The organism is Paenibacillus sp. R14(2021), assembly GCF_019431355.1.
Taxonomy (GTDB): Bacteria; Bacillota; Bacilli; order Paenibacillales; family Paenibacillaceae; genus Paenibacillus_Z.
Genome location: NZ_CP080269.1, coordinates 5772672 through 5830342, shown reverse-complemented (window position 1 = coordinate 5830342; position 57671 = coordinate 5772672). Strand labels below are relative to the sequence as shown.

At 43.9% G+C, this 57671-nt stretch carries 54 protein-coding genes and 2 pseudogenes (2 of these 56 cut by a window edge); 10 read left to right on the top strand and 46 right to left on the bottom strand.

Annotated elements, in window-relative coordinates:
• From KXU80_RS27080 to KXU80_RS27015, 15 genes and pseudogenes are all read right to left on the bottom strand, one after another.
• On the bottom strand, nucleotides 1–494 hold the 5' end (the start) of the coding sequence (locus KXU80_RS27080; RefSeq protein WP_219836172.1) for a recombinase family protein. The gene continues 1012 nt to the left of window position 1, outside the view; the window shows 494 of its 1506 coding nt (coding positions 1–494); its start codon is at nucleotides 492–494; the stop codon falls past the left edge of the window.
• Between the two features lie 436 nt (nucleotides 495–930).
• Nucleotides 931–1503: a 2-phosphoglycerate kinase gene (locus KXU80_RS27075; RefSeq protein WP_219836171.1), complete on the bottom strand. Its 573-nt coding sequence runs from the start codon at nucleotides 1501–1503 to the stop codon at nucleotides 931–933.
• Between the two features lie 249 nt (nucleotides 1504–1752).
• Nucleotides 1753–2397, bottom strand: coding sequence for an IS3 family transposase (locus KXU80_RS27070; protein WP_258171499.1), 645 nt, complete (start codon nucleotides 2395–2397; stop codon nucleotides 1753–1755).
• Nucleotides 2398–2619: 222 nt separating this feature from the next.
• A complete protein-coding gene (locus KXU80_RS27065) occupies nucleotides 2620–3297 on the bottom strand; it encodes a helix-turn-helix domain-containing protein (protein ID WP_219836169.1) in 678 nt (225 codons plus the stop codon).
• Nucleotides 3298–3582: 285 nt separating this feature from the next.
• Entirely contained in the window at nucleotides 3583–5295 is a 1713-nt protein-coding gene (locus KXU80_RS27060) for a gamma-glutamyltransferase (protein WP_219836168.1), read from the bottom strand.
• 209 nt (nucleotides 5296–5504) lie between these two features.
• Nucleotides 5505–5987, bottom strand: coding sequence for a hypothetical protein (locus tag KXU80_RS27055; protein WP_219836167.1), 483 nt, complete (start codon nucleotides 5985–5987; stop codon nucleotides 5505–5507).
• 281 nt (nucleotides 5988–6268) lie between these two features.
• Nucleotides 6269–6751 (bottom strand): NUDIX hydrolase, encoded by a 483-nt coding sequence (locus KXU80_RS27050; RefSeq protein WP_219836166.1) that lies wholly within the window; start codon nucleotides 6749–6751, stop codon nucleotides 6269–6271.
• A gap of 151 nt (nucleotides 6752–6902) precedes the next feature.
• The gene (locus tag KXU80_RS27045; protein ID WP_219836165.1) at nucleotides 6903–7115 is read right to left on the bottom strand and encodes a hypothetical protein; all 213 of its coding nucleotides are present in this window, start codon (nucleotides 7113–7115) and stop codon (nucleotides 6903–6905) included.
• A gap of 166 nt (nucleotides 7116–7281) precedes the next feature.
• A complete protein-coding gene (locus tag KXU80_RS27040; RefSeq protein WP_219836164.1) occupies nucleotides 7282–8430 on the bottom strand; it encodes a YARHG domain-containing protein in 1149 nt (382 codons plus the stop codon).
• 224 nt (nucleotides 8431–8654) lie between these two features.
• A pseudogene (locus KXU80_RS28240) lies at nucleotides 8655–9020 on the bottom strand (glyoxalase).
• 230 nt (nucleotides 9021–9250) lie between these two features.
• Entirely contained in the window at nucleotides 9251–9805 is a 555-nt protein-coding gene (locus KXU80_RS27035; RefSeq protein ID WP_219836163.1) for a hypothetical protein, read from the bottom strand.
• Nucleotides 9806–10088: 283 nt separating this feature from the next.
• A complete protein-coding gene (locus tag KXU80_RS27030; protein ID WP_219836162.1) occupies nucleotides 10089–10883 on the bottom strand; it encodes a class I SAM-dependent DNA methyltransferase in 795 nt (264 codons plus the stop codon).
• A gap of 167 nt (nucleotides 10884–11050) precedes the next feature.
• Complete coding sequence (locus tag KXU80_RS27025) at nucleotides 11051–11527, bottom strand: UPF0158 family protein (RefSeq protein ID WP_219836161.1); 477 nt, start codon at nucleotides 11525–11527, stop codon at nucleotides 11051–11053.
• Nucleotides 11528–11790: 263 nt separating this feature from the next.
• On the bottom strand, nucleotides 11791–12705 hold the full coding sequence (locus KXU80_RS27020) for a phosphotransferase (RefSeq protein WP_219836160.1): 915 nt from the start codon (nucleotides 12703–12705) through the stop codon (nucleotides 11791–11793).
• 162 nt (nucleotides 12706–12867) lie between these two features.
• Nucleotides 12868–13509, bottom strand: coding sequence for an HAD family hydrolase (locus KXU80_RS27015; RefSeq protein WP_219836159.1), 642 nt, complete (start codon nucleotides 13507–13509; stop codon nucleotides 12868–12870).
• 242 nt (nucleotides 13510–13751) lie between these two features.
• Here KXU80_RS27015 and KXU80_RS27010 point away from each other — a divergent pair, with 242 nt between their 5' ends.
• Nucleotides 13752–15011, top strand: a complete 1260-nt coding sequence (locus KXU80_RS27010; RefSeq protein ID WP_219836158.1) for a carboxylate--amine ligase — start codon at nucleotides 13752–13754, stop codon at nucleotides 15009–15011.
• A 158-nt stretch (nucleotides 15012–15169) separates the two neighbouring features.
• Here the strand turns inward: KXU80_RS27010 and KXU80_RS27005 are convergent, their stop codons facing one another.
• Complete coding sequence (locus KXU80_RS27005; protein WP_219836157.1) at nucleotides 15170–15610, bottom strand: DUF4362 domain-containing protein; 441 nt, start codon at nucleotides 15608–15610, stop codon at nucleotides 15170–15172.
• A 311-nt stretch (nucleotides 15611–15921) separates the two neighbouring features.
• On the opposite strand from KXU80_RS27005, the gene KXU80_RS27000 reads away from it, so the two are divergent.
• Nucleotides 15922–16647: a P-loop NTPase family protein gene (locus KXU80_RS27000; protein WP_219836156.1), complete on the top strand. Its 726-nt coding sequence runs from the start codon at nucleotides 15922–15924 to the stop codon at nucleotides 16645–16647.
• A 1079-nt stretch (nucleotides 16648–17726) separates the two neighbouring features.
• Here KXU80_RS27000 and KXU80_RS26995 read toward each other — a convergent pair.
• The 7 genes from KXU80_RS26995 to tcmP form a co-directional block, all read right to left on the bottom strand.
• Nucleotides 17727–18083 carry a DUF6572 domain-containing protein gene (locus KXU80_RS26995; RefSeq protein ID WP_219836155.1) on the bottom strand — a complete coding sequence of 119 codons (357 nt, stop codon included), beginning with the start codon at nucleotides 18081–18083 and terminating at the stop codon, nucleotides 17727–17729.
• A gap of 142 nt (nucleotides 18084–18225) precedes the next feature.
• Entirely contained in the window at nucleotides 18226–18858 is a 633-nt protein-coding gene (locus KXU80_RS26990; RefSeq protein WP_219836154.1) for a hypothetical protein, read from the bottom strand.
• A gap of 192 nt (nucleotides 18859–19050) precedes the next feature.
• Entirely contained in the window at nucleotides 19051–19614 is a 564-nt protein-coding gene (locus KXU80_RS26985) for a histidine phosphatase family protein (RefSeq protein WP_219836153.1), read from the bottom strand.
• 764 nt (nucleotides 19615–20378) lie between these two features.
• Nucleotides 20379–21689, bottom strand: coding sequence for a YaaC family protein (locus KXU80_RS26980; RefSeq protein ID WP_219836152.1), 1311 nt, complete (start codon nucleotides 21687–21689; stop codon nucleotides 20379–20381).
• Nucleotides 21690–21902: 213 nt separating this feature from the next.
• On the bottom strand, nucleotides 21903–22766 hold the full coding sequence (locus KXU80_RS26975; protein WP_219836151.1) for a hypothetical protein: 864 nt from the start codon (nucleotides 22764–22766) through the stop codon (nucleotides 21903–21905).
• A 51-nt stretch (nucleotides 22767–22817) separates the two neighbouring features.
• Nucleotides 22818–23522, bottom strand: coding sequence for a DUF5131 family protein (locus tag KXU80_RS26970; RefSeq protein ID WP_219836150.1), 705 nt, complete (start codon nucleotides 23520–23522; stop codon nucleotides 22818–22820).
• A gap of 26 nt (nucleotides 23523–23548) precedes the next feature.
• A complete protein-coding gene (gene tcmP, locus KXU80_RS26965; RefSeq protein WP_219836149.1) occupies nucleotides 23549–24784 on the bottom strand; it encodes a three-Cys-motif partner protein TcmP in 1236 nt (411 codons plus the stop codon).
• Between the two features lie 319 nt (nucleotides 24785–25103).
• Here tcmP and KXU80_RS26960 point away from each other — a divergent pair, with 319 nt between their 5' ends.
• Nucleotides 25104–26303, top strand: a complete 1200-nt coding sequence (locus KXU80_RS26960) for a site-specific integrase (protein ID WP_219836148.1) — start codon at nucleotides 25104–25106, stop codon at nucleotides 26301–26303.
• A 542-nt stretch (nucleotides 26304–26845) separates the two neighbouring features.
• Here the strand turns inward: KXU80_RS26960 and KXU80_RS26955 are convergent.
• A complete protein-coding gene (locus KXU80_RS26955) occupies nucleotides 26846–27175 on the bottom strand; it encodes a hypothetical protein (protein WP_219836147.1) in 330 nt (109 codons plus the stop codon).
• A 68-nt stretch (nucleotides 27176–27243) separates the two neighbouring features.
• Nucleotides 27244–28044 carry a DUF2971 domain-containing protein gene (locus KXU80_RS26950; RefSeq protein ID WP_219836146.1) on the bottom strand — a complete coding sequence of 267 codons (801 nt, stop codon included), beginning with the start codon at nucleotides 28042–28044 and terminating at the stop codon, nucleotides 27244–27246.
• 743 nt (nucleotides 28045–28787) lie between these two features.
• Here KXU80_RS26950 and KXU80_RS28575 point away from each other — a divergent pair.
• Complete coding sequence (locus KXU80_RS28575) at nucleotides 28788–28970, top strand: YheC/YheD family protein (protein WP_374987731.1); 183 nt, start codon at nucleotides 28788–28790, stop codon at nucleotides 28968–28970.
• Between the two features lie 370 nt (nucleotides 28971–29340).
• On the opposite strand, the gene KXU80_RS26945 is transcribed toward KXU80_RS28575, so the two are convergent.
• The 10 genes from KXU80_RS26945 to KXU80_RS26900 form a co-directional block, all read right to left on the bottom strand.
• Nucleotides 29341–30438: an extracellular solute-binding protein gene (locus tag KXU80_RS26945; protein ID WP_219836145.1), complete on the bottom strand. Its 1098-nt coding sequence runs from the start codon at nucleotides 30436–30438 to the stop codon at nucleotides 29341–29343.
• Nucleotides 30439–30452: 14 nt separating this feature from the next.
• Nucleotides 30453–32264 (bottom strand): RNA polymerase sigma factor, encoded by a 1812-nt coding sequence (locus KXU80_RS26940; protein WP_219836144.1) that lies wholly within the window; start codon nucleotides 32262–32264, stop codon nucleotides 30453–30455.
• A gap of 280 nt (nucleotides 32265–32544) precedes the next feature.
• A complete protein-coding gene (locus KXU80_RS26935) occupies nucleotides 32545–32949 on the bottom strand; it encodes a GNAT family N-acetyltransferase (RefSeq protein WP_219836143.1) in 405 nt (134 codons plus the stop codon).
• 600 nt (nucleotides 32950–33549) lie between these two features.
• Complete coding sequence (locus KXU80_RS26930) at nucleotides 33550–33897, bottom strand: hypothetical protein (RefSeq protein ID WP_219836142.1); 348 nt, start codon at nucleotides 33895–33897, stop codon at nucleotides 33550–33552.
• A 462-nt stretch (nucleotides 33898–34359) separates the two neighbouring features.
• Nucleotides 34360–35568, bottom strand: coding sequence for a hypothetical protein (locus KXU80_RS26925; RefSeq protein ID WP_219836141.1), 1209 nt, complete (start codon nucleotides 35566–35568; stop codon nucleotides 34360–34362).
• Nucleotides 35569–35654: 86 nt separating this feature from the next.
• Nucleotides 35655–36029, bottom strand: coding sequence for a hypothetical protein (locus tag KXU80_RS26920; protein ID WP_219836140.1), 375 nt, complete (start codon nucleotides 36027–36029; stop codon nucleotides 35655–35657).
• Nucleotides 36030–36095: 66 nt separating this feature from the next.
• On the bottom strand, nucleotides 36096–37133 hold the full coding sequence (locus KXU80_RS26915) for a hypothetical protein (RefSeq protein ID WP_219836139.1): 1038 nt from the start codon (nucleotides 37131–37133) through the stop codon (nucleotides 36096–36098).
• A 584-nt stretch (nucleotides 37134–37717) separates the two neighbouring features.
• Nucleotides 37718–38029, bottom strand: a complete 312-nt coding sequence (locus KXU80_RS26910) for a hypothetical protein (protein ID WP_258171172.1) — start codon at nucleotides 38027–38029, stop codon at nucleotides 37718–37720.
• A 182-nt stretch (nucleotides 38030–38211) separates the two neighbouring features.
• Nucleotides 38212–38688: a GyrI-like domain-containing protein gene (locus KXU80_RS26905; RefSeq protein WP_219836138.1), complete on the bottom strand. Its 477-nt coding sequence runs from the start codon at nucleotides 38686–38688 to the stop codon at nucleotides 38212–38214.
• A gap of 24 nt (nucleotides 38689–38712) precedes the next feature.
• Entirely contained in the window at nucleotides 38713–39192 is a 480-nt protein-coding gene (locus KXU80_RS26900; protein ID WP_219836137.1) for a hypothetical protein, read from the bottom strand.
• Nucleotides 39193–39352: 160 nt separating this feature from the next.
• On the opposite strand from KXU80_RS26900, the gene KXU80_RS26895 reads away from it, so the two are divergent.
• Nucleotides 39353–40291: a helix-turn-helix transcriptional regulator gene (locus tag KXU80_RS26895; RefSeq protein ID WP_219836136.1), complete on the top strand. Its 939-nt coding sequence runs from the start codon at nucleotides 39353–39355 to the stop codon at nucleotides 40289–40291.
• Nucleotides 40292–40895: 604 nt separating this feature from the next.
• Here the strand turns inward: KXU80_RS26895 and KXU80_RS26890 are convergent.
• A complete protein-coding gene (locus tag KXU80_RS26890; protein WP_219836135.1) occupies nucleotides 40896–42959 on the bottom strand; it encodes a beta-galactosidase in 2064 nt (687 codons plus the stop codon).
• A 254-nt stretch (nucleotides 42960–43213) separates the two neighbouring features.
• Between KXU80_RS26890 and KXU80_RS28235 the strand changes: the two are divergent.
• A pseudogene (locus KXU80_RS28235) lies at nucleotides 43214–43315 on the top strand (AraC family transcriptional regulator); the annotation flags it as partial.
• Between the two features lie 147 nt (nucleotides 43316–43462).
• Here the strand turns inward: KXU80_RS28235 and KXU80_RS26885 are convergent.
• A complete protein-coding gene (locus tag KXU80_RS26885; protein ID WP_219836134.1) occupies nucleotides 43463–44287 on the bottom strand; it encodes a carbohydrate ABC transporter permease in 825 nt (274 codons plus the stop codon).
• A gap of 12 nt (nucleotides 44288–44299) precedes the next feature.
• Nucleotides 44300–45190 (bottom strand): carbohydrate ABC transporter permease, encoded by an 891-nt coding sequence (locus KXU80_RS26880; protein ID WP_219836133.1) that lies wholly within the window; start codon nucleotides 45188–45190, stop codon nucleotides 44300–44302.
• Nucleotides 45191–45371: 181 nt separating this feature from the next.
• Here KXU80_RS26880 and KXU80_RS26875 point away from each other — a divergent pair, with 181 nt between their 5' ends.
• The 3 genes from KXU80_RS26875 to KXU80_RS26865 all read left to right on the top strand — a co-directional run bounded on the left by KXU80_RS26875 (nucleotide 45372) and on the right by KXU80_RS26865 (nucleotide 50253).
• Entirely contained in the window at nucleotides 45372–47192 is a 1821-nt protein-coding gene (locus KXU80_RS26875) for a sensor histidine kinase (RefSeq protein ID WP_219836132.1), read from the top strand.
• Nucleotides 47167–48768 (top strand): response regulator transcription factor, encoded by a 1602-nt coding sequence (locus KXU80_RS26870; RefSeq protein ID WP_219836131.1) that lies wholly within the window; start codon nucleotides 47167–47169, stop codon nucleotides 48766–48768. Before KXU80_RS26875 ends, KXU80_RS26870 begins: the two co-directional genes overlap by 26 nt.
• Before the next feature lie 117 nt (nucleotides 48769–48885).
• Nucleotides 48886–50253: an ABC transporter substrate-binding protein gene (locus KXU80_RS26865; protein WP_219836130.1), complete on the top strand. Its 1368-nt coding sequence runs from the start codon at nucleotides 48886–48888 to the stop codon at nucleotides 50251–50253.
• 268 nt (nucleotides 50254–50521) lie between these two features.
• Here KXU80_RS26865 and KXU80_RS26860 read toward each other — a convergent pair whose 3' ends face one another.
• The 7 genes from KXU80_RS26860 to KXU80_RS26830 all read right to left on the bottom strand — a co-directional run bounded on the left by KXU80_RS26860 (nucleotide 50522) and on the right by KXU80_RS26830 (nucleotide 56599).
• Nucleotides 50522–50998 carry a hypothetical protein gene (locus KXU80_RS26860; protein WP_219836129.1) on the bottom strand — a complete coding sequence of 159 codons (477 nt, stop codon included), beginning with the start codon at nucleotides 50996–50998 and terminating at the stop codon, nucleotides 50522–50524.
• A gap of 276 nt (nucleotides 50999–51274) precedes the next feature.
• Nucleotides 51275–51634 (bottom strand): DoxX family protein, encoded by a 360-nt coding sequence (locus tag KXU80_RS26855; RefSeq protein WP_219836128.1) that lies wholly within the window; start codon nucleotides 51632–51634, stop codon nucleotides 51275–51277.
• A 427-nt stretch (nucleotides 51635–52061) separates the two neighbouring features.
• A complete protein-coding gene (locus KXU80_RS26850) occupies nucleotides 52062–52394 on the bottom strand; it encodes an NUDIX hydrolase (RefSeq protein ID WP_258171171.1) in 333 nt (110 codons plus the stop codon).
• A gap of 120 nt (nucleotides 52395–52514) precedes the next feature.
• Nucleotides 52515–53498 carry a phosphotransferase enzyme family protein gene (locus tag KXU80_RS26845; RefSeq protein WP_219836127.1) on the bottom strand — a complete coding sequence of 328 codons (984 nt, stop codon included), beginning with the start codon at nucleotides 53496–53498 and terminating at the stop codon, nucleotides 52515–52517.
• 273 nt (nucleotides 53499–53771) lie between these two features.
• Complete coding sequence (locus KXU80_RS26840) at nucleotides 53772–53975, bottom strand: hypothetical protein (protein WP_219836126.1); 204 nt, start codon at nucleotides 53973–53975, stop codon at nucleotides 53772–53774.
• 138 nt (nucleotides 53976–54113) lie between these two features.
• Entirely contained in the window at nucleotides 54114–54437 is a 324-nt protein-coding gene (locus KXU80_RS26835; protein WP_219836125.1) for a hypothetical protein, read from the bottom strand.
• Nucleotides 54438–55312: 875 nt separating this feature from the next.
• On the bottom strand, nucleotides 55313–56599 hold the full coding sequence (locus tag KXU80_RS26830) for an IS110 family RNA-guided transposase (protein ID WP_219836124.1): 1287 nt from the start codon (nucleotides 56597–56599) through the stop codon (nucleotides 55313–55315).
• A 526-nt stretch (nucleotides 56600–57125) separates the two neighbouring features.
• On the opposite strand from KXU80_RS26830, the gene KXU80_RS26825 reads away from it, so the two are divergent.
• Nucleotides 57126–57296 carry a hypothetical protein gene (locus tag KXU80_RS26825; protein WP_219836123.1) on the top strand — a complete coding sequence of 57 codons (171 nt, stop codon included), beginning with the start codon at nucleotides 57126–57128 and terminating at the stop codon, nucleotides 57294–57296.
• Here the strand turns inward: KXU80_RS26825 and KXU80_RS26820 are convergent.
• On the bottom strand, nucleotides 57257–57671 hold the end of the coding sequence (locus KXU80_RS26820; RefSeq protein ID WP_219836122.1) for a glycoside hydrolase family 43 protein. It continues 533 nt past the right edge of the window; 415 of the gene's 948 nt are visible here — the last part of the coding sequence; the start codon falls outside the window, past its right edge; it ends in the stop codon at nucleotides 57257–57259. The two genes, KXU80_RS26825 and KXU80_RS26820, sit on opposite strands and share 40 nt — an antisense overlap.

The window sequence follows — 57671 nt, the reverse complement described above, 5'->3', positions numbered from 1 at the left end:
ATGAAGAGCTCTGACTCCTTGTCATACCTGTAACCATAAACTTGAAAATCGCGTAGCACTTTTCCTTGCCGTGCTTTTTCTCTTCTCCCGCGACTCATACGTTCATTAATTTTCGATTTTTCAAACTCGGCAATTGCGCCACGCATAGAATAAAATAAATTTCCTTCTGGAGTTTTAGAGTATTCACCATTTACAAAAACAAGCTCAATTCCTCGTCTATCGAACTCATCCGTGATAATCAACTGATTCATCAACTTGCGTGACAATCGGTCGGGGTCTAAACAGATGATTTTGGAGATAATACCTTCTCTTACGTCTTCACGTAGTTTAGTTAATGCTGGTCGATCTAAAAATTCGCCGGAAACTCCATCATCTATATATTCTTTAACCTTGTTGCTCCCCGCCTTCAGTTGGCACTGGCGAACCTGATCGTTCAGGCTGAATCCATGTTTTGCTTGTTCTTCGGTGCTGACCCTGGCGTATATCGCGATCATGTTTCTCCCTCCTGAACTTCTCTAGGAGATAATCATAGCAAGCGGCGCGAATCCGGTCATTAGATTCACCTGTGGTAAATTTTACGTGCACCCGGCATCCCCTCCTAATGGAGGATATGCGGATACAGTTTGTACACTTGATAATAAAAACGACTCTAGACAGTATTAGTCTAAGGTCGCAACATTTCTTCATTGGATCCCTTAAAGCTGTAATTGTTACTGTCAAAGTATCGGAAGTAGATTGCGTAAGTTGTCCTGCTGGTGTGGAAATCACGGTTAAATAGGTTATCCGCAAAGTGCTGAGGAGATGACGATGCTTATTTCTTTCGCTTTCTGCGGATCACGGACTGAATCCCTTAAGCTTCATAAGGCGCTGGATGCGTTTATGGTTCATCTGCTGCTGATCTTGTCGGCTTAAATGGAGGGCCCGTGTGATTCAAAGCTGATCTTTTCGAAGAGAAATATATTCATAAACGCCGGTTATTTCTTCTTCATATGAGCGATCGATTTCGAAGAATTTCTCTCCGGCCGCTGCGCAGCTGCGCCTAAACCTATCATTTTCTTTTAGATATTCCTCAATTGTGAAATCAGATGTATCTTCTGGCGTCAACTCGCCTCGGTTCTCAACGATATTCCTGTACTTCAATATTTTCTCTTCATAATTCTCCATGATATAGCTATTGGAGAAGCCGAGAAAAACTGAAATGATATTGTCGGAATAGAATTTCTCAAACTCTTGTAAATAATGCGGTAATATATAGCACCCTTCAATGATAAGGCTCTGATTATTTTCAATCGCCGTCATGATGATTCCTTTAATAATTGGCCATAATTTATCTCCAATATATATTGTGCTATCCATAGGCGTAAACCCACAATTAGCAATGCCCCGATATATACCCATTTTTAGATGGTCTATGGAGAAGTAAGGTATTTTATATGTATCGAGCAGGTTTTGAGCCATATACGTTTTGCCCATTTTACTGTTGCCGCTAATAAGAATAATCATTGAAAGCCCCCAGAGTATGCCTACATATCGCAGGACATTTTTTTATATTATCAAAAGTTGCATTGTTTAAACTTCATGATAAGAGCGCCTCCTTGATGTGTTGTGGACAAGCCCATCATACCGAGGAGCTCCTTTTTTGAAAAAGGTGATTTCTTAGCCCTAACAGGAATGTTTAGCGAAATGAAAAGGGAGCAGTCTGCCTCGTGAACTGCCCCCCGTCAAGTAGAGAGTGGAAATAATATAAGGTTATTAGGCGGCCTTGGCCCGGTGTTCCATCGGACTGAGGCCGTTTAGTTTTGCTTGCAAACGGTCGTTATTGTAAAAGTGAATGTAGGCCTCAATGTCCCGCTCAAGATCTTCAAAAGTAGGATACGAGTGCAAATAATACTTCTCGCATTTAAGCGTTCCCCAAAACGATTCCATTGGGCCGTTATCGATGCACCGGCCCACACAAGACATACTTTGGATCATGTTGTGGCTATCCAAGAGCGCCTTGAAGCCCAAGGAGGTGTATTGGAAGCCTCGATCGCTGTGAAGCAGAGGCGTGCTTCCTGGAGCGGCTTGCACGGCCCGTTTTAGTGTATCAAATACCAATGGATTGTTATTGGAACGCCCCACGACATAGGAGATGATGGATTTATCATAAAGATCGAGAATCGCGCTTAAATAAGCTTTCTGGCCGTTACCGTACTTGAATTCCGTTACATCGGTGAGCCACTTCTCATTCGGAGTATCCGCATAGAATTTTCGATTTAGTACATTCTCGGCCACCTGTTGGGGAGTTACGTTGGCGTAGCCTTTTCTCTTTCTCCGAATAACGGATTGAATTCCCTTAACCTTCATTAGCCGCTCCACGCGCTTGTGGTTAATGGTTTTCCCCGTTTGTCTGCGCATGTGCAAAGTAAGTGAAGACACGCTCTACTCGCTCATAGATACTCATCATGACCGTTGTCAGCTGCTTATTCTCTTGCTCACGAGGCCCGGGTTTGTGATTTAACCACCCGTAGTAACTAGAACGTGCAATTCCTGCGATGTCGCACAGAAGCTGAACGCTACACGAAGTCTCTTCGCGAAGCGCTTGAATGGCCAGATAAATATTCTCTTGACGGTGTTGGCTTAATTTCGCCTCCTTTGAAGCTCCTGTAACTTTTTTAAGAACGCATTCTCCGCCCGAAGACGTTCCATTTCATATTCCATCTTCTTCAACTCGAGTTTGTGGCGCTCCGCCTCAGTTAACTCTTCAGCCGCTTTCTTTCTCCCCCGGCCATCCTGTAACGCGTCCTGACCGCCATCCTCGAATTTCTTTACCCACTGGTAGACCTGCTGATACGAGACCTGAAATTCTCCTGCGGTCTTTTGATAGTCATGCTGATTGGTTAAGCAGTACTGGACGATGTCGATTCGTTCCTGCCACGTTGTCACGCGACCCTTTGTCATAGCTTTCGCTTCCCCTTTATAGGCTTTTAAGCTGCTATGACCATTATACTTATGAATCCAGTGGGAAAGCTGAGTTGTGCTCGCAATCTTGTATTTATCGATAATCTGGTACTTAGAAAGCTTCCCCTCAAGGAATTCCGTCACCGCTTGAAGCTTCAGTTCAGCGCTGTAACTTCGATTATGACTACGGCGCTCGAGCCCTTCAAAGCCATAGAGCTTGTACCGTCGCTGCCATTTCATTAAAGACGTTTTATTAATTCCGTATTTTTTTGTTGCGGCTAGGAAACCTAATTCTCCTTTCGATACTTCTTCGAGAATCGCGAGTTTCTCAAGCGCGCTATATTTTCTGCTCGACATAAAAAGCTCCCCTTACAGTGACAGGTTTTTATTATTTCACCTGTCCACTGTATGGGGAGCATATCACTCGGCAATCTGCTCCCTATCTATTTGAGCTATCGTGCCCGTTAGCGTAGTTATATGACCTTTCATGTTTGCCACGGTTTCCCGCGCTGTCTGTAACGGAAGTTTTAGGCCCATCCGTTGTGGTGGTAGCCCTTACCTTGAAAAAATGATCTACAGTTCTCCATAAATTCAACAGCAATAGCGGTATCTAACGCTAATCAGTACAAGCAATTTGGGGATTTATTCAGGAACCGCCGCTCCATTGAGATATTTGCATGTAATGCCAGTCGTTCCGCTTGTCTCGGGAGAGTTGGTTTGAAGTCGCTTTGCCGCTATCCACATGCCGTCCATCAGCGACGCGTCGGCACTTGGCGCATACAATGTTGCTTCATGGGCATCTTTCAGTTTTAGCCCGAGATACCGTACTTGTGACAACAGAGATGCTTCGAACTCACTTTCAAAAATCAGATTGCTTCCATCACCAAATACATCGGGGGACATGTGGTTCGGTGTTTCCTGTGCATCATCCAAAGTCATTCCATACTCTAACACATTGAGTAGGGCACAGTAAGTTTTTTGAAAGAGTCCAGTGTTAATACCACTGGAAGCCATAAAGGGCTGCGAATTTCTGAGGATAATCATCGGGTTTGTGGGTGAAGGCAATTTATTCCCTGGCCCCGCCGCAGCCATTTCGGTCTGTTGAAACGATGCAGAATCAGGTATGGAAATGCCATCGACAAACAAACCTGTTTCTCCCCATAGGACCGAGTTAATCGTGTGGATCAAGGCAGCCATGTTTCCCTCGCTATCAATCGCTACAATCGCATCAGAATGACTTCCTGCTGCATTAGGGCCTGATTTCGGCAATTCACCTCGTCGCATCAACTTCCAAATCGCTTCTGCTGTTTCCTTTGAAAGCAGGTTATCAAAATTAACGTCTAACTCGACGTCTAGGCAGCCAGACTTGGTAAACAGGCTGGTAACGATCTCTTCTGCAACTTGACCAACTTGGATCGTCCAGTACATCGCTTCTGCTGAGTTGACGTAGTGCCCCATGCCGCCAACTTGCCCTACTTCAAATAACTTAAGCGTAAGCAGCGTGATGAGGCCTCCATAGTTCGGGAGCGCTGGACCGAATATCTTGTAGTCTTTGTAGGTTATGGAAACGGGCCGATTTACGAGCGCCTGATAGTCGTGCATGTCGTTCATCATAATAGACCCGCCTTCACGCTGGACAGCCCCGACAAAATGCTCCGCCCACTCGCCGCGATATATGTATTCCGAGCCTTGTTCGGAAACGCGGAGCAAAGTATCCGCCAATTCAGGCTGTCTAAACCAGTCCCCAGCCTTATAGAATTCGCCATTTTTATTTGTGAAGATCTTCTTGGTGCCCTCTAACCGACTTAGAACGCTCTGCCGACTTCGTACAAGTCCCTCTAAATGACTGGTAAACTCGAAGCCTTCTTTCGCCAGCCTGATAGCGGGTGCAAACAGAGCCGTTCGAGGCAGCGATCCGAACATGCGATGCGTCTCTTCGATTCCAGCAAAGAAGCCCGGAACAAGTACGGATCGCCCACTCGGAATCGCACTCCCCATTTTTGGAATGCTCAGCGGATCCTTTTCGTTTTTCGGGATGGTATACTCAGCGCCTACCGAGTAGACCTCACCATCACGCGCATTATAGTACACCATAGAGTAGATCCCGGCAAAACTGACATAACTGCCAGCAGCCATAACAATCTGAGCCAACGCCGTGGCGATGACTGCATCTGCCGCTGTTCCACCCTGACGAAGCATTTCCGATCCAATATGCGCGGCGACTCCATTCGATGTACCTACGACCATACCCTTTGGACCGTAGACAGATGAGTGGAAGTGTTGGAACTTCTTGTTGTCATCCCATAGTTCTTTCAACCTGCCAGCTGGCAGAGAGAACGGATAGTCGTCATACATATAAACACCCCAGACTTCACTTGTTATTTTATACGGAAAGTCTTTCGTATCCTTGATCTGTATAACAAACTACCTGCTATATATTCCATCCCTTTATTGTGTTATCCTGCCCGTTACTTTAATGAAAACGGCAGCTGATCATTTGACCGGCTGCCGTAAATAGTAATTGAACTATCGTTCCCAGTTAGCGCAATGGTCGAGTTAATTTGTCAAACCGAAAGTCTATGTATCCATTCTGATTCAGGCTTCATTATTCGTAATCCTTCTATGAGCCATTTCTTCTGCTGATCAGTCATAATCGGAAGACAACGGATGAAATCATCATTATCTTTGTCTCTTGGACTTGAACTTTTAAACAGCAACTGCCATACGGGATTAACATAGGGCCTGCCATCACGATCTTTGAGGGCGAAATCAGTTATACGCATCGTTATTTCTTTATTCTTTCGGAATAGAACGTCATTTTCTTTACGTTCAGTAAGCAAAACTTCTATAAAATCCTTTTCTCTGAAAAGATGTAGACAGTATCTAGGCAGTGATAAGTCGTTTAACTGCTCATAGTCAACAAGTCGATTTTCACCTGGTACTGCGACTTTAATATCCCATCCTTCGAAATACCGAAGAGCTTCTTTAACATCCTCGCGGTAAATACAAATATCGATATCCTCATGCTCTCTTGTTACTCTACCCAATGCAATATCGACTACCCAACCACCAGCTTAAAACCAAGGCTTCTGAAAACCTTTCATTTCATTCATGATAAAATCTAAATCAGAATGAATAAATATCCCTCCTTAAATCCCAATATTAGGTGAACACTTTCGGCAGTATCCTTGTTTTTCCTGCCCTTTTAGCAGTTACCTTTTCTTAGCGATTTCCATGGTATACAGCCCGTAACGTAATGAAGCCGCCGAACGCGCCGGCAGCCTCGACCTGATGGTTATTCAACTATCGTTCCTCGATAGCTTAAAGATTAAATGGTTCGATTCAATTTCACTTCGAAATTCGGTTTAGTAACATAATCCATGTAATGCGTTTTCCCATCGAAATCTAGATAAGCTTGATAACGTGTACGGATAGCTGGGGCTGTAATCATATCAAGCGCGTGGTCCTTTTCAACCCAACGGCAATCTGATGTCTCTTCAGACGTACATAATTCCCCTCCAACGGGCTTACAGATAAAGTCCAACATCACTTTCGTTGGAACATCAGTAACACCGTCATGCCATTTATGAATTCCTGTATTCGAGAAGACTCCAAATAAATTCGAGACAACCACTTCTATACCGCTTTCCTCTTTTATCTCTCGAATCAAAGCATCAATTAGGTTTTCACCTACTTCTACTTGTCCCCCTGGGCACACCCAACCGCCATGTTGAGTCTTAACTAATAGAATTTCTCCTTGTTCATTTTCCACAATTCCGCTAACAGCCACAATATGAGTTGGCCATGCCATGAGCATTCCTCCATGTCACTCTGGTTAAATAATGCACGACCTATTCTACCACATATTGGAACTAATCTGCCCGTTAGTTGAACGAAGGCAGCTGATCATTCGCTCTGACCAGCTGCCTTCGTGTTTTTTTGAGCTAACGTTTCCCGTTAGTTTAATCATCAACTTGGGCTGATACTAAAATTGATAAGCCCCTTGCTTCTCCATAATCCCAAATTTTCACCCATGGATATGTTCCTGAGGGAAGCAAAAATGTCCTTATTTCAAGTGGCTTAATATTGTCCATATCACACTTAATGCCGCTTATCTCCGTGCCAGGGTGAATACTGATTAGTCTTCCAGTGTCATTATAAAATTTAAATTTCATTCGACTCACTCCAATTTCTATAAGCACCATAATAATATATATTCCACGAAATCACTCAACTCTCCTGCCCATTACTTCAATGAAAAACAGACCACCGCTGTGATCTGCTCTGTTCAACTATCGTTTCCCGTTCGACTGCCTTTAACTACACACCGTCATTCTTCGTCTAATCATATAAAATCAGCCCGCCAAAAAAATCATTATAGTCCACATACTCATCGCCCATGGTGTACCAGATTTCTCTGCCCGTGCTCGTCTGAAGCTTGATATGTCCGAGCTTATCGTCACCGAGGAATTTCACGTTAGCGCCGGGTTCCAGCGAAGAGACATCTTCCGTGCCATCTTTACGAGTTTGCACGGTAATTTCCTTTTTGATCTTTAAAGGCGTCGGTGGATCCATTGGATAAAAATCCTGTTGCTCTTCATGGAGCATATGACCGGCATCCAGCCGGAATATCACGTTACGGAACCAGGTTTGGAAGTCCTTGCTTTCTTCTGCGCTAATTACGCGCCCATGACCGTCAAACATAGAGATGTGTGCTGAAAAATCGGGAAGCTCACCAATCTGCTTGAGGGTCTGTCCATCATAGAGGTAGAAAGAGGTTGCTCGTAGAAAGTCCATCTGCGAGTCCATTTGAAGCGCAATCTCGAAATACGGATCGTCGATATCCAAATCGACAATATCAAGATAAGGAAGCAACTCGCTGTCCACCTCTAACGTGATGTCGTTCACCTTCAGCTTGAAGGCGTGCAATTCCGTGTCCGGCGGGATTAACTGGATCTCTTCATCGCGACCATCCCCGTTTAGGTCCACATTCATTTTCTTCTGTTTAAAGCCCGCATCGCCAGTGTAATCCCGCAGATGGAAGTCATCCGTATGGGCAGGTTCGAGCTTATAGGCTGCATATTTGGCTTCATAGGTTCGAAGAAACGCAACGTTCTGCTTCTCTATCGGACTGAGCTCCTCTTTGTAGGCAGCGTCTGCATGATACCAAGGCTTGGTCGTAAAATAATCCCGCAAATCCTTCCGCTTAAATTCGTACCCGTGCCTTGCATATATCTCGTTACGCGCGAGCTCCAGAATGCGGCTGTCCAGACTACCGACCTGATTTGGTGTCAGTAGCTTGGCGGCGCTGTCCTTCAGAATATACTCCCGTATTCCAGCAGTGGTAGGAGTAGCAACCGTCTCCCTTACCGCAGGTGGCTTACTGGCCGCGCCTTCTTCGACTTTCTCCTCTTTCGCCGACACACAGCCAGAGACGATCAATGAAAGGGTGATTACCCCATAAACAAACCGAAACTTCCGAAAATCCATCTTGCATACATCCTTTTCGCCTTTTGAATTCAATTACCACTAAGTGGACTCCGACGAATAGCTGGCAAACACAGAAACAAAGTGCAACTGCCGGATGCAAACTGCTCCGTGTTCGTTCAGCTATCGTGTCCCGTTAGTTGAACGTTAGTTGAACGCTAGGTGCAAAGTTAATTGTTAATAAAGTAAAGTTAGTTGGAAAGACCTGTTTTCTAATCGAATTTAGGTTACTCAAGAAACTCAAGACGATTTCCGAATGGATCTTGTAATAGAAACGCTTTATCCCTTCATCTGATCGTGCATCGTCTGCAATCACTTGAATGTTCTTCTGAATCAAATATTCTCTTAATGCATCAATATTCTTAACATAGAATGCTGGATGAGCCTTTGTAGCTGGGACGAAATCTTTTTGAACTCCGATGTACCTGATGGGAACCGCACTGGAACCAAATACCGCCTCGCTTCATCAATATTTCAGGCTTAGGGATCTCTGCCCAACCTAACAAGTCAGCAAAAAAGTTTCTTGCATCCTGTTCGCAACCTTCAGGGGCAGCTAATTGAATGTGATCAATTCCAACGTACTCATAAGACATAATACTCACCTCTTCGTTAGTTTCATCAGATAAAACTATGTTCTATTATATAATTTTACACTTTTACCCAGTGTAGATCCACCAATTTTTTACTGCTTTATTCAAACTATCCTGCCCGTTAACGAAACAATGGAGCAGCTGCCGTCGGCAAACTGCTCCAAGATGCATTGAACTATCGTTCCTCATTAGTTTAATGACGCATGAATCCAAATAATTGGAAAATTTTCATTTTAACCTAACCATTCTTTAAAATCATGTACTCTCCAGTCGTCTTTATTGATTAGCCTCTCATCTGCTAAAACAACTTCAATTGCGTGTCTAATTAATTCTTTTCCTTCCAATTGAATACCTTCCTGTAAGTCGGTCAATACACCATCACATAAAAAAGCAAGCGTTGCAGCTGAATACCATCCCATCCTAAATTCAAAACTATCCTGAGCACTTATGTAAAAACTTATTTCAGTGTCCGCTTCTTTAAGTTTCTTCTCAATTGAACTCAGCGGTTTTTGTTTGCCAAATAACTTTGAGAAAAAGGCTACCTTCTTACCCTTTTCTTCAATACGACTAATAAACAATTCAAATCCTGTCATTATTTCGATATTATTCAGATTTCTGTTCGGGCAATTATAGATGACAACCTTGAAAGGAAGAAAACCTGAATGATTATTGAATGAAAAACCAGGATGTACTTCTACATCCATATTAAGTTTTCTTATTTCAGACAACCAATCTGGTATTATGCTGTCATTTAATCCCTTTAGCTTGACAGTGAGATCGTAACTCAAATAATTCTCTCCTTCTTATGGATTTCTGTAACGAGCTATCATTATTTGTTCAGTTTACATAAGTTTCCTTTTTCGGTATACAACTCCGCTAAACTGCCCGTTACTTCAATGAAAAAAGAAGAGCAAGCTACCGCGGTAACTGCTCCAAGTTTCGTTGAATTATCGTTTCCGTTAGTTCAAGAGTGCTACATTTGTATTGCATTAATCGGTTACCGTCAGGGTCTTCTAAAATGAAGATATTGTTTTCTAATATCTCGTTATGAATCACAATTGGGACGCGATTTTACTTTCGGCAGATAAAGACCAGATCATGGTGGTCTGCGGTAGCTGGTTCATCTCTGAAGTCTCCAAAGATCTGGATGTCGCTGAAGCCCGCGCGCTCAAGCATCAACACCAACTCGTTCTTCGTAAAGTCTTCCACCATTTGCGTGTGAACTTCTTCCTTAATAAGGTTCTCTTCGTGCCACAGCCGAACTCGCATCTGACGGGTGGCGACGTTCTCCAAGGGATCTGTCTTAAGTGTCCGGGCAGCCATTTCCAGCTCCATGCCGTCGGCCAGGCGCTGGCGCTCGCTGGATGCGGGCCATTCCTGGGGTTCAGCCCGCCTGTACTCAGGCAACCTCGCCAGCCAAGCGGGCGGATCGTTCCATCGCACCGCATAGTTGAATGCGAACGTGCCGCCTGAACGTAGATGCTCGTGGCAGCGCTGCATGGCCTGCATAGTCAGACGATGCTCTCCGCCGAGACCAATCACTCCGCAGGCAATTATCGTCTTATAGCGCTGTGGCAGATCCAACTCATGCATGGCCTGCGCATAGAGCCGGGGTGAAAGGCCATGCTTTGCTGCTCGCTCCTGGCAGACTGCAAGCATATCCTCGGAGTAGTCGCAGCCATCCACATCCAGACCAGCCTGCAAAAAGTTGAGCAACAAGCGTCCACTGCCGCAACCCAGATCAAGCGCCGGTTGTCCGGACGTCTCGATCAGCTTCTTGTAGTAGGTCCCTTCCGGACCAGCTTCCGTAGCATTCGCCCACGATTGCGCGACAAGGCCATAGTGCCATATTTGGGGTCGTTGCATACTTTGTTGACCTCCTTCTATTCCTCATTGGGAAGTTGCTCTCGTGAGTCGCACCTTATTATCTCGCTGAGTAAAACAGGGAAAATTACACATACCTCAGTTTACTAAACAAATCACATTTGTTGCGGGTGAAAATCGCTATAAATTGAATTATCCTGCCCTTTAGCTTAATGCTGGATTTCAATATCGTGACCCTTACACCATTCAATTACTAATTCCTTTATCTTTCTTTCTTTGTAGTCATACCATTGTTTATCAACACCTTGTTCAATAATGTTATCTTTGAATCTTCGGAATGCTCCTCGCCCTTGAATATCTACAAACAGTTTTTCTCGAATTTTTTCATCCTCTAATGCCCCAATAAAATCTTCCATGAGTTCATATTCATTGAAGTCGTTTCTTAATGTAAAGTCGATGTAAATTCCATCATCATCTTCAAGAATCTGGATTGCTTTTGCGATGTTCTCTCTTTGCCATTCAGGAAATTTTTCGAGTGGCTTTTCATCTTCAGCCGCTCCAATTTCTTCTCTTGTTAGCATAAAAACTTCTCCTGTTGCTGAATTAATGTATGTAAAAGTATCGTCTATTTGCATCTCAATTTCACCAACTAAATCAATTAACTTAACTGGTTTCTTAGCCTTCATATTCGATTTCTCCCCTTATAATTACATCTTAATTAACATCCTGTCCAAAAAAAACAAATCGGCTACCCTGGACGAGAAAAAACTCCAGACTGCCGCTGCAGATTGAACTACCGTTCCCAGTTAGCGCAACGACTAACTCTGTTGAATTTCGTGTTCCTCAACATAAAGCGGTATCAGAGAAGGCGAATCGTACCTTATCGCGGTCTTTAAACGACAAAATGGTGCCGATAGCCATAGCCCATAGCTGCAACGAAATAATGAGCCTAATCCGACAGTGCCCGCATGATGTTGGATTTCGCCTCTGCCGTAATCGCTTCATTCCTGTCATCGACCGCTTGCATCAAGATCAGTACGGGGATGTATACCGCGATCAGCCGCGCCAGCAGCTTCGTTTCCTCGTCCGCTCCTCCGTAAGTTTCGAAAAACACGCCGCGAGCGTATGGTGGTAAAAAGCTGTAAGCAACGCTCAAATCGCAAGCCGGATGGCCTACGCTCAGATCGCCCCAATCAATGATGCCGGAAATGATCCCGTTCTCATTCACAAGCATATTTTTGAAATGAAGATCGCCATGTAGCAGTGCATTCACCGCCTCGACACGGTCCGTTTGCAGCCTGCTAATATACGCTTCGATCACACCGGACTCCTCCGGCGACAAGTGTTCAACCACCTTCGATAGAAAGCCCTCCAATTTCACTTTGCGCGATGCTATGTCCGTCAAGCTTCGATGATCTTGCTGAACTCCGCACTTCAGCGCCGCCTGCACCGGAAACTCATGCAATCTCCGCAAAAATTTCGCCAGCGTCTCTGCCGATAAAGCCCGGCGTTCTTCCGTCAAACCGATGGGGAAATCTCCTGGCACGTAGGCATAGCCAAGAAATGGTGCCGGGTATTCGTCACTTGCTTCGCCATAAAACAACGGTTTCGGATAGGGGATGGTCATATATGCCTCCAGCTTCGGCAGCAGCTTCCCTTCCATACGAATCGAGCCAACTGCAATCGTTCTTCTTGGAAACCGGAACACGTACTCGTCACCGATGAGAAAAACCGTATTGTCCCAGCCCCAGCCCAATCGCTTCACTTGCTTCGATGACAGCTGAGGGAATTGTCTGCCGATCAGCGTCCGCGCCTGCTCTTCGTTAACCTCCCACTCCGCATCCCATACATTCGTTCCTCCCATGAAATGTCTGCCTCCTCGTTCCTTACTTTATTTAGACGTTTACATTCCCTGGAAGTTACGCATAACTGCCCGTACTTCAACGACAAACAGCAGCCGAATGTCTTTTCGGCTGCCGTCGTGTTGTATTGAGCTATCGTCTCCAGTTAGCTTAAGCCCCTTGTGTTATTGCCAATTCAAGATAATATCCTTTAGTTCAATCAGAGTCTTGATTCGATAGCTGGCTTTTGTGAAGTCATGTGTTTTTGTGAAGTCATTATGTACAATAGCACAGTCGATACCAGCCGCCACGGCTGAGTTCAACCCTCTGTTTGAATCCTCTACAACCAGGGTCTCTTCTTTGGTAGCTCCGAAACGCTCTAAGCCAGTCAAGTATGGTTCCGGGTGCGGCTTGGTGCGCTCGTAGTCTTCACGAACAAGGACGAATTCCATGAATTGTCTAATCTGACGCTTTTCATGAATAAGTTGAAAATCCGCACGTTTTGCAGTTGTCACGATCGCCATGCGGACGTACTTTGACAGCTCGGCTAGAGTTTCAACTACGCCTTCGATCTCTATAGCTTCTGTTCTTAGATATTCCTGATAATAGACGTTGCGGATCTCACGCTGCTTGCTGATGGTCTGTTCATCAATACCTGCCGCCCTAGCTTGGGACCAAGTGCCCAATGACTGGGTCATATCGCGAAGGTATTGATCTTTATCCAAAGTAAATCCAATATCAGCCAGAGCGCGTGCACCCGCTTTGTAGTACCAGAATTCCGTATCAACCAGAACACCATCATGATCGAAGAGTATGTACTTTTTCATTGTTTCGTTCTCCTTTGTCAACTGCGGCAACCTTGGTGGCCTTCAAGTATTTTATATTGTCCTCCAGCCTGCCAACCCTCTGTACAGATTATTTTTATTGCCCTAACAATGTTTTATAATAGGCCCTTCGAAAGTCCGCTGATTAATCGGGCAATCCTTTCGCTTGAACATCTCAGATCCTTGGACTTAAATAAGCTATAATAAGAACGATGAACAAAGAACTTGTTAAACGAGGAGAACTTATGAATCGTCACGATTTTCTACCCATCATACTTGGCAGCGATGAGAACGCCTACGGTAATGTCAGACTTATCCACGAAACCTACGAGGTTAAACCGCTACTGCTCTGTACGCGGTTGTTGATTCCAACCATGCATAGCACTTTGTTCGAACTCGTCCAAATTGACCGCTTCGACCAAGAAGACGTATTCCCCAATGCGTTGTTGTCCATCTTGGAGAAGTATGCCGAACCAAATAGGAAATTGATCGTCATTCCTTGTTCAGATTATTATGCGGGGATGTTATCGCGCCATTATGACAAGTTCAAAGGACTGGTTGCGAATCACTTCTTATCTGACAAGTTGCTGGAAACGCTCGATACAAAAGATAAGTTCTATGCCTTGTGCGAACGATTCGGTTTAGACTACCCAAAGACGATCGTTTGTGAACCGCACGAACGCGAAAACGCTTTAGATCGCATGGATTTTCAATTTCCGATTGTAGTAAAGCCCGAGAATAGTAATGCGTTTGAATACCTTCATTGTCACTTTGAAGGTAAGAAAAAGGTGTTCTTTTTTGACAAGCGAGAAGATTATTTGGCGATGATCCGTAATATGAATACATCCGCTTATATCGGGAAATTGATCATCCAAGAGTTTATTCCGGGCGGCGGCAGTGCCATGCGTGTAATCAACAGCTACTCCGATGATCATGGAAACGTTAAAATGATGTGTCTCGGCCAGCCCGTACTCGAAGAGTACGCACCGAAAACGCTCGGAAACTACGCCGCTATCATAAGCCGCTTCGATATGGACATTTATGCAAAGGTCAAGGCATTCTTGGAAAACATCGGTTATGTCGGATTTTCCAATATTGACATGAAGTTCGATAGCAGGACGGGCAAATATATGATGTTTGAAATCAATCCGCGATTGGGTAGAAGTAGTTTGTTTGTCCGGGCAGCGGGTTTGAACATGATTGAAGCGCTCATGGATCAAGTCGTTTACGGCAAAGAAACCGATTGCGTGTATGGGCAAGTTTCTGCGCTGTGGACGAATGTGCCAAAAATGGTATTAAGGCGCTACATCTCCGATCCGGCATTGTCGGCTGAGATCGATCAGCATTATAGACAGAAGAATTTAATCCGTTCGGTCTGGTACAACAGGGATCTGAATCTAAAGCGATTAATCAGCATCACTCGCTATTTTTTCGGTCACGTCAATAACTATAGACGTTATTATTTCGATAAAGAACATGCCTCGTTCGCAAATCTGCAAGGCTAAGCAGATGAATTGAAAAAAGGTAGCCGATCGTTTTGAACTGCACCCAATTGCTAGATGGTGTCTAATAATTGGGGTGCAGTTCAGTTCTAACCTGCTGCCTTCTTTTTGTTAAACTATCGTTTCCCGTTAGTTGAATAAAAAAAGGTGAGATACAACGTTTACTTTGGGATTTTGAAGATTGGAATACTCTTGTCACCCTGATTTTCGCATTTATCAAGTGTATATACATATGAGTCTGATTTTTCACTCACGCTAATATTCTTGCACTGATAAACCTCTTTTCCTTTCTCTGCACTCATACCATCTCTTGTGTTATCAACTGTCCACGTAATCTCTTTCCCATTAGAATGTACATCATATATCCAGTACCCACCATCAATCACTGGTGGGATTAACATGAGATAGTCTCCATCGCCATTATTATGTCGTTGAACCAACTCATTCAGTCTACTAACGTCCTTTTCATCGAATCGAGTCAGGATAGTGTCTTTTGTATCATTTCGTTTCGATGAACCATTTTGCGTAAGAGTTACGGTTAGAACAATAACCAACAGCGCGATAACTCCAATTAAAACACTGATTATCAACTTAGTTTTCAAATAAGATAGCCCCTTAAAAACTTAATAACTACATTGTGCATGCATATTGACGCATAATGTTCATCAAAGTTGCACTATACTGCCCGTTACTTCAATGGACAACGGCAGCCGATCGTGACCAGCTGCCGTTGCATCTTCATTCAGCTATCGTTTCCTGTTAGCGCAATAAAGTTCTGCTCACTACGGCGGTGTTGTGAAAATGCTCTAAATTCAAAACGGAAAAGCATTAGCCCCGTCGAAGAGAGGGGATTTCTTCCTAATGTCGAAAGTATGATCGATATACTTACCAAAGGAGGCATTCCGAAACATCCATGAACGAAAAACGACACTCACCATCCATTCATTCTCCGAAAAGATTGCTTATTATCGACGGTATCCCCGGCTCCGGCAAAACGACGGCGGCGATCCGCATTCATAACCGGTTGACAGCGCAAGGTGTACGCGCAAGATGCCTGCTCGAGCAGGAAGAAAATCACCCTTTGCTGCCGCCCATGGAGCAGTACTATGCATTGAATACCACAGAAGGCGCCAACGCCTTCATCCGGCAGCTAGTTGACCGGTACGGCCGGTTCGTCGAGGAGCAGTTAAGCAGCCCCGATGACCTCGTCATTATCGAAAGCGTCCTTTTCCAGGACATTGTCAGCGTCTCGCATATGCAAGGCATGAATATCGCGCAACTCCAAAGTTTTACCGAATCGCTGCAACTGATGTTGATTCCGCTGAACCCTCACCTGATCTACTATTACCACACCGATGTCGAAGGGCAGTGGCGGTACATATGTGGCATTCGCGGCAACGAATGGGGACCGGTCTCCTTTCAATCGGACGAAGATTTCATTCAGGCTGGCAAGGTGTGGAGCGCAAGCCAGGCATTCGTACGCTCGGTCGTCGATGCGTGGCCGATCCCGAAGTTGATCATTCAAAACAATGATTATACTTGGGAAGAGTATGACGCGCGAATAGACGGCTTTGTGTCGGAATCGTTACTGAGCGTAAGAGACGGCGAGCGGAAGGAGCCCGTTTTCCCGCCCGAATAAACGGTTTGCGCTCATCGTAACGGCAATCATTCCAAGAATCGATTATGAACATACGACCAAATGAAAAAGGGCTGGCCCGAATTCGCTTTGAGTATCCCGTTACTTCAATGAAAAAGCAGACCACGTTGTGATCTGCTCTGTTCAACTATCGTTCCCCGTTAGCTGAATATCACTATGAATGCATCATCATAAATCTAATTCATACGCAAAGTAGTACACGAGACATAGGATTGCCCCTGCAACAGGCAGCCAAATTTTTGGAGCCCGCAACTTGTTATGTTTGAAGTAGGCAAAACAATTAAGTACCAACCCAACTACTGGGATAATCCCAACTTTGTAGAGCACGATGCTTACTAACCCGATGCAAAAGCCGACCCAAGAAAGTGTAGGTGCTTTTGACGGTCTTAACGGTTTATATGATAAAGGTTCCATATATCACACTTCCTTTCAGCAGCGCCGTGTTTTTATTGAGAATAACGGCAGCCTATATGCCGGCTACCGTATCTTTGTGTTTATTGAGTTATAGTACCTGTTAGCTAAACAAAGGATGGTCTAGAAACTCACAGTTTTGTTCATCCGCTTCGCTGAAATCAGGTAAAGAAAAAGAACCACACCAAAAAGGTTCCAAACACTAGGTATTGACGCGACACAAAGATAAAGTCCATAAGGTATGGACCAAACAAACACAATATACATTAAGGTTCGATTATTCCTAAACGAAGTTACAATACCCAAAAACGCTGGGAGAATCAACGTTGCAATAATGATTAAAAGCGTGTCGTTACCTATTGGTGTACTTGAATACGGATTCCAAAACAAAAAAACACAACACAATACGATGCATCCTACGGAAGCAACCAATCCGAGAAAGGAAACTTTCATTAACACACTCCTTTTAAATAGTTGAGCAAAGGCAGCACTTAGAACGGATGCCTTTACTGTTTAGCTGATTGAATTGAATTAACGTTCCCAGTTAGTTTAATCATTTATTACGATTCGACGAGGAATTTATTCAGTAGAAAAAAAAAGTTCTCTACTAAAATTGGTCAGACTTGCTACGGGTTGCAAACAAGTTCTTTCTATGTATCTGCTTCGACATCATTATGTCGTAACCAGACTAGCGAAATATCGTTCTCTCTCAACGCATAGTCCTTGAGATTTTTTATCAACTTCATACCGATCTCAGGAATCGGATACTCGGCGTAAATCGTAATTTCGATTGGGCGGTTGGAGTACTTAGGATACTGTTCGTCCATATTGCCGCTCTCGACAAAATCCAGATAACGATATACTTTCGTCTGCATCAGCCCTAAGTGGGATTCAACATCCGACCAGTCCAAATCATCGACAATAGAAAGTCTTGTCGTATTCGAGGGCATATGTATGGATATGAAATCAATTAAATCCAGATTGGTGATTGCCAGGAAATTCTCCATCCTTTCAAAAATACCAGAAAAATGACCTTAATCCTTTTCAGTAAAGACATAACCGATTATCCAGCTCGAAAGCTTAAAGATAAAAAGGAACAGCTGCCACGGCGGTAAACTGTTCCCTGGATCGCTAAACTATCGTTCTCCGTTAGTCAAATAGGGTATATGGGTACATCCTAATATTTCCAGCAACGAATAATGGTCGACAAACATCCAATGCACGATAAGCCGAGCGTTCTAAGTATGCCAAAATCTCTTCGAACGAAAAAATGCTCAACTCTTGCTCAACGTATTCAATTGGATAGTTAAAGTCGTCCAGTGCATGTTTCTTTAATTCTAATACATTCTTCTCATCAAGTTCATCAATACTCGGTATGTACACAGCGGAATTTAGGGCTTCGTAAAGTCCATCAGAAGCATATTTTTCATTTAGCTTCGCATTGCACAATCGAAAGTCTTGGTGATAACGCTCGTACAGTGTTAGGTCGTTCTTTAGCCTCTCTTCAAAACCACTAAAATAAGACTTCATTGCCCAAACTTCATCTGCAACTAAATGGGTTAAATAACCCAACATGAAAGGCTCAGTGATACGCTCCTTATATTTCATGATAAACCGACCGTACTCCCATCGCCTGTTGACGCCATACTTAAATCGATCTCCTACGAAATGCGTATCGTTATTTTCTGATTTTGCATCTGGTGCTATCGCTCCAAGGAGCATTTCACCACGTTGCTTGATTGACAACTCCTTGCATACAAAATCTGAAATCAACAAATGCATAAACCTAGACCCCATTCAATCATCCCCTTTATTTTAATTCCAACTGTCTTATGCAATAATAGTACCACATATTGGAAATTGAAGTTCAACAAATCTGCCCATTAGCGTAACGAAAAATGGAACAGCTGCCGCTGGCAAACTGCTCCAAAATGCGTTCAACTAACGTTCCCCGTTAGCTTAGCGACCAACAGACTACAAATTCATTCGATATACTCCAGCCTCACCGAGAAAATCTTTTCTGGTCAATCCTTTTTCTCCAAGCAATATCCGATAATTCGTTATCGTGCCATCATGTGAAATAATGAATATTTTTTTGTAGCTTTCCCCGATCCAATCTAATAACCGAGTAGCATAGCCTTTAAAAATATCTTGTTCGATCCTATTGATTCCATCTTTCCAGCAATCCAAATTGAAATCAAGAATCTCAGTATCTCTATACAGATTTGTAATTTCAGTTTTAGAAAGGATGTGATCACAAGCTAAAAAAGGAAGTTCGGGGTTCTGGGGAAACATTCTCGGACCAACAAATGGAGAGATAATGAAGTTTATACCGTTTTTTATAATACTTGCCGTCTCAATAGTACGTTTAGTTGGACTTACAAGAACTAAATCATCAGGATCAATTTCAATTTCACTTCGTAGTTGCGTCACTTGAAATTTTCCGTACTCCGTAAGACGAGGATGCAGAGTGTTCAACCGATTTGGATAATCGTTGAGATGTTCTCCATGACCGTGCCGAATAAAGATGAATTCCATTTTCCGCCTCCAACATCAAATTCCATATTAGGTATTTCTCTGATGCTATTAAGTAATCCTGCCCGTTAGTTCAACGAAGTCCAGTCAGTCGGGTCTGTTTGCGCCTTTATTATTTAATTTCCCAGCCTATTGTCGGGAATGAGATCAAGTTCTTGTCAATTTCGGTAATGGGATCAAGTTCTTGTCATTTGGTTTTGACAAGAACTTGATCCCATAAATACAAAAAGCCGCGATTTTCGCGGCCTTTAATGAGATAATGTTCTTGTCACCCGACATTACGATAAGAAATCAGATACTCCTTTTCCTCCAAATTATTCCGTTTATTTTAATCAATATTCGATCTTATACGACAATCTTCCTGCAAAACATGGATATTGCGGCAGAGATTCGAATTGACGGTTGCCTGAAGTGTCACTGCTTCAAGCCCTCGGACTCTAGCATTCTGAGACAACTACCAAGTACATTTGCTGAATAAGAAGCTGCGGTGGTAAATGCTCCTTTTCTCGGTATGAAAATTGCTCATTGAAAAGTCGATCGATTACTCTATCAGAACCACAATGCTAATGGAAAGAGCCACCTCGAACATGAGGCGGCTCCGAAAGCTAATTATATTGTTTAGCCCATTAATAGGTAATGGTCCCCTGCATATACTAAAAAGAGTAATTGCAACTTTCGTATTAGCTTTCTTCCACTATAAACAATAAACTGGCAATGCGAACTTATACTTCAAATCAACCCATCGTTTCTCAATGTGTGAAGTATTTCTAATTTCTGAAACCAGTTGCTCTAAAATCATCTCCAGAAATTTCAGATGAAATCATATCAATAAATTGATATAAGGATTTATTAATAAACTCTGAAAGCAACCAACCATGTTGACTGGCTAAATGTGCATCTAATCTGTTAGGATCATATCTAGACATTTCACTCAATCTATGCATAGCAGCAAAAGTGAGAACCAATGAATTCTTATTAATAATTCCCGTTGTCAGATTAGTCCTCTTAAAATACCACAATTCGTTTGTGCTATATATGTACACAAATTTTTTTCTGATTGTTTTATAATAACTTTTGAAGGAATCAAGGTTTGCTTCATTATTTTTACTTGACCAATTAAAAGCTTCTCTACTGCGTAAGTAATAGGCAGCTGTCTTGTAGTAGTCATCCTTTTCGAATGCATCTATATTGGATAACGTTCTTGCGTTTGAATCCCCCTCTTCTAATTGAAATTCCAACCAGCTTTCATTACTATCTCTATCAAAAACGAATCGCGGTTTTACAATAGGAATAAACAACTCAGCTTCACTATTAAAAGTAAGTTTATATGCTCGATGAATATACTCTAGATTATATAAAATACTTTTCAGTGTATGTGTTTCTGGGAAAGATTTTGTTTTTGAACGATTAGTTAAAAAGTCTTTTAATTCACGTTCAAATGTCTGATGATCGTGTTCCGATACATAAGATCTGGTTCTGTTAAAAACCTCTCTAGCAAGCACTGCAGCTTGATTATTTCCGAGTATATTTACATTCCTTTGCGTAAAGTTAATAGGTTCATCTAAGTATTCACATAAACCAGCGAGAACACCTTTTTTATGAATACTAATATGTTCATTTTGTAACTTAATTTGACCAGCTTCATGTTTTCCTGATATTCCATGTTGCAAATCGAAATTAATACGTTTGTATGTAAGTAGCGCTTTGGTAGCATTCAAAAAACAATAATATGTAGTTAACGGTTTAGCAACTAAATCTAGATTTTCTGTTGCTGTATAGAAATTTTTTGCTTGATTCCAATAGTTCACAGCTTCATGACAATGTTCTTCTTTTCCTGAACGCAGAAACAGCTCGATATAATGCCAATGAGAGTCTGTTAGCACAGTTTTTCTGTCGAATTCAGGGTAAACTACTGTTTTTCTTAGAACCAAATCTCTTTTATTATATTTAGAGCATGGTCGCTCTACCGAAGGCTTGCTAGCTTCTTTCAATTCTGAGACTTGCTTTTTAATCTTTTGTTGATTTTCTTCTAAAGAGCTAATTTTTTTAGAAAGTTTATTTATCCTCTGTTCAGACACCTATACCGCCCCTTTAGTAAAATAAGAGAACCTCTGATTATAAATACCCTCTCACAGAAATAACTCATGTCCACACCAAATTAAGGCGAGTTAATCAACAATGAGAGGATTAAAAAAGCTCAGCCATTACCGGCCAAGCTTGAACTCAAATCGAATAGCTTTATATCATTACCAGCATTGCAAGAGTTCTATCAGCGTGATATGTGCCAAAAATTATCCGAGTAAGTTAAGACGTTCATCTATAAAACCAGCAATTTGTTGTGGGGAATACTTAGTTCCATCTACATAACCATCCGTACTGAATACACCATCAACATGTCCTGCATCGAGCCGTACATACATAATCTTGTCAATCGATTTGTCCATAATCATCTCGCGAACTGCTCTAAACTCAAGCCCACACCATTTTTTCTCTTGATACTTTTCACACAAGAATACCACAATAAGTTTTGAACGATTTCTGTAAATATCCTGTAAAAGGGTATCTAATGATGGTCTTGCCAGTTGACCAACATAGTTATTATCGTAAAAGATTCCGTCTTGATCTATTAACTTTCCAACCTCATTTACAACTTGTTCAACTACATCACGCGACTCACCTGCAAATGTAAAAGAGACGTCAAAGTAATGTTTCGTTATGTCAACAGGCTTGCTTTTAATTCCGTTAAAACGAATTCCGACCTTATTTAATTCATCGTAAAGATTTACCTTTTTTATGGCCCAATGAGTTCGGTTTAGCTCCCAGTTCTTTATATCTAACTCAAATTGCAATTCGTGTAATGTAGCTAGCGATAGCACTTCTAGCTTTTGAAAAGTAATTTTAACACCAACCTGTCGCACTAAAATATCTGTAATGTAACCAATACTAGCATCCTTTTGGCAATAGTCTTCATATGCAAAAATACATGGAAGTTTCTTAAGTTCACTAATTTCTTCTTTGCCCAACTTACCGAACTTTTCAAAAACATCCTTATCGGTATATTCACGTAAACAACGATCTACATCATATGTTTTCGTATCTGAATCCCAAGCAGTTTCATCACCTGATATAAAAAGATTATATAGAGCTACCGCCATCAATATGTCGCTCCTTACCAATTACAAAGTATAAAAAAATTCCATTTTCCATTAATGAGGGAACTCATTCCATTCTCGACCATCAAGTAATCTTCCGTTTTTGTGTTTCATTACCCCACCCCACTGCTTGAAAAAGAACGGAACCTCAGCAGTTTGGCATTGATTTAAAATTGATCGAACCCAGTCTGAGTCTATTGGTCGCGCACCTGGACCAGATTCTCCTCCTACAATTACCCAATGAATATCTTGGAGATTCATAGCTTCCAGCTCACCAATTAGTGGTTCGCACGATAAAAATCGCACTCTCGCAGGAACTCTCCTAAGTTCATCAATCCTTCCTACAACACGAGAATTTTCAACACTTGTACCCATCCAGATATTATTTGACCAACTTAAGCGATGTGCCATTTGAACAGCTCTCTGTGGTCTCTTTGTTAGAATCTGATAAGTATGTAATGGGGTTTCATTCATTACTTTGAATACCCGAACAATAAACTCTTCAGATATTTCTTCGTGAAATAAATCAGACATTGAATTCACAAAAACCTTTTTTGGTTTTTTCCATGAATAAGGTAAAGATAGTGCATCAAAATGTTCCTGTGGTTCAAAGCCTTTAGAATATCGCGGATTCCCCATTGCCTTTAGTCGTTTAGCCATGCGCTCAGCATAACAATTCTTGCATCCTTCACTGACCTTACTACAACCAGTCGTCGGATTCCATGTCATGTCTGTCCATTCAATCTTCGTTTCAGACATTTTGTCTCCATCCTTACTTTTCACTACTAAAAGAGCGTTAGTTGTTCTTCAATAGTCTCTAATTGAGTTACTTTATCCTTAATTAAGACAATTTCTATCGATTTCCACTCTTTAATTTTTTTGTTAAATGGCTTCCTTCTATTGGTGCCATCTTGATTAATGACTTTTATAATTTTTTCTTTCCACAACTCATGTAACAGTTCACAAATGACAACGTGAGAAACTTGTATCTCTTGCAGTGTCATGACAAAAATCCTATGTAACAGAATAGGTTTTCCGAGTCCAAAGTTGTTATTGATAAAATCTACAAGCTGCTGCTTAGAGTATTCCAAGTAGGTTTGGTCAATTAACTCTAGATCAAACAAGTCGATTTGCCCACCATTTAGCTCTTTTTCAAAGATATTCTTGTGTTGCTGAGCTTTGACGAAAGATTCTCTCATTTCTAAAAGCGCACGTTCATTATGAGAGCAGTGTACCATATGAAAATATATAAGGTCTGCATGTGGTGATTTAGGATCCTTACATTGAACTCTTTGGCTTACTACAAATAAACCACGCTCTCTAAGCTTTGACTTGTAAAACAAGATAATTGCTTCCTCAAGCTTCACAGAGCCACCATATTCAACAACTTCATTATAGCTATCGGCACCTAGAAACCTCAAAATAAACGGTTGCTCTTTATCATATCGAATAAACCGCACGATATTATAGGTCATAAAGTTAATAAGTACTTCTTTTCGAAATCGTCTACTTCCCTTAGGGTAGAAGAGAAGGTCGATCACATGATCGAATGAAAAGTCCCTCGCGCCATAAAATGGGTCAACAAACCAAAAGCAAGCACAATTCTTAAGAGCTTCTCTAAGCAAAACGTTTTTGCTTTCAACCAGAAAATTCCCATGGAGATTTTGAATACTCACTGTAGTGGAATTTTTCTTTCTGAGCTCTTCCAACTTAATAAAGTTCCCTTCATTGTGCTCAATATTAATAATATGAAATCGAAGAGGCTTAAGAGGATATTGTTCATTAAAGCTCCGTTGAACCTTCTCCATCTCTTCTAATGCAATAAGTGGCGAGCCAAGGTCACCATCAAGAAATTCTCCTCGCCCCGCGAAGCCATCAATATAGTAAATATCTTCTTGATTATTGTGGAAGCTTGCATCCGCTAATATTCTAGACCAGTTTTCTAAATAGAACTGAAGAATGTGATGCTTTAGTCGAGTGTGGTTAGATTTCTCTAGCCAGTGTTCATGTTCATTTGACATAGGCAATCAATCTCCTGCGGCTTATTTGTAAAGTTCCGATGGTCATCGAATCAACAGCACCTCAATAATATCAATCTGTTTGATATATAATTATACTCCTATAGTCCCATTTTGGCGATATGTGGAAATTCAATTAAATTATCTAAACGCAGCCTCTATCGCCTAAAAACAATGAGAGTAGAGAAGGATTATGCATGCTTGTATAGCATGCGCAAATGGATTTATCCGACAACATGTAGTCTGAATAGCCGGTCTTGCAGACAGGGGCAATTATGCTCCTGTCTTTTCATTTTCAAAAACCTATTGGAGGTCGAATCATATGAAAGGCAGCTTGCAAAAACGAAATAAATTCTGGTACATCATTGTCGAAACGAAGGATGAGTCAGGGAAACGGAAGCAAAAGTGGATTAACACCAAATGCGAGAAAAAATCGGATGCCGAGAAAGCTCTGCGAGAGGTACTGACGAAGATGGACAACAATAGCTTTGTTCTTCCTCAACGGAAGCTTACATTCACCGACTTTATGCTGGACTGGCTTCATAACGTCATTAAAAGTAAAGTCGAAGAAACCACATGGGAAGGTTACGAGATGGTCGTAACGAAGCATATCGTCCCTTATTTCAAGAGCCGAAACGGTATATTGCTGCAAGAACTACAGCCAATTCACTTGCAAAAGTACTACGAGACAAAATATCAGGACGATCCCGCAACAGGTAAAAAAGGATTGTCCGCTAAAACATTGCGAAGACATCATGCTAACATTAAATCCGCATTGGATTTCGCAGTTCGAATGAACCTGATTCCGTTTAACCCTGCTGATCGAATCCTACTCCCAAAGGAAGAGAAGTACAATGCCAACTACTACTCAGTCGAACAGCTCGAGAAGCTATTTGAGGTTTGTTTGGGTACTCCGATTGAGTCCGCAGTATATATCGCCGCGCATTATGGCTTGAGGCGTTCCGAGGTTCTGGGCTTAAAGTGGGACTGTATCGACTTCGAAGAAAAGACGATTACGATTAAAGAGGTTCGCGTGAAGATCGGTAAAAAGGTTGTCGTGAAGAAACCTAAAAGCGAAAGCAGCCAGCGCATTTTGCCCTTAATGGAAAACATGGAGGAATACTTAAAACAACTTAAAAAGCAGCACAAGAAAAGTAAACTGCTGTATGGAAAAGATTACGTGGAAAGCGGTCTTGTTTGCTCCTGGCCTGACGGTAGCCCAATAAAGACGGAATACTTGAATCACAAGTTCAAAGACATGCTCGCTAAGAACGAATTGCCGCATATTCGATTCCACGATCTCAGGCATTCAACAGCAAGCTACCTCGTCAAACATGGTATTGGATTGAAAGAAGTTCAAATCTGGTTGGGGCATTCCACATTCAACATTACGGCAAACACCTACGCACACATAGACATCGAAACGAAAAAAGATACAGCACAAAAAATTAATGATCTATTTTCAAAAAAAGCAAGGAAGTGTAACCATGAAGTATACTGTCTGGAGGGCATTAAACGATGAAGGACTAACATCAGTACTGCTAGACATTGCAAGAGCTCATGTAAAGCTTGCTTTGGAGTATAGTGGTTCAAACACATTACCTAGCCGCAAAGAGGTCATAAAAGCCGAAATCCAGCGTCCCTCGAACGTACCATCTGAGCCATCAATCTTTCTTCATGAAGTCAGCACGATATGGTCGTGAGCGTATCGGAAACCCCGAATGGAAGTCCAAAAAGAAGCGCCGTTAGCAAAATGTTAGCAAAACCTCTCCATCAACGAAAAAAGGTTCCAGCCTAATTGAGCTGAAACCCTTGATATTCATGGTATTTAAGGATGCCGAGGACGGGAATCGAACCCGTACGGTGGTCACCCACCGCAGGATTTTAAGTCCTGTGAGTCTTTGTCAATCCGCAAAACCACGTGGATACTAGGTTCTGCACTATCTGTACCGCTATAACTCAACAGGATTCATTACCTCAAAGAGCTCGTGAATCCTGTGCGTCTATATCCTTTATAACAGACCAGGAATGGGAACGCTAATTCGCATCCCAATATTATAGTGGTTAGTCGTCGTACTTTTGAAGATTTCTAATGAGACATTCATTTTCGATTTTAACTACTATTTCTAATAAGCATATTTCTTTATCGTTATCCAAGCTATGCATGGTTATGATGGGCTCTAGGGTATCGAAAATACAGTGTTGATATTGTCTTAATTGATGTAGTTCGGCTCTAGTATTTTCCTTATCTGTGCAGGCCATCTCAAATGTCATGTGATAATCAGAAGTGTTGGCCCCTTTTATAGTTAATAAGAACTGACTATGCTCATATTCAAACCAAGTTTGATACATCCCCGCTTGAACCTTTTTCATACGTAAATTTCGGAAAATCATAACAATCACCTCTCATACAACACCGAGTTTTATACTATCGTAAACCATAAGCTTTCGTGATACCGTTATCACCAGTTTAATTGAAAATAATCCAGTCTGAAAGAGTTCGGACGTTGCGACATTTGAAAAATGCTTAATTGATTTGCTTTGGCTATTTCGATGACTTGTGCTCTGTCTTCTGGTTTCATTCTTAGTCCTAAATAAATAACTTGAGGTGCACATTGCTTCAAAATGTATTTATCTGATTCTAAAACTTGTAGATTACCCAACTGGACGTCACCATAAGGCATATAAAGCTTTTTATCATCTTCTTCGCCATTACATTTGACGAAATTTTCTCCATAAGCCAAACGTCTAATATCAGCATCTCTTAGAGTATATATTGACCTCCATTCTTCCTCGTATTTCCACTCTTTTGATTTCATAAACAACAGGTCATCAATTTGCTTCATATCAAGTTGAGCTGAATTGATTCTGTTAGGCTCCTGCTCATATTTGACCTTATCAAAACGGTCACTTACTTGCATGATATCTTGTTTTGCATAACCCACACAAAAGCCAGAATGCGCACTCGCATAATGTGCCCACATAAGAGGATTATCATATTTTTCAGTTACACATAAGATTCTGTTTTTAAATCTTAACATCTCTTTACTATCCTCAGCGAACCTATTGCTAATATCCATTGGCAAATTCGAACCAATTGAGTCCCAATATTCTTGCTCTTCTGGAGTCACATCAAAATAAAAATGTCCCAATCCCTCAAATGGATCATTGAATTTGTGCAGATCATTAAAGCTAACCATGCCTTTGGCTAAGTAATCAAGTGAGTACTTGTTTACCGAGTAATACCTATATAACAAACTCATAAATCTAGCTCCTCAGGGTTAGTATAATCGTATAACTTTTGCAAACCGTAGTGATACAAAAAATTAACTAGCTGGATTATGCCAATATCTCGACTTGTACCATCCGGAAGCTGCAGCACGGAGAACGGATTCTTCTTCGTCATTTGACCGTGTGCTTTGTCACCGACGGAGCCGAGTAGCGCCGACCAGCGGCTGGTCGCTGTGCACATTTTTGAATACGACATATCATAACGAATGTACGCATTCTCGTCCCCGAAAAGGAATCGGCCAGTCGCCGTTCACCCCATAACGAACCTTTTCTCCGGTATACGTTCGCTTTTTGCTTGTCCTTTTCCAGCGTCTTCAATAAGCACGCATAATTAGCCCTCGAATTGTCTTTCTTCATTATTCCCCAGGCCAATAATATTAGGTCAATTTTACCATGCGAGGTCTATTAATGATATATAATATACATATTGAGAAGTTCTCTCCATCCCGCGGCGTCATCGGCCTCCTGCAACGCTAGCAACCGACGGATCCTGGCCTTCCCACACGAGCCGTGTCTGCGTCCAACTCTCACAGTATGCTACTGACCCGAGTTGCATGGTCGGCCATCATCCGTAAAGCCGATTGTCATGAATCGAGTATGGCTATATGTTCTTGTCTATTTCGGCTAAGCGTACATGTTCTTGTCCTTCAATTTGGACAAGAACATGCATTCATAAAACAAAAAAGTCGCGATTTACGCGACACCTTAAGCATATATGTTCTTGTCCTCTGACAGAATCGATAAGCATGGAGCGGCTTGGTTTATCGAGGCTAATACGAAGCCGGGTAAGAAAGTGATCGAACAGGCCGGCACCTCGGAAGATTATCGAAAAAGCTTGGTATTGCCTTTGTATTATGCAGGGTACGTGATGGGGACGCTTCCTGATTCGCGGATTTAATTGTCATGGCGTTTAGAAAACGGCAGCCGATCAAAATTAGCGCCGCCGTTTTCTGGTGTCGACGATGATGATGACGACAATGAGGAAGAATAAAAAATCTTGGGAAGGAGCAGCAGCGAGTGATTTTTGCCCCTCCGTCACCTTAACGCTTTAACGCACCACTTCATAAAAGGTGGATTTTGTACATATGTCTAAACCCGCGCCGTTACTGGTTTTTTTTCGACGACGGCGGACGGATGATGATGATGATGGAGGATGGTAATACTTCATGTCAAGTTCTTGTCGGATGACAAGAACTTGATGTCTAGTAGATCCTAAATAAAAGTCCGATGCATCCCACTGCGCCTAATCCTGGTCATTTGCTCTCCTTTTATGCGAACCTTGTCCATGACCGCAGGGTTTGGGACACTTCAGTACCATCAAGAATCATCCTATGGATGTCTTCGTTAATGAGTTGACGTGACGAATTCCACTTCTCACTTAGGTAAAACCCGCTTGACCGTACTGCGTCGAGCTCCTCCATGTAACGTGACCAAAGGCGGTGTTCGGTTAGACCTCGCTCCTTCGCTTGAGAGTGTGTGATCGGAAGCGGCCAAGAATGCCTTTCAATGATATAATGGTGTAGAAACTCCCAAGCGAGACGAGGGTTCTTCGACTTCGAAGTAACTCCGGCCGCGCCCATGTAGATCATATTCGACGGATCACCTCCCTGCATTTTTGGCAGACCAACTACTCCGAACTTCTCGTCGATCTTGTGATAGATCAAATCACCGGTGAACCACATATACCCGAAGATCATCGCAAAACCCTCATGAAGATGTCCCGCTTCAGAAGGCTCGTCCGGCTTATGGATAATGCCGTGTACACGATAGGCGTCAATCACTTTGCGGAACGCCTCGATGGTAGCTGGGCTATCAATATACCCCCTAGCAGTCGTGCCATTCGGAGACAGATAGCTTCCGCCATTGCGAAAAACAAACGGCTCATACCACTCGATATCTACACCGATGCCAAAGCCGAACTGTGAAGCGACGCCATGTTCATTTCGGATCGTCAATTTTTTGCCCATCTCGATAAAATCGTCCCATGTTAAATCCTCGGTTGGATACGCCAGTCCGGCACGATCAAACATCTCCTTATTAAAGACAAGAAGCGGAATGCTGACGTCCACCGGCAGCCCTGGCAGCATTCCGTTGTGGCGGGCGACCTTCATCGGACCTTGATATAGATCCTCTTCGAGTCCGTCAACTTCTGCGACATAGGGAATTAAATCTACGAACATGTCTTTGATGTTGAACAGCGACCATCCGCCCGACTCGATGATATCCGGGGCCTCGTCGGATTCATAAGCTTTCTTTGATTCGAAATGATCGGTCGATTGCTCGATCACGACTTTTACGCCAGGATTCAACCGTTCGAACGACTCCTTGGCATCCATTACCCTCTGCAAATGTTGAAACTCCGTCATAAACCGCAACTCTTTCATTGTCTGCTTCCCTCTTCCTCAGCCATTACGGCGAAAATGTTCTCTAGATAACCAACCGCGGCGCTTTCAAAGGCCTTGGCTTTCTCCAACTGTTCAACGCTAACCTCACGCATGTCCGGTGATAGAATTTCCGACGTCTGGATGAAAGGTACGAGCTTGCAGAGTTCAGCCATCGCGCCTGCAGCCTGCTCATAGGCTTCTGATGCCAGCAGCGCCAGCCGCTTCTCCTCTTCTTCAAGAGGTACGCCCCGCAGGTACAGCGCAGCATAACGCTTCGCATCGGCATATACCGCGGAGAGCTGTCCCATTCCGTAACGATTCGGCGCAATATGCGGGTTACGAAGATGACCAATCCAACGGTCATATGCCGCCAAGCCGGACGTGTAATTCAAGTACGAGGTTCGTGGTCGATAATCGCACCCGTGCTTGGCGTAGGTGATTGCGAAGCGTATCGTTCGCAGTGCTTGCTCGCGAGCTGCTATCTCCCTAAGCCGCTTTGTAGTTTCTCCTGCTGTCAGTTTCAGCTTATTGCCGATTCCAGCTAAAAAGCGTACAGGATTATTAATCACGTCGTCGTACGATAGCGTATTGCCTTCCGGCCGAATCGGGTCGGTGAGATGAACAACTCTTAGCCGATCATTGTAGCCGTAGATAACCGACCATTCATACACATATGGCCTCGTAACTATCGTATCAAAGTACAGAACCGGTTTCCCGGCATCGATGTGTCTGCGGATGAACGGAAGAACCGCTTCCTCAATCGGGAGCACGATTGGGAACCGTTCCACCGCCCCGAGCAGCGGAATGGGTGAATCTGCTAGTTGGCCGCATAGCATCGAGATCTCATAACCGATTTCTCGCATCAGTTCACGCAGCGTGGCTCTCCAATCAAACACGTAGATGCCGTCGGCGAATGTTGTTTTATCCGATAGCTTCATACGGAATGCGAAGGTGGACAATCCCATGAGTTCCGTAGCTTCCCATCGGTCGCCTACTGAGGCGAGCATTCGACCAATGCTGTGTACGAACGTTGACATGACTGGAGCGTCTATTTGCCATGGCCGCATCTCAACTTGTTTATTGGTGGACAATCCGCTTCCTCCCTTTTTCTCAGGTAAAAGGAACGAGACGCGAATATGCTCCTTCCGAAGCTTTTGTCGAGAACGGTGGATATACGTATAAATCGAGCCCGTCGTCATTCGATACATTGCAGCGATCTCATCTGGACTCAATTGGCGGAAGAAGTAAGCTTTGAAAATATCTCGCTCTTTGCGGTTCAAGCAATGTAACAGCGCATGAATCGTCTCGTATATTTCCTTGCGCAAAAGGTGCTCTGCCGGGTCCTGCTCCCTCATCGCAGCATCTGTCGCCGTACGTGCTAGATGATAGAGAATGCTGTCTAGGTCCTCCCAGTCAACCTGTGAATCTTTGGTCTCGGGGGAGGAGATAGATACGAATGGCCGTTCTTTCCGGTGCGGACCGCCCCGACGTAATCGCTTGTTCGCTTGATTGCGCACGATACGGTAGAACCAAGCAAGAAAACGACTCTTATCGACGAGTGTCCCCATATGCATAAATGCACGTATGAGAGCATCCTGTACCACGTCATCCGCCATGTGGGGATCCCCTGTTAACCGCTCTGCTAAGCTCCGTGCTTTCTCGCGATGCTGCTCGATCAACTCGCCGAACGCCTCGGTGTCCCCTTGCTGCGCGCGCTCCACCAGCGACTGATCCCGATCGAAGGATACCCTGCCGATTGATACAACCTTATTCGCTGCAAATGCCTTATCTTCCGCCTCGAATACCATGCTTTCCTCCTCGCGTCTCTTCGTCCTATATATGTAGATGCCACAGGTCCACTCGATTTGAACATAATTAATAAAAATAATTTCAGAGTCTGTCCACATGAGAAGTAGTTCTGCCAAAGCACTTCATTATCCTTTTAATGTTGCTCTTATCTGCTCAAGAGTTGGAGGACTGCCACGCGTCAGCCCTTCGGCATTGAACTAACCTCCCGTTAGCGTAATGAAAAATGGAGTAGCTGCCGATGGCAAACTACTCCAAAATGCGTTGAACTATCGTTCTCCGTTAGCTTAGTGATGAATGCGTTTTGAAATATTGATACACTACATTGATTCCATCTTCAATTTCTTCTTTTTCAACAGGAATAACCCTATATGATTCATAGACACTTCTCCAAAATTTCACGGCTGGAGTGTTGTTTTGTGCCTGACTAATTGCATATCTACCAGGATACAATTCAAAGAACTTGTTACAAGCTAATTTACCAATTCCTTTTCTTCTGTGCTTCTTTACGATAAAGAAGGAGTTTAAAACATAGTCAGCAAATTCTTGATTTGAATATGGACCACTCTGCAACAGAATAAAGCCAACTGGGTTACCGTCCAAATTAATAAAAAACGGTGTTAGTCCCTCTTTTTCAAAAAACCAGTCAAATACATCAAATTCGAATAATCCATTCTCAGGATTCAACTCAAGTTTTTCGTTAAATTCGGACAAGTCATGCAGAAACAAAGTCATTAAATTTTTTTAAAATTTCTTTTCGAGCAGCGTCCACCTTTTCAATGATAAGCACAATAATCCCCCCATCAGTATGTCATATCCATTATCTAGTATATTGATAAAATATGGTATAACAGAAATCATTAATAATTAAACTATCCTGCCCGTTAGTTTAACGAAGAGCAATCTTTCATTTCTGGCCGGCTGCATTCAATATGCGATTCCCTGTCTTTCGTCGGGAATGAGATCAAGTTCTTGTCAATTTCGGTAATGGGATCAAGTTCTTGTCATTTGGTTTTGACAAGAACTTGATCCCATAAATAAAAAAGCCGCGATTTTCGCGACTTTTAATGAGATAATGTTCTTGTCACCCGACAAATGTGATTAATTTATTATTTTAATATAATTGTTACGATACACCGTGATCATCAATTATGACTTGCCATTTTTCTAGAACTTCAATCCGCGTAGCCATGTTTTATTCCCCCCTAAATTTCCCTTCAAATCTATTATAACGTGGGGCTCCACATACAAAAAGGCCCCGACCTCGGTACCTGGACGGGGCTCGTCTTACGCCTCTAGCTCATTGATCTGATGCTGGTACGCCGCAAGCGACCTATCAATGAGATCAATATTTCTCTTGATGTCTAGTATCTCAAGAGGGTTTCCCTCTCTAATTTCCTTTAATTCTTTGGCGTTTCTATTAAATGCATTCTCGGTTTTTGCCAAGAAACCCCTATACGTTTCGAAGTCGATTGCTTTGATTTGCTCGAGGTGCTTTAACCTCACACGCAATTCAAAATCCGTATTTTCAACATTAACTATTTCTTGTTCGAGTTCAGAACGCTCTATTTCGAGTTCGATTCTCCATTTCTCCAGTGCTTCCATTTCTTTACGAAGAGTAGCTAAATCGCTCACGGTCAACCCCCCCTAATTTTTTCCTGCAAATCTATTATACCGTAGGGCTTAACATACAAAAAGCCCCCAGCTCTTAGCTGAAGTGCACCCCTTAGAATAGACATTGGAATAAACCCCTGGTTTATCCGGTGAAAATCTAGGGGGTGCACTTTTAATGCCAGCAAAGAAAGGTCAGACGTTTACGGCAAAAGGAACCGAAGGCGACATTCTAACAAGAAGAGTCGGCTTTAACAAGTAACGACGCGGGTTTCCAGGCGCCGGCTCCGCTTATTCTCTGCAGTCGTAATCCGCGTCCGACCGCTCGATGCACGCTAGGCAGCAATGTGCATCCTAGCCTTCTTCAAAGAAGCAATGGCAACCGGCCAGTGGCCGGTTGCCGTTTTCCATTCCTGGTAATCTATTAATCATGTGTCTCGCGAATTCTTTCCCAATTTACAAGATTACTTATCAGTTTTTAATGTATCATATCTCAGTAAGCTTAGCTAAAAGCAGGAGCTGCAGGTCGAGCTTGTCCGTCTGCCGACTAACGTAGGGCGGTAAAACCCCCTCACTGATAAGACGTCTGAGGTGGTGATCGACACGTTCAGAACTGAAATAAGGATTATTCAGGTACTCGAACACTTTCTCCAGATCGTAATGTAGCCCTTGGAACTTAGGGGATCTCGAATGTAGTAGGTGTCCATGAGCCATACCATCTTCACCAAAAGTCATGCTCTGGAATGCTTCGTATAGCTCATCGACCAATATACGCAGTGATTTAAGGTATTGTACTACTTCTTGACGTTCCTGCTCGGGGAAGTCCTGCGGGGCAGTGAACAGCTCAATTAGAGTCTGAATGTCATGATGATACCCATCACGCTGACGAATTCGAATACTGTTCTCCTTCAAAAGAATTTGGAGCTGCTCGACAACATCGGAGCTGCGCCCGATCTCCTTCCGCCGCTGCTCCTCGATAAAGATACCATGCTTTGTCTCAATTACGATGATCACATCCGATAAGAGGGAGTATCGTTTAATCGTATACTCATGAATTTTGGCGAAGCTCATCGAGAAGCGAATAGGTTGAACTGTATCGGGATTGTTGCTGTAGAGATTAACCGAATAATCTCCGTTACCCCCAATACTGCTGATATCACTAGACCAAGAAGCGAAGTACTTATCCGTACTCTTCGTTCCATCAGCACTCCTTAAGTCGACTGGATGCGCTCCGAAGCATGCCCGGATCTGCGCGAAATACGCATCGTCAGGAACTGCCGCATTAAATACCGCATCGTCCTTCTTTAGTGGGTATTCCATCTCGAAAACACGAAAAAGCTGCTCGATGGATTGAAGAACAATATCGTATGTCGTAATCAATTGCAGAACATTCAATGAACGAACATCGTCATGAGAGTGGTTCAAGTCGATGTACGGCAAACCGTTCACGCTAACGGTGATCCAGTCCTTTGCAGAGCAAATTAAGCTCCAAAGGTTCTTACCATTGTAGTTGTTGTATGTGTTAATTAGGAAATCATCATGATCGCTTACGGCTTGCTTGAATTCAGCGAGCAGAGCGCTATCTAGAATATATGAATTCATCACGCTTCCCCATTTCAAGTTTCGACAGCCTAATATCCATTTTACCCCAAGCAATGCTACGCCAGGCGCGATGTAGTAACCGCCTGCGATCACGCGAAGTCGCGTAGGCACCCCGCATTCACTCGTTGGTCGTCGAACGTTTGGTCGCGGCAATGTCGAGTGGCACGTCACACCGCCTGCTACCCTTGCATCTTTAGCTCTATTACTTTTCTGTCCACGATTCTCTGTAAACCAGTAAGATTCCCCTTTCCTAATGTGGAGTAATAATTAATATGCTTTTGAACTGCATTTAGGGCATTGTTATAATAATAGAGGCCAAAATCCTGTTTAATGCTCTCCAACAAGAAATCATTAGTTTCATTGTTAAAAGCCCGCTTATATGTTTCTCCGTTCATCATTGCAAGAAAAATAACTAAAAATGCTTGGGCCGAACCTTCATTCATCCCTGTTGATTTGTTAATTTCTACTTTGCCATCAAACCTAGACAGCTGACCCGCATATACCTTTTTGGCTATTGGATAAGCACCTTTACTCATTTCAATCGTGATTTTCATTCACAAATCCCCTATCTATTTGCACTTTTAAAAAAAGTAGCTGCAATCATTCCAGCCGACTCGAAGCTAATCAATTTGCAACGCATATTTCATCATCTGGATGTTCCCTGCTATTCGTTTTGGTAACTCCCCCGTTCGATGAAACAAGTCAAGATCATCTCGGCATTCTATTATTCGATCGACGAAAGCAGGGTTTGTTTGGGGAAAGTCTGTGCTTTCCATAATGGAGAGAACACGCAGGCAATCCTTCACTCTCTCCTCAGTGTTCTTATCGAAAATGGTTGGTTTATACTGCTCTGGTTCTTGGAAGTCGGAGGATGGTCGAACTCTCCCACCAAAGGCGATGTCGCTAAACGTCCAGCCGTTCTCAGGATTTTTTCGACGCTGCTCCTCATATTGACGCCGTTTTCTCTCATGTTCCTCTTGCATGGCTTGTCGGTCATCTTCAATTTGCTGGTGCCGATGCTCTGCTGTTGCAACGATTTCGTTAAGCTCCTCAGCGTCAATTTGACTACTTTCCCATGAAAACTGATGAGTATCCCGGTTATAGCGAAACAAATCTGTAAATGATACCGACTGGCTCCGGCCAATAATCATATACCACTGATCCGGTATTTGTGATCGTTGGAATTGACTAATCTCTAGCTGCGAGATTTTAAACTTTTGACCATTGAATTCATCAGTCACACATAATATCCAGTGAACCTTATGGTCCGCAAGTTGTAAACGTTGATTCGGAACAATTGCTTCGAACCCAAAGTGGTTTGAAAGTTCAATTAAAACATCTTCCCAATGTTTGTCGCTTGGATGAAACCGTAGTGACCCTTTTTCGCCCTTGCTTAGTGCAATTGCCCTGTTACCTTCCTTAATGACGAGTTGTGATTCATCAAAGAGAAAGAAGGATTTGAATCCTTGGGAAGCATACGTTTCCTGCTTTTTTAATAAATAACGTTGGTATTGATCAGTCTTTGTACCTGTAACATAATCGAACGTCCAAACTTCGTCCGGAAATTCAACAATAACATCCGGAATGATATTTAATTCACTCTTGAAGAAATAACCATCATACACTTTAGCGCTAACATGCTTGAAGTTTGCTTGCAATTGATCCTTAATTATTGATCGGCAACTTCCCCGAAGCAATAGTGTACTGTTTTGCTCATTCTACTAGCCCTCAATTTATCTGTCCAACTTACTGTAGCCGATCCAGTTTCGCTCCTTGTCTGTTTTGCTCATTCTACTCGCCCTCAATTTATCTGTCCAACTTACTGTAGCCGATCCAGTTTAAGGGCCACCCTATGCGGGGTGGCCCTTTCATTGATCTCGCTATCGCTTCCCAGTTAGCTGAATTCTATTGAGGCTTAACCGCCAGCCCCTCTGTCAAAGTATGAAGTCCGAACTCGAACTCCTTCGCCCAATCGGAATTCGTCGTGTACGACGCCAGACGGATTACCGTAGGGATCTCCTCTGACGGCAGTTAACTATAATATTGGTTATAGCGTTCGCTTAGCTCCGCATTCGAGATGATCAGGGTCCGCAACCGCTGAAAAACGTGGGTCTGTTTCGTATGTTCGTAGTAGTAGCCTCGGCTTACTACATCTGCAATGACGAGCGCATCTTTAGGGTCACTCTTCGATTGACAGTTGTCACGGTTTTCTTTATTTCGTTTTGTCGTTTTTCTGGATTAACTATGACAACTTGCATCGCTTTACTTGTAAGCCAGTTGGCCAGGTTCCACCAATAAAGACCTGTCGCTCCATGCCTATGATTACATTGCCTAAACGGTGCTTTTGCTGAATCCCTTCCATCCACCGCTGCAGCTTTTCAAACCCCTCTATGGTATTGCTAAATGAAAGATGCCGATTCGTCAGTCCAATCCCACGATAATTTGTAGCCTGTGCCACAAGAGTTTCCTTTGCCATGTCGATCCCTACAATTAGATGCGAGGTGGAAATTCGTTCGATACGTTGATTTTGTACTTCCGATTGTTTAAACTTCATGATAAGAGCGCCTCCTTGATGTGTTGTGGACAAACCCATCATACCGAGGCGCTCCTTTTTTGACAAAGGTGATTTCTTAGCCTTAACAGGAATGTTTAGCTTAATGGCATTCACCTTGATCCGATAAACGAAAAAGCCCGCAGAAACCGCGGACTTCTTTCGGACAAGATTGGGCATTCGTATTATTTTTTAACAACAGGCACCCAAAATTCGCCGTAGAATGTGCCGTCTCCGTTATCTTTGCGATACGTCGCGTTCGGACCGCCGATGTAAGCATAGTCGGTGATTTGGGATAAGACTTCGCCAAAAGCGCGGTAAGTGAGCTGATCGAACAACGTTTCCTTGTCGCCATTTCCCGCGACCACGATGTACTCGCTCTCCGGAAACTCGATGAGGCGCGTTGCGTCTGCCACTGATTTGCCGGCTGCTACCGCAAAATAATTCCACGGTTTGCCTTGATAAACCTCGTTAACGGACCATTCGCGATCGTCCTTCGCGGCGTTTTTGAGCTTTTCGAAACGTCCGTCCGCTTTGAGCCCGCCCCAAAACTCGGCCTTTTCCTTTTGCATCGCCGGCATGTCTTGGAAATTCGATTGGATTGAAAAACCGTACGCGGTCAATGTGAATGATTTTTTGTGTTCCAACGTGTAATTTGCCATGTGGGTTCTCCTCCTATTCAGGAATTAGCCTTCGACTTTTTGTACGCGAAGCCACATTTCGCCGTAGAATTCTCCGTTTTCGGCTGCTTTCACGAATGTCGAGTTACCAGGACCAACGTACTTGTAGTCCGTGATTTCTTGCAGCAAGCCGCCGAACACTTTGCCTGTGATTTCGTCAGCAAGACGGTCTTTGTCAGCGCTTGTTCCAGGCACGACGAGGTAGTCGCCAGCGAGAATATCGAGGACGTCCGCGCCTCCCGCGTCGAACTCGCCCATCACGCCGAAGCCGCGCCAAGCCTTGCCGTTGACGACGTAATTGATCTGGTACTCTTGCCCGTCCGCGAGCGTTAGAAGTTCGGCAAGCTTGTTGTTTTCAGTGATTTCGGCTTTTTTCGCCGCAGTTTTTGCTGCATTACCCGCCCAGTCGTTGTAGTCCTCAAGTGAAACACCGAAAGCAGTCATTTTGTAGTTTTCCGAGATTGTTTTGATGGCGTAGTTAGACATTTTGTTCTCTCCTTTGTGGATTTATATTTGTTTCTTATAAGATTGATTCTATTTTCAGAATGTATCAAAAAATGATACTTTTTATTTTCATCTTCGTGCTTTCTGCTACTTTTTTGATACAATAAAATCATGAAAAAAACAGAACGAGTGAACCTGATCAATGCGCTACATCAATAACCGCGCGCATTTTACGATTGCCGAGATTCAGCGGGAGTTCAAGATTTCCCGCGCAACGGCGATTCGCGACATTAACGAGATTCAGGCGATGGGTTTTCCGCTGACGACCGAGCTTGGGCGCGGCGGCGGATACAATGTCCTGCAAAATCAGTATCTGCCCTCCGTCCGCTTCACGCCAGAAGAGCTAAAAGCGATTTTTATCAGCTTTATCGCCTCGAAGAATTCGCAGCTGCCTTATCTGCAAAATCGCCGCTCAATCACTGAAAAACTCATAGGCATCGCGTCGCAAACCCAGCAAGACGAGCTAATCGAGCTGAACCATATCTTGCTTTTTGAAAATACGAATCCTTCCAATCCGAATTTATTGGAGCTCGATGATGCGGCGCCTGAGGAGCTGAACCAGCTGATTTCGCTTGCCGTGCGGGATAAACACTTGCGCTTGACTTATGAGCTGAATCCTGGCTGGCCGCAATTGATGGACGTTTTTTTGCTGCATATATTTAATTCGAACGCTCAGTGGCTGGTCGAGGTTTTTGATCTAGATACGAATGAGTTTCGTTATTTGCCTGTTGTGATGCTGCGGGATTCGGCAATTTCTGAACGGGAGTTGAAGTGGTCGGAGCAAGAGATTTTAAACAAAAAACTGCTTTTTGCACGGGCGTCCAATCTTGTTGTGAGGCTTGATTCGACTGGGATTCAACGTTTTAAGCGCATGCACCCCCCGGGAATTATTTTGTCATTCACCGGGATGTTTCAGTCGAGCGGGATTTTCAATATTCAACTGGATGTGACCGAATTTGATTCGCTGGCGTATTATGCGGATTGGCTTTTGTTTTTGGGGAAAGGTGTCGAGTTCGAACGGATTCCCGATGAGCTGCGCGTGATTTTGGAAGAGCGTTTAGGGGTGCCACCAACATTTTAACGAGAATATACGCTGAGCCCTCCTTTAATAAACAAAAGAAGCAGGTGCCGCGGCGAACTACTCCTTGATTCGTTAAACTATCGTTCCCCGTCCCTCAGAGAATTAAGCTCATTCAAGTCCAGAAGCAAAAGCTTCTCGATGATATGGAGGAGAAGAAAGCGCAGCTTGCTCACTTGGAGCATAAGCTTGATCGTTAATATCGCGGTGAGAATTACTGAATGAACGGGTAAGTTCACAGCGGGAGTCTAAGACTTTAGTTTTCAAGTCTTAGACCGCCGCTGTTTGGTTATTGATCCCGTCTAATTGTTCGGGCTTTTCGATCAACTACGGCTGTTTGCAATAGATGCCCATAGTTACCAAGTCCAGTTGCGGAAATCCCTTTTTAAAATGCCGAATAGGATGCGAATGAGTTTGTTGCACAATGCGATGAGAGCTCCTGGCTAGTGGTTGGTAAACCCCAGAGTGGGCTTTCACCACCTAGTTAATCGCTATGCGTGGCATACAAGAAAGAGTGTCGAGACTTTCTCGACACTCTTAAGATGCCTTTCAGCGTCTCGTCTTTTTGTGGATTAAAAACGACTTGTCATCATTGGTACTCCAGCCATTATGGCGTTAATATCTTCATGACCATAACACCATAAGCCGGCATTTCAATCGTTCCATCCAGCTCCGCTCCGGTTAAAAGGTCTACCGTTGATTTCTTCAGCGTGAGCGTGACCTGCTCACCGGAGTAATTCAATACGAACAGAAAGGAGGAGCCATTCGCAGAGCGAATGCCGACCTCGACTTCGGCCGGTGCGTCTAACCAGTCAGCAGCCGGAGAGGTAAGTTCCATTTCATCGATCAGTGCATCCACAACCGGCTCGCTGAATGCAGCGCCATAATACCATACCTTACCTTGTCCTACAGCTCGCCGAGTTAATGCAGGCTGTCCTTTGTAGTATTCGGTTGCATACGCAGCTACAACTTCCACGTCGGGGCTCTCGACGCTCAGCACTTCATTGAACCCGACTGCCTTTGTACCGGAAGGCAAACGGCTGCCTTCCCAATGCAGCTCGGATGCACCGATGGTGCCTTTAATTAATGTGAAATCCTCGACGGTGATTCCGCAAAGCCCGGCAACCGGTCCCGGGAATGGCTGCATATAGCATTGTCCGTATGTGTCCTTATACCCGGTCCTAGCGCCGAAGACCAGCTTCCCTCCGTGCTCCACATATTGCGTCATCAGCGTTGCGGTTTCATCTGTCATAATCGCAGGGTGAGGATAAACAATGACCTTGTATTGTAATAGGGCCTCCAGCTTGGTCTTCGTTCCCAATGTAATCAAGTCTGTAGGAATATGCTGGTATTGAAGCTGCTTATACCAGGAACGTACACTCTGCCGCTGAAGCGGTCCATGCCATTTGTCCAATTCCCCGTCCCAGACATTGTCATAGTCTTGCATAATCGCGACTTCTGCCTGATAGGCCGTCCCTGCGATGAAGCTGCCGATCTTCGCGAACTCCTCTCCTACCTGAGCCACTTCACGTACTCTCCGATTCGGCCGGTTGTGGTAATCGTTGATCCCATGCCAATAAATCTCGGTGCCAAAGGTAGCCGTACGCCAACGGAAGTAGACCAGCAGATCGGTTCCGTGCAGGACGGACTGATAGGACCACAATCGGATTTGACCCGGTCTAGGACTCCCCATCTCAATACGATCAACCCAGCCTCCTGGACCAGCTTGCTGCTCCATGATACAAAAGTTAGGCGACATGGATCGGACGTTGGACAAGTTCATGCTCCAAGCCCGGTCTCCAAGCGGGTTCTCGTCGCTACTTGGGAAGATGGTCGAGAATTGCGGATAAGAATCATATGAGAAGAAATCCAGAAGCTCGTCCGTTAACTCATGGTTATCCAGGTGACCGAATGTGCCATTCGTGGTGACCCAATGTTGTGGCGACAGCTCTCGAATAATATCGGCTTGGATCTTCGCGAACGAAAATGTATTTGCGGAGATAAACCGCTTCTCGTCCAAAGCCAAATGCGGATTCGGCGAATGATTGACCATAGGCCGGGTTAGGTAAACTTGCTCCCAATCGGTATAGGTCTGACTCCAAAATACCGTGCCCCAAGCATGATTCAAGTTATTAAGCGAACCATATCGCTCCTGTAACCACGCTCTAAAAGCGATATGATCGGCTTCCGAATAGAATTCATTCGTCTCGCAATTCAACTCATTATCAATTTGCCACCCGATTACTGAAGGATGTTCTTTATAAGCTTCTACCATATTCCGCACAATTCTAGCGCATAATTCCCTATACTTAGGGCTGCTGTAGTTGTAATGGCGCCGCATACCATGTCTATATAGGACACCTTCCACATTCGCGTTCAGTACCTCGGGATACTTATGCGTTAACCAAGCGGGCGGTGTCGCAGTGGGTGTCCCCAGAATGACCTTCAATCCATATTGATGCGCCAAATCCATCACGCGGCGAAAGAAGCGGAAATCAAATCTCCCTTCCTCCGGCTCAAGCATCGCCCAAGCGAATTCCGCCATCCGAATAACAGATATATTCATCTCCCGCATACGTCGGAAGTCGTCTTCCCATAATTCCTCCGGCCAATGCTCCGGATAATAACAAACGCCAAGTGTTAACTCATTCATCTGAATCGATTTAGCCATCAACACTGCCTCCTATCGTTTCGATTTATATTATATTTTTGTGTATTCGAGATGCTTTAAGAAAGAGCAGATTTTCTTCCCCAAACCGCTTTTTTGGCGGCATGTATGCTTCCCCGACTTTATTGGTGGCTACAGTGTGGTCGTTACTATAATTTGCATCTTGTAATTGGGGGCAAAGGTTATCTTTATTACGAAGGCAAGACTACTTTAGCCGCAAATCCAATCAGCAGTTCGGAAAGTCTTTTCCTAATTTTTTGTTGGAATCCAGAATTCTGCAAGCCAAACAGCTATTGTCCTCCACGATTTTATCGATTAAAAACATCGCATTGGAATCCGGCTTCTCCCAGAGCAGTTACTTTGGCAAATGCTTTCGGGCGCTGGAAGGAATGACACCCGTTGGAATTCAGACTAATGCTCAAGGTCTAGCTCGTATCATCGCTTCAAACGAAACATGCCACAGGTCGACATCACAGTTGGCATCGCAAGCTTATTCAAGGTGTGAACTATCCTTTCACAGCTCCAGCCATAACACCTTTCGTGATCTTCTCATTAAACAAGGCGTAAATGACAATCGCCGGGATCGAGGTCAGCACCATAACCGCAAATTGAGAACCATAGTCCGATGAATATTGGCCCGCAAAATTCATGACAGAGAACGGCAATGTTTTGAAGGCTTCGTCGCTAATGAAGGTGTAAGCCATAATGAATTCATTCCAGCACGTAAGGAATGTGGTAACGGTAACCGTGACAACGGCAGGCATCGTCAGCGGGAGGATGATCTGGAACACAATCCGATAGATGCTCGCCCCGTCCATGACTCCTGATTCCTCGATCTCAATGGGGATACTGCGCATGAAACCAGTTAAGATAAAGGTGCTGAACGGCACCGACACCGAGGTGTAAGGAAGAATGAGCCCCCAGTAGGAATTCGTCAATCCGAGCATCTTGAAGATGGTGAAGTTCGGCAGCAGCGTCGCATGAATCGGAATCATAATACCAAGCAGAATGACCGCATAGAAGAATGGGCGCCACCTCCATGTCATCCTCGTAAAGGCATAGGCCATGGAGATCGAGATCACAACCGTGAGCACGATGGTAACGGCCGATACAAGCACGCTGTTCCATAAATAATGAAGAAAGTTACCGTCTACCCAAGCATTGATGTAGTTATCCCATTTGATCGAATCGGGCCAGACGAGCACCTTCTCCGAGAAGAACTCGCTGGACTCCACCAGGGAAAAATTAGTGAGCCATACGAGTGGAAACAGCTGGACGCATGCCACTAGGAGGAAAAAGATCCAGAGCGCGGTGCGTTTTGATTTCGTCATCTTTATCTCTCCTTAGAAGTCCAAATTTTTGTTCTTGGTCAAGGTATTCAATACGAAAGTGATTATTAAGCAAACGAGGATGAACAGGATCGAGATCGCATTCGCATAGCCGTAGTTGCTGGCAGAGAACGCCTGATTGTACAGGTAGACAGCCAGGAATTGCGTAGAATCGCCCGGTCCGCCATTGGTGGTGAGGAATACCGTCTCCATCTGTTTCAATGCCATGATGATCGCGAGCGTAATCTGCACCGTAATAACCGGGGACAACAGAGGTACCGTAATGGTCCAGTGCAGCTTGATACCCGAAGCTCCGTCCAGACGAGCCGCCTCGTACATGTCGGCCGGGATGCCTTTTACCCCCGCGTAATAGAACAGAAGTCCCCAGCCGAAGCCAGACCAGATCAGAATGCTCAATAACGACCCCAGCGCCGTACTGGCATCGCCAAGCCACGCATGCTGCAAATCGGCAAGTCCGATCGATGCCAAGATTTTATTAACGATTCCGAACGTAGGATCGAGCACGGACAGCCACATTCTCGAGATGACGACTACGGAAATGACGCACGGGATGAAAAATATCGTCCGAAACCATTTCTCAGCCTTACCGCCTATGCGATCAAGCATAATGGCAAATAAGATACAGATGGGATGCTGAATGATTACGAACCCTACTCCCAATAGCAAGGCATTCCGCAAAGACAGCCAGAAGCGTTCGTCATGAAATAAGATCTCTGTATAATTGTTAAACCCTACCATGGTCACGGGCGTCCCTGGTGCCAGCGTCTCCGTGAAGGAATAGTAGCCGCTCAGAATGATAGGTGCTACGAACGTTAAAACGAAAAACGCAAGCCCGGGAAATACAAACAAAAATATGGCGAGCCTGTCGTTGAGTACTTTATGCATGGTGCATCTCCCTCCAAGATCATCTCTTTTCAATATCATAGCAAGACGATTTTGAGGAGTAAGTAGAGAAAAGATGCAAAAGGTTGAGAAATAGCTAAACCTCGATTCCGGTTGTTGTACAATTGAAGACTGCGAGCTAAACTGGATTACATCCATTTAATGAAGGGAAACCTGGCCTATTATGAGCCGATACTTTTTCAATCTCAGCATCAAGAAGAAATTCATCATTATCATCCTTTTCATGACGACCCTGGTCTCGATCTCGTTAGGCTACTATTCCTATACCACATCCAAATCCCAGATCATCGAGAATGTGAGCACGTCCAGCCTATCGGTCACGCAAGTCGTCAACAGCAATTTATCCAGCATGCAGAAATCGATCTCGGATTGGGTCACCGTATTCATTCTCTCCTCGGTCGTGCAAAAAAGCCTGCAGCAGCGTTCTTCGGAATCCGATCTGGAAGCCGCCCTGTACTCCGGTCCCACCGCATCGATCATGGATCAAATGCTCATTACAGGCAGCGTGGATTATATCGCCCTGTATGGAACGACGAGCGAGCCGCTCTATCAAGTGGCCAAGGACGGGAGCAGCGGACCTGGTACATCCGACCAGATACGCAGCAGCGCCATCTATGACGAAACCTCTCGGCGGAACGGTGCCGCCTACTGGTTCCCGCTAACGGATCAGGAAAATCTGTTCATCGAATATAACGCCAAAGAAAAAATTGGCATGAGCAGGATTATCAGAAGCACTTTAAACGGGGAGAAGCTAGGGTTTATATTCGTAGGGGTAAACCACCAGACGATCCGAAATCAATACTTGCGAAATATGTACGACGAAGATCACGGCATCATGGTGCTGGACCAGAGCGGCACACCGCTTATATCCGCCGGCAAAGATTTCTATAGCATAGACTTACTGTCATTGACGAAGAGTCGACAACAGAGCGATTCCGTCATTACGACCTCTAAGGGAGAAGAGCTGCTGCTCACGTATAGCAAGACGGATAACGGCTGGCTCATTCTGTATGCCGTTCCGATCAGTCTGTTAACGAAGCAATTGGATTCGATCAAATTGTTCGTCATGCTTGTCATCATGGCTTGCATCTTCCTTAGCCTGCCGCTAAGTATGGCGCTCAGCCACATCTTGACCGCGCCAGTGAAGAAGCTGCTTATCTCGATGAGACGCTTCCAGAACGGTCACTTTGAAGAACGCGTCGAAGTGAAATATCAGGATGAGATCGGCTTGCTGGGCCAGGGCTATAATAAAATGGTCGCGAACATTAAGACCTTGGTCGATGAAGCGTATGTGCTTCAATTAAAGGAACGTCAAGCCGAGCTGAAAGCTTTGCAGTCTCAGATTAATCCCCACTTCCTCTATAACATGCTGGATATGATATTCTGGGAGGCCGAGAGAGCCGGCCAAGAGCATATTAGCGAAATGGTCATCACCTTATCGCGCTTATTCCGGCTTAGCTTGAACCAGGGGAAGAGCTTCACCAGTGTAGGTAAAGAAAAGGAGTTTATCCAGCAGTACTTGTCGCTGCAGCAAATGCGGTTCAATGACAAACTCACGTATCGAGTCGACATTCCGGACGAGCTGGATCAGTACGTCCTATTGAAGCTATGTCTTCAGCCCTTTATCGAGAACGCCTTGATTCACGGGATCGAGCGCAAACGGGAAGGCGGATATGTTCATATTAACGGATGGTTGGAAGACGGTTATATTCACTTTACCGTAACGGACAATGGCATCGGGATGAGCGTCGAGGACCTTCAAGAGATTACGAAGCTGAAGAAAGATAGCGATGTGTATACCTCGCATGAAATAGGCGGATACGCAATTCAAAATATTATCCAGCGGCTCCGTCACTACTATAACGATCAGTTTAAGCTGTCTTATACCAGCCAGCTAGGACAAGGCACCAAGGTCGAATTAAAGATTCCCGTGATGACGGAAACACAGGAGGCCGAAGATGATTCAATTGATGATCGTCGATGATGAGGAGAGGGCCCGCTACGGCGTCCGATCCTTAATCGACTGGCAAGAGCACGGGATCCGCATTGCCGCAGAAGCCCGCGATGGCGTAGGAGCTTTGGAACTGCTGAAGGAGCATCATGTCGATATTGTGCTAACCGACATCCGAATGCCGGAGATGGACGGCTTGCGTTTGATCGAATGCCTGAGGGATCAATACCCGCACATCAAATCGATTATTATGAGCGGTTACGATGATTTCAACTACGCGAAGAAGGCGCTCTCGCTAGGCGCAAGCGATTACCTATTGAAGCCAAGCAGGAGACAAGAAATTCTCAGTACCGTGTTAAAGCTATGCGAGGAAATTCACACCGCGAACAAGCAGCGAATGGTGATGGAGCGTCTGGAGGATGGGTTCCGCGAGAGCCTTCCTTTACTGAAGGAGAATGCCTTAAGCCGACTCGTCTTAGCCGAGGACGTCCCCTTTAACAAACTATTGAGCACACTTGAATTAGGCGGCCTGTCTTTTCCGGATCCATACTTTGGCATCGGGCGGATTCAGATCGATAAGGATGCGGCGAAGCAAAGCCAATACAGCACTTTCGAGAACGAGCTGTTCAAATATGGGCTCAAAAATGTTGCGGAAGAAACGCTGGCAGGCGTGGCCAAATGCGCCGCCTTTGAAGACCAGGACGATATCATCATCATTTTCAATAGCGGCCAAGAACAAGATGTGTCTCAATTGCTTCCACACATTGAACAATTGAAGGAAAACGCCAAACACTACTTGAAGCTGAGCTTCTCCATTGCGGTCGGCCGGATTGACAAAAAAATCGATCAGCTGCGCAATGCTTTCTTGATGGCGACAAGCACATTGGATGCGCAATATTTTATGGGGCCGGGAAAAATCATCAACTATGAAAAGATGATGGACGACGAGCCTGCCGAATCCACCTACCCGATCGAGCTCGAGAAAATGATCCTGCACGCCGTACTAACCGGAGAAGCAGCGACGATCAGGAGCAATATCGAGTTATTCCGGCAAACGCTACATAACGAGAAGCAATCGAAGGATCATGTGCTGAAGTTCAGCTTCTCGTTATATTTTGCCCTATACCGTCTCTGCATCGATAAAGATCTGAACGTCAACGAATATTTCGGGCACCTGCTCGAGGATATGACGCATAAGTTGGCCAAGTCCAACGTGGAGCATATCCATAACGAATTGCTGCAGACGGCATTGCGTATCGGCGAACAGCTCAATGACCGGAAACAAGGGAACAAGCTATTCAATTCCGTGCTGGCCTATATTCGATCCAACTACAACAAAGATATTAACCGCGAGATTATTGCTAACGAAGTCTTCATTACGCCGGGCTATGTCAGCTCATTGTTCAAGCAGCATCTGAAGATGAGCTTCCTCGATTTCCTTCACCAGGTTCGCATCGAGCATGCTTGCGAGTTTCTTAAAGATCCGAGCCGAAGAATTATGGACATTGCCTTCGAGGTGGGGTATAGCGACGAGAAATATTTCTTCCAAGTGTTCAAGCGCTATACAGGGATGACGCCAAAGCAATTCCGAAATACGACGATGAGTTGATTCGATATTCCTACACCTACGTCATCTTTTCTCTACTTACGACCATATATGGACTTTGTTATCCTACAGATAAGAACTTCATCGATAGTTCATTATAAGAATTTGGGGGAATTTGGAATGTCTAAGAAGAATTGGTCGCGCAGCGTAGGTGTGCCTTTGACCCTTGCAGCTGTTATGGCTTTGACGGCGTGCGGCGGCAATAGTTCCATTAACGCTTCTAATACTGCCGGTGGCAATGCGAAGAATGCTGGATCCAAGAACGCGTCAGGCAATTCGGCTGAAGCCGTCACGCTTCGGCTGTTCTCCAACCTTCCCGACCGGAAGTCCGGCCAAGGTCTTGCTGAGCAGATGGTCATTGACAACTACATGAAAGAAAACCCGAATGTGAAGATCGAAGTCGAAGCGCTTGCGGAAGAGCCTTTCAAGAATAAGCTCAAAGCGTACATGGCCTCCAACGAGCCGATCGATCTGACGATGGTGCACGGAGGCGCCGAGCTGAATACGCTGGTCCAGGCGGGATATGTGAAAGAGCTGAACCCAGCCGATTACGAGAGCGAGCAGTTCAATTTTCTCCCAGGCGTGTACAAATCGTTCACGTTCAACGATAAAGTGTACGGACTGCCGCGCAACAGTGACTACGAGGTCATCTACTACAACAAGAAGCTGTTCGAAGAGAACGGTGTCAAAGTGCCGACGACGTTCACCGAGTTGCTCGAAGCCGCGAAAGCTTTCCGGGACAAGAAGATTATCCCGATGTCCATTAACGGCAAGGACCTGTGGAGCTTCGGCGGTCTCTATCAGTTTATCGCGCAGCGCTATAGCGGTGACTTCAATCTGTTCCTTGATGCTGTTGACAAGAAAATCAAGCTTGGCGATGACGAGAGCTTCCTGAAAGCCGCGCAGTACATGGCTCAACTTCGTGAAGCAGGCTTGTTCCAGGACGGATTCATGACCGCTGACTACGGGGCATCGCAGAACCTGTTCACCCAAGGCCGAGCAGCGATGTGGTTTATGGGCTCTTGGGAAGCCGGTATGGCAACCAATGAAAGCTTGCCGGCCGAGTTCCGCAGCAACCTAGGCGTCGTTGAATTCCCGGTCGCCGAAGATGGCAAGGCTAAAGTGACGGATCTCCTCGCATGGAATGGCGGCGGCTATGCCCTGGTCAACAGCTCCAAGCATCCGGAGGAATCCAAGAAATTTCTGGATTACCTGTTCCAAGAAAATCAATGGGCCAAGACGGCATGGGAAACCGGTGCAGCCGTTCCTGCTCAGAAGTATGAGCTGACCGGCAAGGAAAGCGAAACCCAAAAGAACCTGACTGATATTCTCTTTAATGCCACGTCGACTCCTGGCGCATTCGGCATCGACTACGGTACGCCGAAGTTCAAGGATGACTCGCAGAATGTATTCGGCAAGTTTTTCAGCGGCGGCATGACGGCAGAAGAACTTATCAGCGAGCTACAAGGTGCAGTGGATAATCAGTAAGCGTAACGGCTGCCGAGGAATCGGCAGCCGTTTTTTCATACCATCAGTCCAAAGCTACCGCTGTTTCTATAAGTAAGTCGGATGTTCCCCGAACTGCAGTTTACGTACTTGGATTGCATGTCGTCGTTTCCCAAGCACCTGGTCCACCGTGTAATCTTTCGGCACAAGTCCTAGACTGCTGCTGCTTTATTGAACTAACGTTCCCAGTTAGCGTAATGAACCATGCCGAATCCGAAGCCCCTATTCGGAAGCATAACCCCAAAGTCAGCTATTCATATGCGCCGTTACTCTTTGGTAATGATTTGTATACTTCATTTTTTTCTATTACCTCGATAATCAAATTCGTCAGTCCTTTAAACTCTTGATGTTGATCTATATCCTCTTTAAACCCACCTATCCAGTTTATTACCTTTTTCTTTCCATCATATTGCACTTCCAAAATGTATCCTGAAGCTGGATCCATTTTATTTCCTTCAACTTCATTTGGATAACTGAAAATATCAATGTCGTTCATATAATCGTATATTTTTCTCTTATCCTCTTTGGTTATTACAAAATCAACTGTAACAACACCATTTTGAACAAGATCCTTTGTATATTTATTATCAAATGTGTTAAGGACATTTTTAGTCATCACACCATACTTAAATGAAAAATTAAAATCTTTTGTATAGTCGACATTAGAACACCCCAGAAGATGAATGAAAGTTAATATTAACAAGAAATATTTAAGAGAAAGTCTCATTGATATCACCTGTCTTTTAATTTGTAAGGAATTGGTGAGACTCCTAAGGTATTCGTCGAAGTGATCACGTATCCTGCCCTTTAGTTCAACAAAAACACAGCCGAACGTGATACGCCGGCTGCTGTCGTGTTGCGAACTATCGTGTCCCGTTAGTTTTATCAAATGAAGATTCAAATTCTTCTCTATTAACTCCAGTGCCTCCACATGAAACTGCATCAAATCGCGGATGGTTGGTTTGATTTCTGCTCAATCACTCATACCTCTATCCCTCCAATTTTATTTTAATTTGGACTTTTTGGGAATTAATGAAATTGACATTGCAAGAAGAGCTAAATCGAATTCATATCCGTTTATAAAACCCTTCTCCCAAGTTACCGTAAAAATAGCTCCAATCATAACAATGGTAATCCCAACTGAAGCAATCCGTGTGAAAACTCCGAGGACTAACAATGCCCCTCCAACCACTTCAATCAATGTTACCGCATAAGTTAAATATATCGGCAACCCAAAATTCATTTGAAAATGATGAATGGTTGCATCCATTCCTTTTATCTTATTAAGACCATGTGCTAAAAAAATAATTCCTAATATCGTTCGAATCAGAAATGTTGAAAAATCAGTATTCAATACCTTCATTTCGATCCCCCCTGTATTGTACAACCTATGCGGGAGTGGATTCGGACATGATGATTCGCTTTTTGAAACTAATCTCTACAGTTAACTGAACAAAGGCAACCGATCATCTGGACGGTTACCTTCGTGTTTTGTTGAACTATCGTTTCCGTTAGTTAAATCGCATATTGCATGCCTATTTTCTCCGTTTTACAACCCTATAGAATACGAATCCCAAAAACACTATTAATATCAAGGTTAAAACCTGAATTACCGCCGTACTTAGTTGAAAATCCACTTGTATTCCACCCTTGTTTTCATTTACTTCCTATACGTAAAGTTAATGGGTTTGTTGCGCAATCCTGCCCGTTAGCTTAATGAAAAGTGGAGCAGCTGCGTCGGCAAACTGCTCCAAGATGCGTTGTTTATCGTTCCCCGTAGCGTAAAAACCTTACGCTAGTGAACTTATCACTTTTGAAACCTGTATATCTTCTTTCATTTGTTGAAGGTCTATCCAGCTAAGCCTCTTCATGATCTGTTTATCGGTTGAAAGTTCTGGATCATAACCTAATAAAGCATCTTGGCTACCATTTACATTAACCAAGAAACAATAGACAGGCCCGTATTCATATTCATCCTCAAATAATAACCGTTGGACTTTACCATATAAATTTACTTCTTCTTTAACTTCACGAATCACTGCCTCTTCAAGAGTTTCCCCTTCTTCTACACCACCACCCGGTAATGTCCAAAAACCACAATCTTGATGGTCATGATATACCATAAGTATTTGATCATCCCTAACTATTGCTGCACATACCCTGGGTCTATAAATCAATCGAATATACCCCTCTCTCGTTCCCCGTTACTTCAACAAACTGTCGATACCTTCGATAGCCTGGTGTTACAATTGAATGTCGCATCCATCAAAAGGCAGGCCTTTTTGAATGCGTTCAACAGCGTTTGCGATAGCACTTTTCTGAAATTCTGATAGATGTCCTTCATCTCCGTCCCAGCTGCTTAGCCACCAGAAGAAAGAACTAATATTTCTGTAATCCATGAATAGAGGAATCTGTTGGATCCAGTATGTTTCCAAGCTATTTTGCTTTAAGTAGCCTGTAAGAAACTCATTCAAAAACCGTGTTGCAAATTCACGTTTTGATTTCCGATCATGCTTTGGTGAACCCCACCAAACCGCATGGGCCGCTGCTACCCCAATGTCCAGCGCAAACCAGCCGTATATCGCGTCATCAAAATCAAAAACTGTAATCTTTCCCTGATCGATAAGGAAATTATAAGGATGGAAATCATAGTGGATCAACCCATACGATTTCTCATCTTTAGGGAAGGAAGAAATCAGGCTTTCTAGTGACTGTAATTTATCAAGGAGAATCCGGTAGCTCCCTTCCCTTAAGTGAGGGTTATCAAGTATGGCAGGCCCCCACTCAGCTCTTTTTAAACTTAGGTCCCCAGGGTTATAAGATTTCGTGAGGCTATGTATCTTCCCCATCAATTCACCCCATTGATGAAACAAAGAAGGGCCCCACATTCCCGGCTCTCTATCAAAAAAAATCCCTGACGCCATTTGAAAAGCTGTCGCTATAACCCATTTTTCATTCTCATTATAAACGGCGGTTAATTCTCCATCCGTTGTTGTGATAGGCAACGAAGCCTGTATTCCGTTTTCGGCCAAATAGCGCACCCAGTGGACTTCCGCATTTATTCTGTTCACATAATCAAATGACTTTTCTGATAGTCGTAAAATGTATTGTGAATCGTTCTTTGAAAATCGGTACACTTCATTTGTTGAATTACTGATAAAAGCCAAGGTTTCAACATCAAATCCAAAGGATTTAGCTGCTTTAGACAATATTCCAGAAGATACCATGTTAATCCTCCTCGCTCAAACGTTTCCCGGTCAGGTCACAAACAACTTTACATGAAATACCAAAAAAGTTGTAGACTTATCTTTTTCCCTTAGTTAGACTAATAATTGAGTTAGAATTTATTTTTCCTTTGATAAAACTTAAGGCTGCCGATTCGGCAGCCTCTATTTTTTTTATTAAGATATCATCGCGCTATACTGCCCGTTAACGAAAAATGGAGCAGCTGCCGCCGGCAAACTGCTCCAAAATGCGTTCAACTAACGTTCCCAGTTAGCTTAAGCCTCTTTACGCTGCAATCTTAAAACAGCTTGTGCTTTACAGCGAGGACAAGTCATATACGTTTCAAATTCCACTGTATTTAAAGGTGAATCAATGTCTACTACCTCAATCAATACGTGATCTTTGCAATCAGGACATTTGATGGATATGGTCGGATCCGTTGCTAATAACTTTGCAGCATCTATCCACTCCTCCTTCATCTGAAACCTCCTGCATTTATATTCTCTGAACTATCGTTCCCAGTTAGTTTAATCCCAAAGAGGCTTAGGCGGACTGAACAGCATGAATAAGGGTTATTTAGAGGGACGGCTTCTTGAAAGCGACCAAAATTCTGTTTTCTAATCTACGTTTACTAATAATTCAAATCTTCTTGCATTTATCTTTATAATGTCCCCTGATTGCATTTCAATTTCATATGTGCTCATTTCTTGATCTGCACTTAGAAGTTGGTTTGCTCCGTTTATGTAAAATGAATCTCCCCAAGGTGCATTATGAGGCACTTCAAACAAAGTACATTCAGTAAATTTCAAGATACTTTGTTGAAAAGGTTTACGTGGACCGTCTATAAAAATATTTAGAATAAGATTTAGAGTAAATGAATTCCAATCGTATTTTATTTCTTTGAGTTCTGAATCATGAAAATATATGGAATTGAAATCCATAGAAATGCACTCCTTCAAATGATATTGATGTAATTCTCAACTTTCCGATTCTCTCTTGTGCTGTCTTACGAACTCGCAAAAATCCATGCTGTAAGTATTCGCGAAATGATTGATCTATCCTGCCCGTTACTTCAATGGAAACGCAGCTGATCGTTTGACCGGCTGCCGCATATCGTGATTGAACTATCGTCTCCCGTTAGTTGAACTTGAATGTCAGTAAGTTAATTATTTAACAAGTTTATCTATAATGAAATGCGAAGCCAATAACGCTAAAAAAAAGTCTGTTACTGGTGTCGAGGTGTGTAGTACATATGCGGCTACAAGAAAGAGGATAACTGCCAACACCAACATGTTAACTAGATATAATTTTTTCTTTTCAGTCATTCATTATCTTCCCTTCAATAAAAAAATAGGTCCAATAGTTGTCTGAAATTTAGACGTAAAAAAGTTCCATTTGTTGCGTTAACCTCCCTCTATGGAGAATCGCCTTTCTCTTAAATGCTCTCGTTTTCTTAGATTTTGACCAAGTACACTTCCTCACAGATAACATTTAGATGGAACGAAGTTGTAGATGAAGAAATTTATGGGGCTGGCAAAGGCGAATAAAGTCTCCACCTAGACCACTCTCTGTAAAAAGTGGTTACTTCGGTAAAGTATGGTTGCACCTTTGGATCTCCACATAAGCTCATGGCGGTCAACCCTCCCACATCTCGCAGAGTCTACGCTCCCACATTCCTTCATTCAACCTGTCCATGAGGTGGAGGTCAGATATGCTGCCCGACAGGATCTTCGTCCGTATGTTAGTGCCGTTCCGACTCATCCGTGCTTCTTGTTATCTGCTTCTTTCATTACTAAGTCAAAAGAAAAACGTTCAATTAAGCTGCTTGCGGTAATTCTACGAATCGAGGGATATCCTGGATCATTTTCTCTTCACTGAACTCATGTCCCTTCTTCAATATACCGAACAGGATCCGTATGAGTTTGTTACACAACGCGATGAGAGATTGCATCTTTTTGAGCGGATTTATCGACCGTTTGGTGTAGTACTCGTGCAAGGCACGGAAGGCGGCGTTTTTAGCGACCAACGGCATCATTACTCTAAAGAGTAAGGCGCGAAGGCGTTTTCGGCCTCTCTTTGTAATCTTGGTCTGTCCTGTATGTGTACCAGATGAGTTCGTTTTCAAATTCAATCCAGCTAGCTTACTAATCTGTTTGGGATGACGGTACTGGCTAATGTCACCTACCTCCGCAAGGAATCCTGCGATGGTGTCTCTTCCAATCCCTTTAATGGCCAGCAATTGCTGCACATGAGGAATCTGTATGAGTAATTCATTCAATCTTGCTCCCAACTCTTCGAGCTTGTTATGAAGCCATTCGTACTGGGTAAGCAAGAGCTTAAGCTCCATTTTCGCTAACTCCGAGCCCGTTCTTATGCCTATTGAACGACACGCTGCTTCCTTCAAATTCTTGATCCGACCTAGGCCAAGTCCTCGCTTTGCCACCTCTCTCAGGTGCTGCAGCAAGGTTTTATCCGGTACGTTTACAAGCTCATGTGGCAGTAAATAGAGGCTCAGCATTTGGATGGCAGACTTGCATTCCCAATCCTTAAATACCGTTAGAAACTCTGGAAAGTACCGATCTAGCCAGTTATGGACACGCGCTTGGACCACACAAAGGTCAGTCGTTAGGTGATCGCGAATCTTCATCGCTTCCCTCAATTCTGCATAAATGCCCTGAGGAAGGCTTGGAACGGCGTATCTCCCGTCTTTGACCAGCTGTGCAATGACTTTCGCATCCTTAATGTCATTTTTAGTTGGAGAGTTGTCGTCTAACTCTTTGCTCTTTTTCACGTGCAGCGGATTCACAACACCGTACTTAACTTGCTTTCCTCTAAGGAAATGAGCAAGGTTCAGCCAGTAGTGACCGGTTGGTTCCATGCCTACCATGACGTCTTGGAAACCTTGTTCTGCAATGATCTTCTTGAACCAGCTCACAAACAACTCGAATCCTGCCTGGGTATTTTCAAACGTAATTGGCTTCCCGAACTCGACTCCGCGGTTGTCTTGTGCGCGAGCCACATGTTTGAATTTTGCGATGTCTACACCGACAATTAAGGTAGAAGATGTGATTTGATTAATTCGTTCATTTTGATTAAAATTCATGTTGTATTCTCCTTGGTTTGTTTTTGGGATCCGTTCAGCCGGCCAGCGTCGTGGACCCATTAACATCATACCAAGGAGTCTTTTTATTTCTCAAACCTCGTATTTCTTCATAATAGGAATGCTGCCCGTTAGCTGAACGACGGCAGCCGATATTCAGGCCGGCTGCCGTCGTGTCATGATTGAACTATCGTTCCCGATAGCTTAATGCCTTCACTCATTTTCATAATTATCAATTTGCATTCCCTGTTAGGGCTTTAATCTCGGTTTGTAATTCACTTTACTTTGAACGGAATAACTCCGAAAAAGTCGCATACCAATCAGATCGTTTAGATTTAATCAGTCCCAATGCTGCTGCACCACAGAGCATGAAAGTTAATTCGTTCTTTCATAGTGAACGGCTTATATATTCTTTATCAGGTGATCCAGACGAGCTAGCACCTCGCACAATCCACCGTGCACATTTATTGGATTTTAGCAGCCATGAATTCAAAATGCCTCCCTCGCAGTAGAAAGCGAGGGAGGCATTTTGGGGCCTACCACGGAGCGCCACGCGGGGGAGCGAATCGACGGTCAGCGCCATGCCGATTCCATGGCTTTCGACTGCCCGTTCGCCCAACACCTCGTCGTGCGCGGATACCGCCCGGTCATGATTCAGAATCACGAAGGCGCTTTCTGCTCCTTCAGCGTCGGACCGTGAACGACGATGGAGCCGTCTTCCCGGAACGCCATTCGGTCCATGCAGACTTGTCGGTCTCCACCGCCTACTACAGGGTCGGAATGCGTGTGATACACAATGAATAGCTCCGTGCGATCGGGAGAGTCCGTTACGCTGTGATGCCCTGGCCCGGATATTTCTTCACAATCGGAGAATAGAATCGGATTATGTTCGTACTTCCGGTACGGCCCCAGCGGATATTCGCTGACCGCGTAACCAACCGAATAATCCCGGTGGGCGAAGCAGTTCGCCGAATACATTAAGTAATACAGACCATTATTCCGAACGACGAATGGCCCTTCATTCCAAAGCCAATCTGGTCCGGACTTGAATTCCCATTCCTGGTCAGGCTGCAAC

Excerpts from the sequence above, each read along its gene's own strand:
- KXU80_RS27015 (WP_219836159.1), bottom strand. The coding sequence starts at position 13,509 with ATGAAAAAGTACATACTCTTCGATCATGATGGTGTTCTGGTTGATACG.
- KXU80_RS27060 (WP_219836168.1), bottom strand. The coding sequence starts at position 5,295 with ATGTATGACGACTATCCGTTCTCTCTGCCAGCTGGCAGGTTGAAAGAA.
- KXU80_RS27040 (WP_219836164.1), bottom strand. The coding sequence starts at position 8,430 with ATGGATTTTCGGAAGTTTCGGTTTGTTTATGGGGTAATCACCCTTTCA.
- KXU80_RS26830 (WP_219836124.1), bottom strand. The coding sequence starts at position 56,599 with ATGAATTTTAATCAAAATGAACGAATTAATCAAATCACATCTTCTACC.
- KXU80_RS26970 (WP_219836150.1), bottom strand. The coding sequence starts at position 23,522 with ATGTCTGAAACGAAGATTGAATGGACAGACATGACATGGAATCCGACG.
- KXU80_RS27070 (WP_258171499.1), bottom strand. The coding sequence starts at position 2,397 with ATGCGCAGACAAACGGGGAAAACCATTAACCACAAGCGCGTGGAGCGG.
- KXU80_RS27020 (WP_219836160.1), bottom strand. The coding sequence starts at position 12,705 with ATGGGAGGAACGAATGTATGGGATGCGGAGTGGGAGGTTAACGAAGAG.
- KXU80_RS26995 (WP_219836155.1), bottom strand. The coding sequence starts at position 18,083 with ATGGAGAATTTCCTGGCAATCACCAATCTGGATTTAATTGATTTCATA.
- KXU80_RS27050 (WP_219836166.1), bottom strand. The coding sequence starts at position 6,751 with ATGGCATGGCCAACTCATATTGTGGCTGTTAGCGGAATTGTGGAAAAT.
- KXU80_RS26890 (WP_219836135.1), bottom strand. The coding sequence starts at position 42,959 with ATGGCTAAATCGATTCAGATGAATGAGTTAACACTTGGCGTTTGTTAT.
- KXU80_RS26885 (WP_219836134.1), bottom strand. The coding sequence starts at position 44,287 with ATGACGAAATCAAAACGCACCGCGCTCTGGATCTTTTTCCTCCTAGTG.
- KXU80_RS26850 (WP_258171171.1), bottom strand. The coding sequence starts at position 52,394 with ATGGTATATCATGACCATCAAGATTGTGGTTTTTGGACATTACCGGGT.
- KXU80_RS28575 (WP_374987731.1), top strand. The coding sequence starts at position 28,788 with ATGTTCTTGTCCTCTGACAGAATCGATAAGCATGGAGCGGCTTGGTTT.
- KXU80_RS27000 (WP_219836156.1), top strand. The coding sequence starts at position 15,922 with ATGAACGAAAAACGACACTCACCATCCATTCATTCTCCGAAAAGATTG.
- KXU80_RS26950 (WP_219836146.1), bottom strand. The coding sequence starts at position 28,044 with ATGAGTTTGTTATATAGGTATTACTCGGTAAACAAGTACTCACTTGAT.
- KXU80_RS26900 (WP_219836137.1), bottom strand. The coding sequence starts at position 39,192 with ATGTCTAACTACGCCATCAAAACAATCTCGGAAAACTACAAAATGACT.
- KXU80_RS26855 (WP_219836128.1), bottom strand. The coding sequence starts at position 51,634 with ATGAAGGTATTGAATACTGATTTTTCAACATTTCTGATTCGAACGATA.
- KXU80_RS27030 (WP_219836162.1), bottom strand. The coding sequence starts at position 10,883 with ATGCAACGACCCCAAATATGGCACTATGGCCTTGTCGCGCAATCGTGG.
- KXU80_RS26910 (WP_258171172.1), bottom strand. The coding sequence starts at position 38,029 with ATGAAGTTTAAACAATCGGAAGTACAAAATCAACGTATCGAACGAATT.
- KXU80_RS27045 (WP_219836165.1), bottom strand. The coding sequence starts at position 7,115 with ATGAAATTTAAATTTTATAATGACACTGGAAGACTAATCAGTATTCAC.
- KXU80_RS26865 (WP_219836130.1), top strand. The coding sequence starts at position 48,886 with ATGTCTAAGAAGAATTGGTCGCGCAGCGTAGGTGTGCCTTTGACCCTT.
- KXU80_RS26985 (WP_219836153.1), bottom strand. The coding sequence starts at position 19,614 with ATGGAATTCATCTTTATTCGGCACGGTCATGGAGAACATCTCAACGAT.
- KXU80_RS26905 (WP_219836138.1), bottom strand. The coding sequence starts at position 38,688 with ATGGCAAATTACACGTTGGAACACAAAAAATCATTCACATTGACCGCG.
- KXU80_RS26960 (WP_219836148.1), top strand. The coding sequence starts at position 25,104 with ATGAAAGGCAGCTTGCAAAAACGAAATAAATTCTGGTACATCATTGTC.
- KXU80_RS26840 (WP_219836126.1), bottom strand. The coding sequence starts at position 53,975 with ATGAAGGAGGAGTGGATAGATGCTGCAAAGTTATTAGCAACGGATCCG.
- KXU80_RS26895 (WP_219836136.1), top strand. The coding sequence starts at position 39,353 with ATGCGCTACATCAATAACCGCGCGCATTTTACGATTGCCGAGATTCAG.
- KXU80_RS26990 (WP_219836154.1), bottom strand. The coding sequence starts at position 18,858 with ATGCATTTGTTGATTTCAGATTTTGTATGCAAGGAGTTGTCAATCAAG.
- tcmP (WP_219836149.1), bottom strand. The coding sequence starts at position 24,784 with ATGTCAAATGAACATGAACACTGGCTAGAGAAATCTAACCACACTCGA.
- KXU80_RS26975 (WP_219836151.1), bottom strand. The coding sequence starts at position 22,766 with ATGGCGGTAGCTCTATATAATCTTTTTATATCAGGTGATGAAACTGCT.
- KXU80_RS26945 (WP_219836145.1), bottom strand. The coding sequence starts at position 30,438 with ATGACGGAGTTTCAACATTTGCAGAGGGTAATGGATGCCAAGGAGTCG.
- KXU80_RS26860 (WP_219836129.1), bottom strand. The coding sequence starts at position 50,998 with ATGAGACTTTCTCTTAAATATTTCTTGTTAATATTAACTTTCATTCAT.
- KXU80_RS26955 (WP_219836147.1), bottom strand. The coding sequence starts at position 27,175 with ATGATTTTCCGAAATTTACGTATGAAAAAGGTTCAAGCGGGGATGTAT.
- KXU80_RS26940 (WP_219836144.1), bottom strand. The coding sequence starts at position 32,264 with ATGGTATTCGAGGCGGAAGATAAGGCATTTGCAGCGAATAAGGTTGTA.
- KXU80_RS26880 (WP_219836133.1), bottom strand. The coding sequence starts at position 45,190 with ATGCATAAAGTACTCAACGACAGGCTCGCCATATTTTTGTTTGTATTT.
- KXU80_RS26870 (WP_219836131.1), top strand. The coding sequence starts at position 47,167 with ATGATTCAATTGATGATCGTCGATGATGAGGAGAGGGCCCGCTACGGC.
- KXU80_RS26875 (WP_219836132.1), top strand. The coding sequence starts at position 45,372 with ATGAGCCGATACTTTTTCAATCTCAGCATCAAGAAGAAATTCATCATT.
- KXU80_RS26835 (WP_219836125.1), bottom strand. The coding sequence starts at position 54,437 with ATGGATTTCAATTCCATATATTTTCATGATTCAGAACTCAAAGAAATA.
- KXU80_RS27075 (WP_219836171.1), bottom strand. The coding sequence starts at position 1,503 with ATGATTATTCTTATTAGCGGCAACAGTAAAATGGGCAAAACGTATATG.
- KXU80_RS27065 (WP_219836169.1), bottom strand. The coding sequence starts at position 3,297 with ATGTCGAGCAGAAAATATAGCGCGCTTGAGAAACTCGCGATTCTCGAA.
- KXU80_RS27025 (WP_219836161.1), bottom strand. The coding sequence starts at position 11,527 with ATGAAGGCTAAGAAACCAGTTAAGTTAATTGATTTAGTTGGTGAAATT.
- KXU80_RS26845 (WP_219836127.1), bottom strand. The coding sequence starts at position 53,498 with ATGGTATCTTCTGGAATATTGTCTAAAGCAGCTAAATCCTTTGGATTT.
- KXU80_RS27010 (WP_219836158.1), top strand. The coding sequence starts at position 13,752 with ATGAATCGTCACGATTTTCTACCCATCATACTTGGCAGCGATGAGAAC.
- KXU80_RS26920 (WP_219836140.1), bottom strand. The coding sequence starts at position 36,029 with ATGAAAATCACGATTGAAATGAGTAAAGGTGCTTATCCAATAGCCAAA.